At 30.2% G+C, this 56,358-nt stretch carries 66 protein-coding genes (2 of these 66 running past the window's edge); 32 read left to right on the top strand and 34 right to left on the bottom strand.

All coding sequences use genetic code 11. The features are described 5' to 3' along the window. Together LOS86_RS09185 and LOS86_RS09180 are read left to right on the top strand one after the other, a co-directional pair. A protein-coding gene (locus LOS86_RS09185; protein WP_231841810.1) for a sensor histidine kinase crosses the window boundary here: on the top strand, positions 1-167 show its end. Its footprint begins 1,417 nt before the window's first position; the window shows 167 of its 1,584 coding nt (coding positions 1,418-1,584); its start codon lies off the left edge, out of view; its stop codon occupies positions 165-167. Between the two features lie 18 nt (positions 168-185). Further along, entirely contained in the window at positions 186-884 is a 699-nt protein-coding gene (locus tag LOS86_RS09180; RefSeq protein WP_231841809.1) for a response regulator transcription factor, read from the top strand. Between the two features lie 28 nt (positions 885-912). Here LOS86_RS09180 and LOS86_RS09175 read toward each other — a convergent pair whose 3' ends face one another. The 10 genes from LOS86_RS09175 to LOS86_RS09130 form a co-directional block, all read right to left on the bottom strand. Further along, positions 913-1,638 carry an acyl-[acyl-carrier-protein] thioesterase gene (locus LOS86_RS09175; protein WP_231841808.1) on the bottom strand — a complete coding sequence of 242 codons (726 nt, stop codon included), beginning with the start codon at positions 1,636-1,638 and terminating at the stop codon, positions 913-915. A gap of 56 nt (positions 1,639-1,694) precedes the next feature. Continuing rightward, positions 1,695-2,621 carry a tRNA (adenosine(37)-N6)-dimethylallyltransferase MiaA gene (miaA, locus tag LOS86_RS09170; protein ID WP_231841807.1) on the bottom strand — a complete coding sequence of 309 codons (927 nt, stop codon included), beginning with the start codon at positions 2,619-2,621 and terminating at the stop codon, positions 1,695-1,697. Further along, a complete protein-coding gene (locus LOS86_RS09165) occupies positions 2,621-3,982 on the bottom strand; it encodes an exonuclease domain-containing protein (RefSeq protein ID WP_231841806.1) in 1,362 nt (453 codons plus the stop codon). Before LOS86_RS09165 ends, miaA begins: the two co-directional genes overlap by 1 nt. Before the next feature lie 57 nt (positions 3,983-4,039). Further along, positions 4,040-4,735: a YggS family pyridoxal phosphate-dependent enzyme gene (locus LOS86_RS09160; RefSeq protein ID WP_231841805.1), complete on the bottom strand. Its 696-nt coding sequence runs from the start codon at positions 4,733-4,735 to the stop codon at positions 4,040-4,042. Further along, the gene (locus LOS86_RS09155) at positions 4,735-5,196 is read right to left on the bottom strand and encodes a hypothetical protein (protein ID WP_231841804.1); all 462 of its coding nucleotides are present in this window, start codon (positions 5,194-5,196) and stop codon (positions 4,735-4,737) included. The genes LOS86_RS09160 and LOS86_RS09155 overlap by 1 nt, the downstream gene beginning before the upstream one ends. A 77-nt stretch (positions 5,197-5,273) precedes the next feature. Continuing rightward, complete coding sequence (locus LOS86_RS09150; protein ID WP_231841803.1) at positions 5,274-6,521, bottom strand: DUF1015 domain-containing protein; 1,248 nt, start codon at positions 6,519-6,521, stop codon at positions 5,274-5,276. Positions 6,522-6,585: 64 nt separating this feature from the next. Beyond that, positions 6,586-7,476: a 3-hydroxyacyl-CoA dehydrogenase family protein gene (locus LOS86_RS09145; RefSeq protein ID WP_231841802.1), complete on the bottom strand. Its 891-nt coding sequence runs from the start codon at positions 7,474-7,476 to the stop codon at positions 6,586-6,588. Continuing rightward, on the bottom strand, positions 7,473-7,871 hold the full coding sequence (locus LOS86_RS09140) for a hypothetical protein (RefSeq protein ID WP_231841801.1): 399 nt from the start codon (positions 7,869-7,871) through the stop codon (positions 7,473-7,475). The genes LOS86_RS09145 and LOS86_RS09140 overlap by 4 nt, the downstream gene beginning before the upstream one ends. Further along, on the bottom strand, positions 7,864-8,868 hold the full coding sequence (locus LOS86_RS09135; RefSeq protein ID WP_231841800.1) for a PDDEXK nuclease domain-containing protein: 1,005 nt from the start codon (positions 8,866-8,868) through the stop codon (positions 7,864-7,866). Before LOS86_RS09135 ends, LOS86_RS09140 begins: the two co-directional genes overlap by 8 nt. Before the next feature lie 359 nt (positions 8,869-9,227). Next, positions 9,228-10,193 carry a Gfo/Idh/MocA family protein gene (locus LOS86_RS09130; RefSeq protein ID WP_231841799.1) on the bottom strand — a complete coding sequence of 322 codons (966 nt, stop codon included), beginning with the start codon at positions 10,191-10,193 and terminating at the stop codon, positions 9,228-9,230. Positions 10,194-10,336: 143 nt separating this feature from the next. Between LOS86_RS09130 and LOS86_RS09125 the strand changes: the two genes are divergently transcribed. Then, positions 10,337-10,978 carry a protein-L-isoaspartate(D-aspartate) O-methyltransferase gene (locus LOS86_RS09125; RefSeq protein ID WP_231841798.1) on the top strand — a complete coding sequence of 214 codons (642 nt, stop codon included), beginning with the start codon at positions 10,337-10,339 and terminating at the stop codon, positions 10,976-10,978. Here the strand turns inward: LOS86_RS09125 and LOS86_RS09120 are convergent, their stop codons facing one another. Both LOS86_RS09120 and smpB read right to left on the bottom strand, forming a co-directional pair. Further along, positions 10,979-11,341, bottom strand: coding sequence for a helix-turn-helix domain-containing protein (locus tag LOS86_RS09120; protein WP_231841797.1), 363 nt, complete (start codon positions 11,339-11,341; stop codon positions 10,979-10,981). Between the two features lie 10 nt (positions 11,342-11,351). Further along, positions 11,352-11,804 carry an SsrA-binding protein SmpB gene (gene smpB, locus LOS86_RS09115; protein WP_231841796.1) on the bottom strand — a complete coding sequence of 151 codons (453 nt, stop codon included), beginning with the start codon at positions 11,802-11,804 and terminating at the stop codon, positions 11,352-11,354. Positions 11,805-11,945: 141 nt separating this feature from the next. On the opposite strand from smpB, the gene LOS86_RS09110 reads away from it, so the two are divergent. The 3 genes from LOS86_RS09110 (at position 11,946) to LOS86_RS09100 (ending at position 13,431) form a co-directional block, all read left to right on the top strand. Then, a complete protein-coding gene (locus tag LOS86_RS09110) occupies positions 11,946-12,608 on the top strand; it encodes an OmpW/AlkL family protein (protein WP_231841795.1) in 663 nt (220 codons plus the stop codon). Between the two features lie 153 nt (positions 12,609-12,761). Continuing rightward, positions 12,762-13,043 (top strand): hypothetical protein, encoded by a 282-nt coding sequence (locus tag LOS86_RS09105; RefSeq protein ID WP_231841794.1) that lies wholly within the window; start codon positions 12,762-12,764, stop codon positions 13,041-13,043. Positions 13,044-13,053: 10 nt separating this feature from the next. Then, the gene (locus tag LOS86_RS09100; RefSeq protein WP_231841793.1) at positions 13,054-13,431 is read left to right on the top strand and encodes a hypothetical protein; all 378 of its coding nucleotides are present in this window, start codon (positions 13,054-13,056) and stop codon (positions 13,429-13,431) included. Here LOS86_RS09100 and LOS86_RS09095 read toward each other — a convergent pair. From LOS86_RS09095 to LOS86_RS09075, 5 genes are all read right to left on the bottom strand, one after another. Next, positions 13,428-13,568 (bottom strand): SsrA-binding protein, encoded by a 141-nt coding sequence (locus LOS86_RS09095; RefSeq protein WP_231841792.1) that lies wholly within the window; start codon positions 13,566-13,568, stop codon positions 13,428-13,430. The genes LOS86_RS09100 and LOS86_RS09095 overlap by 4 nt on opposite strands. 73 nt (positions 13,569-13,641) lie before the next feature. Further along, positions 13,642-15,750 carry a M56 family metallopeptidase gene (locus LOS86_RS09090; protein ID WP_231841791.1) on the bottom strand — a complete coding sequence of 703 codons (2,109 nt, stop codon included), beginning with the start codon at positions 15,748-15,750 and terminating at the stop codon, positions 13,642-13,644. Between the two features lies 1 nt (position 15,751). Continuing rightward, entirely contained in the window at positions 15,752-16,111 is a 360-nt protein-coding gene (locus LOS86_RS09085; RefSeq protein ID WP_231841790.1) for a BlaI/MecI/CopY family transcriptional regulator, read from the bottom strand. A 61-nt stretch (positions 16,112-16,172) separates the two neighbouring features. Next, positions 16,173-16,511, bottom strand: a complete 339-nt coding sequence (locus LOS86_RS09080) for a hypothetical protein (protein ID WP_231841789.1) — start codon at positions 16,509-16,511, stop codon at positions 16,173-16,175. A 42-nt stretch (positions 16,512-16,553) separates the two neighbouring features. Next, positions 16,554-17,774: an MDR family MFS transporter gene (locus LOS86_RS09075; RefSeq protein WP_231841788.1), complete on the bottom strand. Its 1,221-nt coding sequence runs from the start codon at positions 17,772-17,774 to the stop codon at positions 16,554-16,556. An 84-nt stretch (positions 17,775-17,858) separates the two neighbouring features. Here LOS86_RS09075 and LOS86_RS09070 point away from each other — a divergent pair, with 84 nt between their 5' ends. From LOS86_RS09070 to LOS86_RS09060, 3 genes are read left to right on the top strand one after another with little or no spacing between them, the layout of a single operon-like run. Beyond that, the gene (locus LOS86_RS09070) at positions 17,859-18,449 is read left to right on the top strand and encodes a DUF1684 domain-containing protein (protein WP_231841787.1); all 591 of its coding nucleotides are present in this window, start codon (positions 17,859-17,861) and stop codon (positions 18,447-18,449) included. Continuing rightward, positions 18,442-19,098 (top strand): TatD family hydrolase, encoded by a 657-nt coding sequence (locus tag LOS86_RS09065; RefSeq protein WP_231841786.1) that lies wholly within the window; start codon positions 18,442-18,444, stop codon positions 19,096-19,098. The genes LOS86_RS09070 and LOS86_RS09065 overlap by 8 nt, the downstream gene beginning before the upstream one ends. A gap of 24 nt (positions 19,099-19,122) precedes the next feature. Then, positions 19,123-19,845 (top strand): tRNA threonylcarbamoyladenosine dehydratase, encoded by a 723-nt coding sequence (locus LOS86_RS09060; protein ID WP_231841785.1) that lies wholly within the window; start codon positions 19,123-19,125, stop codon positions 19,843-19,845. Positions 19,846-19,873: 28 nt separating this feature from the next. Here the strand turns inward: LOS86_RS09060 and LOS86_RS09055 are convergent, their stop codons facing one another. Further along, positions 19,874-20,905, bottom strand: coding sequence for a GyrI-like domain-containing protein (locus tag LOS86_RS09055; protein WP_231841784.1), 1,032 nt, complete (start codon positions 20,903-20,905; stop codon positions 19,874-19,876). A 299-nt stretch (positions 20,906-21,204) separates the two neighbouring features. On the opposite strand from LOS86_RS09055, the gene LOS86_RS09045 reads away from it, so the two are divergent. Next, a complete protein-coding gene (locus LOS86_RS09045; RefSeq protein ID WP_231841782.1) occupies positions 21,205-21,588 on the top strand; it encodes a pyrophosphohydrolase domain-containing protein in 384 nt (127 codons plus the stop codon). 65 nt (positions 21,589-21,653) lie between these two features. Here LOS86_RS09045 and LOS86_RS09040 read toward each other — a convergent pair whose 3' ends face one another. Beyond that, positions 21,654-22,721, bottom strand: coding sequence for a branched-chain amino acid aminotransferase (locus LOS86_RS09040; protein WP_231841781.1), 1,068 nt, complete (start codon positions 22,719-22,721; stop codon positions 21,654-21,656). Between the two features lie 240 nt (positions 22,722-22,961). On the opposite strand from LOS86_RS09040, the gene LOS86_RS09035 reads away from it, so the two are divergent. The 4 genes from LOS86_RS09035 to LOS86_RS09020 all read left to right on the top strand — a co-directional run bounded on the left by LOS86_RS09035 (position 22,962) and on the right by LOS86_RS09020 (position 24,980). Continuing rightward, positions 22,962-23,453, top strand: coding sequence for a DUF4920 domain-containing protein (locus LOS86_RS09035; RefSeq protein WP_231841780.1), 492 nt, complete (start codon positions 22,962-22,964; stop codon positions 23,451-23,453). Beyond that, positions 23,453-23,911 (top strand): hypothetical protein, encoded by a 459-nt coding sequence (locus LOS86_RS09030; RefSeq protein WP_231841779.1) that lies wholly within the window; start codon positions 23,453-23,455, stop codon positions 23,909-23,911. The genes LOS86_RS09035 and LOS86_RS09030 overlap by 1 nt, the downstream gene beginning before the upstream one ends. Positions 23,912-23,982: 71 nt before the next feature. Next, positions 23,983-24,648, top strand: coding sequence for a tRNA (5-methylaminomethyl-2-thiouridine)(34)-methyltransferase MnmC2 (mnmC2, locus tag LOS86_RS09025; RefSeq protein ID WP_231841778.1), 666 nt, complete (start codon positions 23,983-23,985; stop codon positions 24,646-24,648). 134 nt (positions 24,649-24,782) lie between these two features. Next, entirely contained in the window at positions 24,783-24,980 is a 198-nt protein-coding gene (locus LOS86_RS09020; RefSeq protein WP_231841777.1) for a hypothetical protein, read from the top strand. A 21-nt stretch (positions 24,981-25,001) separates the two neighbouring features. Here the strand turns inward: LOS86_RS09020 and LOS86_RS09015 are convergent, their stop codons facing one another. Next, complete coding sequence (locus tag LOS86_RS09015) at positions 25,002-25,940, bottom strand: LysR substrate-binding domain-containing protein (RefSeq protein ID WP_231841776.1); 939 nt, start codon at positions 25,938-25,940, stop codon at positions 25,002-25,004. 99 nt (positions 25,941-26,039) lie between these two features. Here LOS86_RS09015 and LOS86_RS09010 point away from each other — a divergent pair, with 99 nt between their 5' ends. The 4 genes from LOS86_RS09010 to can all read left to right on the top strand — a co-directional run bounded on the left by LOS86_RS09010 (position 26,040) and on the right by can (position 29,193). Continuing rightward, a complete protein-coding gene (locus tag LOS86_RS09010; protein ID WP_231841775.1) occupies positions 26,040-26,519 on the top strand; it encodes a Dps family protein in 480 nt (159 codons plus the stop codon). Between the two features lie 85 nt (positions 26,520-26,604). Then, on the top strand, positions 26,605-26,895 hold the full coding sequence (locus LOS86_RS09005; RefSeq protein ID WP_231841774.1) for a hypothetical protein: 291 nt from the start codon (positions 26,605-26,607) through the stop codon (positions 26,893-26,895). 58 nt (positions 26,896-26,953) lie between these two features. Then, the gene (locus LOS86_RS09000) at positions 26,954-28,546 is read left to right on the top strand and encodes a SulP family inorganic anion transporter (RefSeq protein WP_231841773.1); all 1,593 of its coding nucleotides are present in this window, start codon (positions 26,954-26,956) and stop codon (positions 28,544-28,546) included. 11 nt (positions 28,547-28,557) lie between these two features. Next, positions 28,558-29,193, top strand: coding sequence for a carbonate dehydratase (gene can, locus LOS86_RS08995; RefSeq protein WP_231841772.1), 636 nt, complete (start codon positions 28,558-28,560; stop codon positions 29,191-29,193). Between the two features lies 1 nt (position 29,194). On the opposite strand, the gene LOS86_RS08990 is transcribed toward can, so the two are convergent. Genes LOS86_RS08990 through LOS86_RS08975 form a run of 4 tightly spaced genes read right to left on the bottom strand, consistent with a single transcriptional unit; the run spans position 29,195 to position 32,806 of the window. Continuing rightward, positions 29,195-29,767, bottom strand: a complete 573-nt coding sequence (locus LOS86_RS08990; protein ID WP_231841771.1) for a pentapeptide repeat-containing protein — start codon at positions 29,765-29,767, stop codon at positions 29,195-29,197. Between the two features lie 12 nt (positions 29,768-29,779). Further along, positions 29,780-30,538, bottom strand: a complete 759-nt coding sequence (locus LOS86_RS08985; RefSeq protein ID WP_231841770.1) for a TIGR02757 family protein — start codon at positions 30,536-30,538, stop codon at positions 29,780-29,782. Next, entirely contained in the window at positions 30,531-32,144 is a 1,614-nt protein-coding gene (locus LOS86_RS08980) for an LIC_10190 family membrane protein (protein ID WP_231841769.1), read from the bottom strand. Before LOS86_RS08980 ends, LOS86_RS08985 begins: the two co-directional genes overlap by 8 nt. Then, the gene (locus LOS86_RS08975; protein WP_231841768.1) at positions 32,144-32,806 is read right to left on the bottom strand and encodes an ABC transporter ATP-binding protein; all 663 of its coding nucleotides are present in this window, start codon (positions 32,804-32,806) and stop codon (positions 32,144-32,146) included. The genes LOS86_RS08980 and LOS86_RS08975 overlap by 1 nt, the downstream gene beginning before the upstream one ends. Positions 32,807-32,958: 152 nt before the next feature. Here LOS86_RS08975 and msrA point away from each other — a divergent pair, with 152 nt between their 5' ends. Genes msrA through LOS86_RS08960 form a run of 3 tightly spaced genes read left to right on the top strand, consistent with a single transcriptional unit; the run spans position 32,959 to position 34,653 of the window. Next, on the top strand, positions 32,959-33,612 hold the full coding sequence (gene msrA / locus LOS86_RS08970) for a peptide-methionine (S)-S-oxide reductase MsrA (RefSeq protein ID WP_374107570.1): 654 nt from the start codon (positions 32,959-32,961) through the stop codon (positions 33,610-33,612). Positions 33,613-33,627: 15 nt separating this feature from the next. Continuing rightward, on the top strand, positions 33,628-34,296 hold the full coding sequence (gene folE / locus LOS86_RS08965; RefSeq protein ID WP_231841767.1) for a GTP cyclohydrolase I FolE: 669 nt from the start codon (positions 33,628-33,630) through the stop codon (positions 34,294-34,296). A 51-nt stretch (positions 34,297-34,347) separates the two neighbouring features. Next, entirely contained in the window at positions 34,348-34,653 is a 306-nt protein-coding gene (locus tag LOS86_RS08960; RefSeq protein WP_231841766.1) for a hypothetical protein, read from the top strand. 46 nt (positions 34,654-34,699) lie between these two features. Here the strand turns inward: LOS86_RS08960 and LOS86_RS08955 are convergent, their stop codons facing one another. From LOS86_RS08955 to LOS86_RS08940, 4 genes are all read right to left on the bottom strand, one after another. Continuing rightward, entirely contained in the window at positions 34,700-35,536 is an 837-nt protein-coding gene (locus LOS86_RS08955; protein WP_231841765.1) for a GIN domain-containing protein, read from the bottom strand. A 284-nt stretch (positions 35,537-35,820) separates the two neighbouring features. Next, positions 35,821-36,546, bottom strand: coding sequence for a head GIN domain-containing protein (locus tag LOS86_RS08950; RefSeq protein WP_231841764.1), 726 nt, complete (start codon positions 36,544-36,546; stop codon positions 35,821-35,823). Positions 36,547-36,559: 13 nt separating this feature from the next. Continuing rightward, complete coding sequence (locus tag LOS86_RS08945) at positions 36,560-38,344, bottom strand: PspC domain-containing protein (protein WP_231841763.1); 1,785 nt, start codon at positions 38,342-38,344, stop codon at positions 36,560-36,562. A gap of 5 nt (positions 38,345-38,349) precedes the next feature. Next, positions 38,350-38,679 carry a PadR family transcriptional regulator gene (locus LOS86_RS08940; protein ID WP_231841762.1) on the bottom strand — a complete coding sequence of 110 codons (330 nt, stop codon included), beginning with the start codon at positions 38,677-38,679 and terminating at the stop codon, positions 38,350-38,352. 232 nt (positions 38,680-38,911) lie between these two features. On the opposite strand from LOS86_RS08940, the gene LOS86_RS08935 reads away from it, so the two are divergent. The 9 genes from LOS86_RS08935 to LOS86_RS08895 all read left to right on the top strand — a co-directional run bounded on the left by LOS86_RS08935 (position 38,912) and on the right by LOS86_RS08895 (position 47,034). After that, positions 38,912-39,367 (top strand): DUF4442 domain-containing protein, encoded by a 456-nt coding sequence (locus LOS86_RS08935; protein ID WP_231841761.1) that lies wholly within the window; start codon positions 38,912-38,914, stop codon positions 39,365-39,367. A gap of 226 nt (positions 39,368-39,593) precedes the next feature. Continuing rightward, a complete protein-coding gene (locus tag LOS86_RS08930; RefSeq protein ID WP_231841760.1) occupies positions 39,594-40,517 on the top strand; it encodes a TIGR01777 family oxidoreductase in 924 nt (307 codons plus the stop codon). 169 nt (positions 40,518-40,686) lie between these two features. Then, a complete protein-coding gene (locus LOS86_RS08925; RefSeq protein WP_374107586.1) occupies positions 40,687-41,196 on the top strand; it encodes a nucleotide exchange factor GrpE in 510 nt (169 codons plus the stop codon). Between the two features lie 51 nt (positions 41,197-41,247). Continuing rightward, a complete protein-coding gene (dnaJ, locus tag LOS86_RS08920) occupies positions 41,248-42,375 on the top strand; it encodes a molecular chaperone DnaJ (protein ID WP_231841758.1) in 1,128 nt (375 codons plus the stop codon). Between the two features lie 163 nt (positions 42,376-42,538). Then, on the top strand, positions 42,539-43,459 hold the full coding sequence (locus tag LOS86_RS08915; protein ID WP_231841757.1) for an ABC transporter ATP-binding protein: 921 nt from the start codon (positions 42,539-42,541) through the stop codon (positions 43,457-43,459). A 2-nt stretch (positions 43,460-43,461) separates the two neighbouring features. Beyond that, on the top strand, positions 43,462-44,760 hold the full coding sequence (locus LOS86_RS08910; protein ID WP_231841756.1) for an ABC transporter permease: 1,299 nt from the start codon (positions 43,462-43,464) through the stop codon (positions 44,758-44,760). Positions 44,761-44,773: 13 nt separating this feature from the next. Further along, complete coding sequence (locus LOS86_RS08905; RefSeq protein ID WP_231841755.1) at positions 44,774-45,169, top strand: hypothetical protein; 396 nt, start codon at positions 44,774-44,776, stop codon at positions 45,167-45,169. A gap of 9 nt (positions 45,170-45,178) precedes the next feature. Then, positions 45,179-46,342 (top strand): sigma-54-dependent transcriptional regulator, encoded by a 1,164-nt coding sequence (locus LOS86_RS08900; protein WP_231841754.1) that lies wholly within the window; start codon positions 45,179-45,181, stop codon positions 46,340-46,342. Between the two features lie 77 nt (positions 46,343-46,419). Then, complete coding sequence (locus tag LOS86_RS08895; RefSeq protein ID WP_231841753.1) at positions 46,420-47,034, top strand: DEAD/DEAH box helicase; 615 nt, start codon at positions 46,420-46,422, stop codon at positions 47,032-47,034. A gap of 36 nt (positions 47,035-47,070) precedes the next feature. Here LOS86_RS08895 and LOS86_RS08890 read toward each other — a convergent pair whose 3' ends face one another. Then, a complete protein-coding gene (locus LOS86_RS08890) occupies positions 47,071-49,185 on the bottom strand; it encodes a M3 family metallopeptidase (protein WP_231841752.1) in 2,115 nt (704 codons plus the stop codon). 113 nt (positions 49,186-49,298) lie between these two features. Then, entirely contained in the window at positions 49,299-50,708 is a 1,410-nt protein-coding gene (locus LOS86_RS08885) for a T9SS type A sorting domain-containing protein (RefSeq protein ID WP_231841751.1), read from the bottom strand. A 158-nt stretch (positions 50,709-50,866) separates the two neighbouring features. Here LOS86_RS08885 and LOS86_RS08880 point away from each other — a divergent pair, with 158 nt between their 5' ends. Then, positions 50,867-52,501: an ABC-F family ATP-binding cassette domain-containing protein gene (locus tag LOS86_RS08880; protein ID WP_231841750.1), complete on the top strand. Its 1,635-nt coding sequence runs from the start codon at positions 50,867-50,869 to the stop codon at positions 52,499-52,501. A gap of 135 nt (positions 52,502-52,636) precedes the next feature. On the opposite strand, the gene LOS86_RS08875 is transcribed toward LOS86_RS08880, so the two are convergent. The 4 genes from LOS86_RS08875 to LOS86_RS08860 form a co-directional block, all read right to left on the bottom strand. Further along, on the bottom strand, positions 52,637-52,951 hold the full coding sequence (locus LOS86_RS08875) for a hypothetical protein (protein ID WP_231841749.1): 315 nt from the start codon (positions 52,949-52,951) through the stop codon (positions 52,637-52,639). A gap of 73 nt (positions 52,952-53,024) precedes the next feature. Then, on the bottom strand, positions 53,025-53,918 hold the full coding sequence (locus LOS86_RS08870; protein WP_231841748.1) for a hypothetical protein: 894 nt from the start codon (positions 53,916-53,918) through the stop codon (positions 53,025-53,027). Between the two features lie 2 nt (positions 53,919-53,920). Next, a complete protein-coding gene (locus LOS86_RS08865; protein WP_231841747.1) occupies positions 53,921-54,454 on the bottom strand; it encodes an RNA polymerase sigma factor in 534 nt (177 codons plus the stop codon). 164 nt (positions 54,455-54,618) lie between these two features. Beyond that, entirely contained in the window at positions 54,619-55,440 is an 822-nt protein-coding gene (locus tag LOS86_RS08860) for a DUF6929 family protein (RefSeq protein ID WP_231841746.1), read from the bottom strand. 65 nt (positions 55,441-55,505) lie between these two features. Here LOS86_RS08860 and LOS86_RS08855 point away from each other — a divergent pair, with 65 nt between their 5' ends. Further along, positions 55,506-56,358, top strand: partial view of a PPK2 family polyphosphate kinase gene (locus LOS86_RS08855; protein WP_231841745.1) — the 5' portion only. It continues 29 nt past the right edge of the window; the window shows 853 of its 882 coding nt (coding positions 1-853); the start codon lies at positions 55,506-55,508; the stop codon falls past the right edge of the window.

Below are 56,358 nucleotides of genomic sequence, written 5' to 3'. Positions count from 1 at the left end.
AAAAATTCTACCGCGAACATACGGGAGATTTACATAATGTAAAAGGTCATGGGCTTGGTTTAGCCTATGTAAAACAAATTGTTGAAGACCACAATGGTCAAATATTTGTAGAGAGTGAAAAAGGTAAGGGAAGTACCTTTATAATAAAAATGCCATTAATAAATTAAAATATATAGAACATTATCATGGAAGCAAAAAAAATATTATTAGTTGAAGACGATCCAAACTTTGGTGCGGTTTTGAAAGATTATTTAATGATAAATGATTTTGAGGTTACCTTGGCTAAAAACGGAATGGAAGGTTTTGAAAAATTCAAAAAAGACACCTATGATTTGTGTATTTTAGATGTTATGATGCCTTACAAAGATGGTTATACTTTAGCTAGAGAAATTCGTGAGAAAAACCAAGAAGTGCCAATTATCTTTTTAACAGCTAAAACGTTGAAAGAAGACGTTTTAAAAGGATATAAAGTTGGTGCTGATGATTATTTGAATAAACCATTTGATTCAGAAGTGCTTTTAATGAAAATCAAAGCAATTATTCAAAGAAAAGCGTCTGAAGTAAAACCAGATACAACTAAGTTTGAGTTTGAAATAGGTAAATTCCACTTGAATTCAAAATTACGTTTCTTAACATATCCAGGTCAAGAACCAATTAAATTATCTCCAAAAGAGTGTGAACTTTTAAAAATGTTAGCACTTCACGAAAATGATTTAATGCCAAGAGAATTGGCTTTAACTAAAATTTGGAGAGATGATAACTACTTCACATCAAGAAGTATGGACGTTTATATCGCTAAATTGAGAAAATTCTTAAAACAAGACGAAAATGTTGAAATCTTAAACATTCACGGTGAAGGTTTTAGATTAGTCATCAAGAAATAATTTCAAGTCCTGAGAAATCAGGACTTTTTTATTCAATAATTTCTAATGCATAACAAACTTTTTCGTCTTTGGTAATGATGTATGTATTTTCGTTTTTAGAAATTATTGCTTCATCATTCCAGTTCAATTCTTTTAAGAAATTCATCTCAAAGCCTTTTATGTTTTGTTTCAAGATAAATTTTCTATCCATAGTATTTAAGCACCATTCTAAGTATTTCACGTTATTAGCATGATTTACGATATCTAAATCAGATAGTTGTACTTTATAATCTAATATTTTTTCGAATGCAACATCCAAATTAATACGCTGCACCGATTTTTCAGTTGCACTATGTTCTGGATATTTGATAAAATGTTCGTGAGGTAAAGCTAAATTTTCAGGTCTTCTAATTTGTGTATTTAAAACGGCCCAATACGTTTCACAACCCGCTAATTTCTCATCACCGCGATACAATTCCAAACAACGAGTCGAACGTGAATTTTCTAATGATTTTATCCACGTTTTTACGGTAACTTTCTCCTTCCATTTGGGTAAACTGATAATTTCCAAACGCATTTTACTCATTACCCAAGCTTGATGATGTTCTTGCATATCACTAAAACTGATTCCACCTAAATCGGCATGAATTCCCGCTGTAATTTGAAAAATATTACATAACTCAGTATATTTCAATAAACCATTTGGATAACATTGCAAAAAGTTGATTTCGTATTCTTGTTCTAAAATAGAAGTAAAATTGGAAGATATGGGCATAAAAAAATTATAAATTATGAATTATGAATTATGAATTATGAATTATGAATTATGAATTATGAATTATGAATCATTGATTTTATAGAACTGATAATCTCTTTTCTATCTGTCAAATAATCAAACCAACTCACATTTTCTGTTCGTTTAAACCAAGTGATTTGGCGTTTTGCAAAACGTCTCGTGTTCATCTTGATTTGTTCGATGGCAAACTCTAAAGTTATTTTTCTATCAAAATAATCGAATAATTCTCTGTAACCAACGGTTTGTAATGCATTCAAATGTTTGTTTGGATACAAAGATTCTGCTTCAGCTAAAAGTCCTTCATTTAGCATAATATCCACGCGTTGGTTGATTCTATCATACATGATTTCTCGGTCGGCTTCTAAACCAATGATAATAGGAGTGAAGTTTCTTTTGTTTTTTCGTTTTCCAATAAAACTCGAATACGGTTTTCCAGTTCCCAAGCAAACTTCTACAAAACGTTTCATACGTTGCGGATTTTGTAAGGTTTGTGGATTATCAGTTTCTAACTTTTGGTAATATTCCGAATCTAATTTTTGGAGTTGCTCTTGTAAAAAGTTGATACCTAATGCATCATATTTAGTATTAATTTCATTTCGAACCGAATCATCAATATCTGGAAAATCATCAAATCCTTTTAAAACCGCATCTACATATAATCCCGAACCACCTACCATAATTTGAATGTTATTTTTCTGAAATAATTCATCCAATTTCGATAAAGCTTCTTGTTCAAAATCGCCTACCGAATAACTTTCAAAAATCGATTTATTTTGAATAAAATGATGGGTTGCAGCTGCTAATTCTTCATCACTCGGAACAGCGGTGCCAATTTTCATTTCTTTAAAAAACTGACGACTATCGCATGATATAATTTCGCAACCAAAATGTTGTGCTAAAGTAATGCTCAAAGCCGTTTTTCCAATGGCTGTTGGTCCTATAATGGTAATAAGATAGTTCATTAAAAACGAATTATTTTATACACTTTATTTTTTCTAATATAAGATTGAATAATCGTTTTTGTATCGCGATTGTGTTGCATTGGAATGATGATGTTTTTCAAAATTTCAATGTTATTCACTTGATAATTCAAATCGTAAAAGCAGTAGCCTTTATATATACCATTTTCAATTAATACAGCAGTTCTTTCATCATACGTTCTACCGCGATCAAGAATTACCATATTGTTGTTTTCAAACGAGTTCTCTTCAATGAATTCCAAAACTCTTTCGTTGTAACTTTCAGGGTTTTCTTCACCCAAACAAGCTCCATTACATTCTTTTATTTTGTATTGAAAACATCCGTTTTGAGTATCATACAAACCATTGATTTTCTGACACAAATTGTATTTTTCTGTTATCTTGAACAATGCATTTTTGCCTTCCTGAAGCGAAGTAAACGAAGTGATTTCTTTCTTTCGACCATCTGCTTTTTCAACGGTTAATGAAATGTAACCTTGTTCGTTTGTGTGTTGGTAAAGCGCGTATTGAAAAATACTTTTGCGTTGAGCTCTGTTGTAAATTGGTTTATTGATTTTAATTTCTTCGCTTTCCTTTAAAAGTGCTATTAATTCGCTTCCCGTTTCTTCAAAAGTCACGGCAAAAACATCACGTTGGATTTTTTTACTTTTACTCGAAGTTCCTGTGAAATGTTGGTTGACACGTTTTTTGATGTTTTTGCTTTTCCCGATGTAAATCAAATCGCCTTTTTCATTGTGAATGTAGTAAATACCTGTTTTTGAAGGTAAATTCTCCACAATATCTAACAATTTCGGAGACATTCCCGATTTAATTTCGGTTTTGATAAAGCTTTTTACGATTTCTTTCTCGATGTCTTTTACCAACAACATTTTGAATAATTTCACAGTAGCCAAAGCATCACCACTAGCACGATGTCTGTCTGCCATAGGAATTCCTAATGAACGCACCAGCTTACCCAAACTATACGATTCTTGACCCGGAATTAACTTTTTTGCTAATTCTACCGTACATAGCGTTTGTTTTTTGAAATCAAAACCTAAACGTCTAAATTCGGTTTTTAAAATTCGATAATCGAATGAAGCATTGTGAGCCACAATTACACATCCTTCAGTGATTTCGATAATTCTTTTTGCCACTTCATAGAATTTGGGAGCACTTCTAAGCATAGCATTATTAATCCCAGTTAACTTCACAACGAAAGGTTGGATTGGTTTTTCGGGATTTACAAGGCTAATGAATTGGTCCACAACCTCATGACCATCAAATTTATAAATGGCGATTTCGGTTATACCTTCTTCATTGTATTGTCCTCCAGTGGTTTCTATGTCGATTATTGCGTACAAAATAGTTTACAGTGTTCAGTCTCGGTTTTCAGTTAATTGGCACATTGACAAATTGCCTTATTGATAATTTCTCGTTCCAAAGATACTACTTCCAATTCGAACCATCGTACTTCCGCATGAAATTGCGAGTTGATAATCGCCCGACATTCCCATGGATAATATTTTTATATCAATGTTTTCTGGAGAGACGCGATTAATCGCGTCTGTACAAGAGGTAATAGTATCAAAAATCGTTTTTAGATGTTTGAATTCTTTTTCAATTTGGTTTTGGTTTTCTGTGAAGGTTGCCATTCCCATTAAGCCAACGATTCGGATATTTTTATAGTTTTCTTTGTCATTATGGACATGTTCCAGAATCTCGTTTAATTCTTGTTCGTCTAACCCAAATTTACTTTCTTCTTCCGCAATAAAAACTTGTAACAAACAATCAATTACACGATTATTTTTTGCTGCTTGTTTGTTGATTTCTTGCAATAATTTTAAACTATCCACACCATGAATTAAGCTTACAAAAGGTGCAATAAGTTTAACTTTCCTAGATTGCAAATGCCCAATAAAATGCCATTGTATATCATTTGGCATTTGTTCCTGTTTTTCAACTAATTCTTGAACATAATTTTCTCCAAAAATACGTTGGCCAGCATCATACGCTTCCATTAAATCCGATATAGGTTTGGTTTTTGAAACTGCTACCAAAGTAACGTGAGCTGGAAGTTGGGATTTTATGTTATTGAGGTTTTTTGAGATTGACATTATTCTGGCTTATTGTTAATGAAATCAAAAATTATTTTATTCAATTTTATTCTTAAATTAATTAAAAAAGGATTTTTTATTTCTTTGAAAGAAGTTATTTCAAATTTATTTAATTCTGCTTTAAAAATTTCTTTTGAATTATCCTTACTATTTATTTTTTCAATATTTATTTTGATATAAATTGGACTATCGTTAAAATAATAAAATTCATAAAAATGTAAAAATTCAAATTCTTTATCTTTTGTAGTTTCATTATAATAAGAATAGATCAAGTTATCTTCAAATTCATAACTTGTAGTTCCAAATACACCAATATTTTTCTTTTTCTTTTTAATAATTCCACTTGATTCTATTTTTGGTCTAATTGTTTTAACAATACTATCGATTTGAGAGATAGTTAATTTTTTCTCTTGCGAAAAACAAAAGTTAACAAACAATAAAAAGAATATTATTTTTTTCATTTTAATGTGATTTCTCCTTTGTCGAAATGACAAAATTGAGTCTTTTTTCTTTTTTCTTGCTTCTTTTCTCTAAAAAATTACAACTCATACACCACCAAACCACTTCTAAACTTCGGTTCGATATACGTTGATTTAGGAGGCATGATTAAGTTGTTATCAGCTAATGCTTTTATTTCATTGATGTCAGAAGGGTAGAGCATGAAACCTAATTCAAATTCGCCTTCGTCAATTAAATCTTTTATTACAGAAATAGATAATTTACCAGGAATATAATCAATGCGTTCGTCGTTTCTTAAATCTTCGATTCCTAATAATGGGAAAAGTACTTTGTCGTATAAAATTTGGGCGTCTAAATTGTCTAAAATAGATTCTCCTAATCTCGACTCCGCTCGATTTGGCAATTCTGTGTTTTGATGTTTATAGAACAAAGCGTAAAAACTGCCATCTAAGTACATTCCAAATTCAAACTTATTTTGGGGTTTCCAAATTTCTTGATTTTTGGCGACAATTACGAAATGTTCTGATAATTTTTTAATAAAAGTATCTTTCGATAGTCCATTCAAATCGCGTATCAATCGGTTGAATTCGTAGATTTTTACGTTGCTTTCGGCAATTAAGAAACTCATGAAATAATTCAGGTTTTCGTTTCCTAGATGCTTGTCTTGTTCGTATAACAATTCCGCAGAAGCCGAACGATGATGTCCATCGGCAATATATAAATTAGGAATATTTTCAAAATGCTCTTGTAACCAATCCACTTCGCTTTGGGTGTCGATTTTCCAAAGTGTGTGTTTTTCTTTGTTGGTAGTGGAATATTCATAAACAGGTTTGCTCTGTTTTCGTAACGCAATAAACGTATTGATTTCCACGCTATCGGGATACGTAATCAAAACAGGTTCCGTATTGAAATTGGTTTGATGCAAGTAATCTTTGAACAATTCCACCCGGTATTGCAACGTATCTTCGTGTTTTTTGATTACATTATTTTGATAATCTTTCACTGAAGTCCCAGCAATAATTCCAGTAAAAGTTTGTCCTTTTGATTGGATTTCATACAGATAAAAAACAGGATGTTCTTCTTCAATTAGAATTTGTTCTTGTTTAAAATCTTGATATTTATTGGCAACGGCTTTAAAACGCTTTTCTAATGACACTTTTTGCGCATTGGCATAAGCAGGATGAATCACATGTAAAAACGAATACGGATTAAAATCCAACCAAGCGGCAAGCTCAGCCGAACTATAATCATCATAGGTTCTACACGTTACCAAAGCCACTTTGTCTGGCGCTGGACGTACTGCTTTGAAAGGTTTTATTTTGGCCATTTTGTTTAGTTTACAGTCTCAGTCGCTGTATTCAGATTTGACTGCGACTGAAAACTGTGACTGATTACTTTAAGAATTGTTTCGAAACTTTCTCTGCTTTTTTGCTTTCAGAGTAATCGTAGAAACCTTCTCCCGATTTAACTCCTAATTTTCCAGCCATAACCATATTTACTAATAACGGACATGGAGCATATTTTGGATTTTTGAATCCGTCGTACATAACGTTTAAGATGGATAAACAAACATCTAATCCGATGAAGTCAGCTAATTGTAATGGTCCCATTGGGTGTGCCATTCCTAATTTCATAACCGTATCGATTTCGTAAACACCACCAACGCCGTTGTATAACGTTTCGATAGCTTCGTTAATCATTGGCATTAAAATTCGGTTAGCAACGAAACCTGGATAATCGTTAACTTCTGTTGGTGTTTTTCCTAATTTCACAGATAAATCCATGATGATTTTAGTCACTTCATCCGAAGTATTGTAACCACGGATAATTTCTACTAATTTCATAATTGGAACCGGATTCATAAAGTGCATTCCGATTACACGTTCTGGATGCACTACGTTAGCAGCAATTTGAGTAATAGAAATCGAAGAAGTATTAGTAGCTAAAATTACATTATGATCACAAACTTCGCTTAATTGTTTGAAGATATTGAATTTCAATTGTACGTTTTCTGTAGCAGCTTCCACTACTAAATCACATCCTACTACACCGTCTTTAACGTCAGTATATGTTATGATATTTCCGATTGTTTTGTGTTTGTTTTCTTCAGTGATAGTTCCTTTTGCTACCATTCTATCCAGGTTAGCGGCTATAGTTGCCATTCCTTTTTCTAATGATTTTTCTGAAATATCGATTAATTTTACGGTGAATCCGCTTTGCGCGAAAGTATGAGCAATTCCGTTACCCATTGTTCCTGCTCCGATTACTGCGATTGTGTTCATTTTGTTGTTTTAATTTTTGAATAGGTTAAGTATATTATTGTTAAAAGTATAAGGATTGTATGAATGAATTTTTCTTCAATATAGGAAAAATATCCCATAAAGAAAAGGCCTATGTAAGCAATTAAATTTATAATTTTTGATAAAAATGCTAAACTATTTTTGATTGAATTAGGCAAATTATAGTTTACAATTTCAATCACGTATTTTATTATTCCAAGAATTAAAAATAATATTGAAATCGAAAAAACTAAATTGAAAAAAGGAACAACATTGTTATTTGTATCATCATTATGTTCATGGAATAGATATATAACAAAATAAACTAGAACTATTAAAAAGAGTAATGGTTTTAGTTTTTTTTCAATGAGTGTTGTAATGAATTCTTTTCTAGTCATTTTTATTTAAAATTTCTATTTCTTTTCTAATTTCATCCAATAATTGTTTTTCGGTTGGTAAAATTAATTCATATTGACTTGCTAAAATAGTAGCGTTGTTTTCTGGTAATGAAAATTTTACCACAGCATTATTTTTGTCTGCACATAAAAGGATACCAATTGTAGGTTTTTCGTGTTCTAGTTTTTCAATTCTGTCAAAATAATTTACATACATCTGAAGTTGCCCCAAATCTTCGTGAGTTAATTTGTGTGTTTTAATTTCAAAAATCACAAAGGCTTGTAAAATTCTATTATAAAAAACCAAATCTACAAAAAAGTCATCACCATCTAAATGAATTCGTTTTTGTCTTGCTACAAAAGAAAATCCGTTTCCAAGCTCTAATAGAAAATCTTGTAAATTTGTAATGATGGCTTGTTCTAAATCTTTTTCGTAATAAGCGCTTTCTCTTTTTAAACCGAGAAATTCTAAAACCATTGGGTCTTTTATAATTTCACTAGGATGAGATGGAATAACTTCATTTCTTGCAACAGCTAAAACGCTTTCTTTATCATTGCTTAATAATAATCGTTCAAAAAGTTGACTGTTAATTTGTCGTTCCATTTGACGAACCGACCAATTATTTTTTACAGTTTCGGCAATGTAGTATTCTCTTTTATCTCTATTATCAATACTTAAAAGTAATTTGTAATGCGACCAACTCAATTGCGTCCGCAGTGTGGACGCAATTGGGAATGTTCTATAAAATTGTCTGTATCTTTCCAATTGTCTAACAGAAAACCCGCTTCCATATTCAGGTTGGAGTTGTTTGGATAAGTATTTTATTAAATAATTTCCGTAATCAGCTCTGTTTTTTCCTTGCTGTTCTTCGTTAAAAATACGCTCGCCAATATGCCAATACATTAAAGTTCGTTGATTGTCAACAGAACGAATTGCACCTTCTTTTGCTTTCGCAATTAAAGATTTAATTTCAAGTATTAGATTTTGAGATAAAATCATTTTATAATAATAGATTTTATTTTGTTAAAGATATATTTTCTGAAATTTATAAATATTATAAGCACTAAAATAAGAGATGTTAAATACACATTTGACTTTATATTTAGGAATAAAATCACAAAGATTGTTGGAATATAACTTATATTAGATATGAATTTTAAAATTTCTGATTTAATATTAAATAAAGAGGCAAATAGAGTAATAAAAAATAAATGTAGTGTAGATAGTAAAACACATCCAATAATATCTTTATCTATAATCAAGTAATACACTAATAAGATTGAGCAATAAAGTATTACAGATATAATTATTTGGTATTTTATGTTATTATTTACTTTTTGCATTTATAAAAATATAAATTATCTTTTCATACACTCAATAATCTGATACGCCACTCTTAAAGCTTCGGTACCATCTTCTAAAGTTACAATTGGAGTGGTATTGTTGTTGATGGCATCAGCGAAAGTTTCTAATTCATCTAAAATGGCGTTGTTAGCTTCAACACCAGGATTATCAAAATAGATTTGTTTTTTTACACCTTCTGCATTTTGTAATATCATGTCGAAATCACCTGGAACTTCAGGTGCGTCTTTCATACGAACCACTTCGCACACTTTATCCAAATAATCTACTGAAATGTAAGCGTCTTTTTGGAAGAAACGCGATTTTCTCATATTCTTCATCGAAATTCGGCTTGAAGTAATGTTGGCTACACAACCATTTTCGAATTCGATACGTGCATTTGTAATATCTGGTGAATCTGAAATTACGGCAACACTACTAGCGTTAATTGATTTTACTTTCGATTTTACTACGCTCAAAATCGCATCAATATCGTGAATCATCAAATCCAAAACTACAGGAACATCCGTACCACGAGGATTGAATTCCGCCAAACGATGCGTTTCAATAAACATCGGATTATTGATTTTATCTTTCACAGCAGTAAACGCAGGATTGAATCTTTCCACATGCCCTACTTGACCTTTTACATTGTGTTTTTTGGCTAGAGCGATGATTTCTTCAGCTTCTTCAACCGTATTTGAAATAGGTTTTTCGATGAAAATGTGCTTTCCAGCTTCGATAACTTGTTTTGCACATTCAAAATGTTGCATCGTTGGTGTTACTATATCAACAACATCAACAGCAGCGATTAAGTCGGCAATAGAATCGAATTTTTTATAACCAAATTCAGCGGCTACTTTATTGGCGTTTTCTTCAAAAGCGTCGTAAAAGCCAACTAATTCATATTTTTCAGATTGATTTAATAATCGTAAATGTATTTTTCCAAGGTGACCAGCACCTAAAACTCCCACTTTTAACATAAAAAATTAATTTTATCAAAAGTACGATTTTAGTTGAAAGTGCAAAAGATTAAATTCTGAAACTTCGGAAAAAAGTTAGTTTATTTTCTGATTTGTTTTTTGAGATTTTAAAGCTATTTTTACCCAAACAAAATCATCCCAAATTGAAAGATACGAATAAACATCAAGGACTTAGAAATCAGTTGGTAAAGCAATTGGAAGAAAAAGGAATTACCGATAAAAACGTGTTAGCGGCTATTAGAAAAATTCCACGTCATTTGTTTTTGGATTCGAGTTTTGAAGATTTTGCTTACCAAGATAAAGCGTTTCCTATAGAAGCAGGTCAAACTATTTCCCAACCGTATACTGTAGCGTTTCAATCTCAGTTATTGGAGGTGGAAAAAGATCACAAAATACTAGAAATTGGAACCGGAAGTGGTTATCAAACTGCTGTTTTGTGTATGATGGGAGCCAAAGTATATTCGGTAGAAAGACAAAATAAATTATTTAAAATTACTTCTAATTTATTACCAAAGTTGAATATTCGACCAAAGTATTTATCGTTTGGAGATGGTTACAAAGGGTTACCTGATTATGCACCTTTCGACGGAATTATTGTAACTGCTGGAGCTCCATTTATTCCACAACCTTTGATGGCACAATTAAAAATAGGAGGAAGGTTAGTAATTCCCGTAGGCGAAAAAGAGCAAATTATGACGTTGTTGATTCGTAAAAACGAAACGCAATTTGAGAAACACGAATTTGGTGATTTTAGATTTGTTCCCCTTTTAGAAAATAAAAACTAATTAGCGAAGATTCGTTAATTTTTGTTTTAAAATTTCCAATTCGTCTAAGATGGAAGTGATTTCTTTTTCTTTAGATGAATTACCAACTTCAATGCCTTTTTCTTGCAGAATTTCCGTAATAGCTTGAATAGCAAATGGATTTAAATCGAAATTATGGTCTAATTTTACTTTGTACCAAGCCACCAATAAAGGCTTCAAATCGATTTCTAAAATTTGGGCTAGTGTTTGAATTTGTTTTTTAGTAGGAATACGAAATCCGTTTTCAAATTTACTTATTAAAGCTTGATCGGTTTTTGATAGTTCGGCTAACTTTCGGGTTGAAAGACCTTTTTCAATACGGGCTTGTTTCAAAATTTCTTTCATCACAGAACAATTAGTAACTTTTCTTAATTCGATCTAAATCGCGTTTGGTATCTTGTTCTTTTAAAGATTCGCGTTTGTCGTAGTTTTTCTTACCTCTACATAAAGCAATATCTAATTTAGCCAATCCTTTTTCATTGGTAAACAATCTAAGAGGAATAATCGTTAAACCTTTATTATCAGAATCTTTATTTAGTTTTTTTAATTCGCGTTTGTTTAATAGCAATTTACGCTCACTTTTAGCTTTGTGATTGTAGTGTGTACCGTATAAATATTCTTCAATGTGCGAATTGATTAAAAACAATTCTCCTTCGCTAAATTCACAAAAACTTTCAGCAATAGAAGCTTTTCCGAGACGAATTGACTTGATTTCGGTTCCGGTTAAAACGATTCCAGCTGTGTATTTGTCTAAAATTTCGTAATCGAATTTAGCTCTTTTATTAAGTATGTTGACGGTTTTTTGCATAAGGACCACAAATGTAAATTAAAATTATAGGATTTTAAAATGATAATTAGAGTTTAATACTTTTTAATCTATGATTTATATCAGTTTTTATGTTTTTGCATCCCAATATCTTTGAGTCATAATTTTTTTAAACTTAACAAAATGAGAAAAATAGTTTTTGCTTTAATGGCAATGTCTTTAATGACGGTAAATTTTGTAAACGCACAAGATAATGAAGAAAAAACAACTGAATTTAAAAAATGGCAAGTACGTTTAAGAGCCTTAGGAGTTGCTCCAGATGAAAGTGCAACAATTGGAATTATTGGCGGAGATGTTGCAATTTCAAATACGATAGTTCCAGAATTGGATTTTACTTACTTTTTTACTGAAAATTTTGCTGCAGAATTGATTCTAGGAACCACAAAACATGATGTTCAAGCTATTAATACAGCTGCAGGCGATGTAAATTTAGGAAGTGTTTGGTTATTACCTCCAACATTAACAGCTCAGTATCATTTTTATACATCTGAAAACAAAGTTTTTAAACCATATATTGGAGCAGGTGTTAATTATACATTGTTTTATAATGTAAAATCAGGTGATGTTGCCGATGTAAAATATGACAATGCATTAGGTTATGCAGCTCAGTTAGGTTTTGATTTAATGGTTGATGATACCTTTTTTATCAATTTAGATGTTAAACGTTTATTTTTAAGCACTGATGTTACTGTTGATGCTTCTAATTTAGCTCCAGGATTAAGTATTCCTGCAGAAGTTGATATCAATCCTTGGTTAATAGGAGTTGGTGTAGGAATGAAGTTCTAAACAAACACTTATCAAAATAGAAAAGAGACTACTTCGTGTAGTCTCTTTTTTTTTGAATTCGACTAAAATTTATTTTAGAAATTAAATTGAAAAATTAATTTTTTATATTGTTTTTTTTATAATTTTATGAATCTAACCAAATCAATAAAACGTATGAGCACAACATTTGAATTAATAGATAAAGAATCTATTGCGTCTTTAAATTTTCCAAAAACTGAAGTATTAGAAGATAAAGAAGAAATTGCTTCTCGCAAAACCAATTTAGAACGAGCACTTTCTTTAGGTAATTTAGAACACGTTAAAATTAAAATTTATTTTGAAGACGATTCTTCAAAGAAAATGGTAGAAACTACGATTTGGGGCGTTACTGATAATCGTGTTATTTTAAAACAAGGAGTTGTAATCCCAGTAAATAGAATTCATAAACTTGTTTAATTTAATGAATATGAAAAATTTTATTTTAGTAGGATTATTGTTTTTATTTTCAATAAGCATTTCAGCGCAAGAAACTAAAGTTATTAAAGACGGTAAGAAAGTTACTAAAGAACAGGTTGAAAAAAATAAGAAAGAATATCAGAAAAAAATAAAAGCAGCAAAAAAGAAAGCCTCTGCAAATAAAAATAAACCTAACAAGAAAGAAAAAAATACTAAATCAAATTCCGAAGAACAAGAAAATTTAAAAGAAACAGCGGCATCAAAAGCAGCTGAAAAAAAAGTAAAAGATAAAGTAACGGGAAAATACAAAGGGAAAAAAGTATATACTGGACCAAAAGGTGGAAAGTATTACATCAATAAAAACGGTAATAAAACCTATATTGATTAATCCAAAGCTTTTACTGTTACCCAATATCGATAAGCAATTATAGCTTTTTGCCATTTTTTTGCTTTGATAGGATCTAGTCCACGTTTTGTAAAACTGGGTAATACTAATTTATTTAACTTGGCTAATAGTTTAAACATGGTTTTAAATTTTGGCAAATATAGGAAATTAAAAATCCCGATTTTGAATCATTTTCAAAATCGGGATTTTTGGTTATTTGGTTTCTATGATTATTTTTTTGATTATTTTCTTTTCTTTTGGAGATGATTCCTCCTCAATTATTTTGATATCTTTTATTTTTTGAAGTTCGTAGTTTTTGAAGAAATCAATGTTGTCTTCAAGAATTTTACCTTGAAATTCTAATTTTAATTGATTCAAATATTGTGTAGGGTAACCAGGGAATTTAATTTTATCACCATCAAAAATTACAACAACATCACCGTTTTTAATTTCTATTGTTTTAGGTTTTGGTTTACTTGTTTTAAATTCAAATGTTTTTAAGTCAGAGCTGTTTTTTTTGTAATCATTTGATTCAATTATAATAACACCGTTTTTTGCCTTTTCACCATATAATTTAATCAAATCATCGTTTGGACTTTTAGTAACTATTTTTTCTATATTTTTTGGGTCTATATTATTTAATTCTGAGTACTTAAATTCAATTCCATTATAAATAATCAATGTTTTTGATATATCTACTTTTGGATTATTGGTATCTTCAATCAACTTTTCTGTACTTGGATTACCTACTTGATAACTAATACCCCAGCTCGAATTTGTACTTTCATTTCTAATATCACCATTAGAATCAAAGGTTTTACTTACTTGTTTTATTTTAAGTGTTTTTTTTGTAGTTAATTCATAATATACTTCATCTTCCATTTTGTCGATTTTGTATTTGGATTTTAATTCTTTATCATCCAGTTCTTTCAAATTATCTAATTCTTCGTCTAATGGAATCTTAATTTTTTCGTTTTCCGATTGTAGTTTACCATTCACAATCATTTTTACTTTTTTTCCGTTTTTAACCATATTATCAACGGTCCAAAAGTTTTTGTCATTTGATTCTTGTGCTTTTCCAACAATTGCAATTTCTTCTGTATCAGCTTCAGTGAATTCGTAAGTTGGAGTTTCACTTAGTTTTTTAAATCCAAAATAATCTTCATTATCTCTATTGCTACTTTTATAAAGTTCAATAGTTTCGATTGGAATAGTTCGATCGATTTTATATTCTTTAATCTCTCCAGATTTGGTCTTAAAAACTATTTTAATAGCAGTTAAAGCGTCATTTTTATCTCTTTTTAAGTTTGAAATTTTCAAAGTTAAATCTGAATCCGAAAATATTTTTTCAATCTGTTTTAAATTTTCGTTGCTCATTTTTGGAGTAATGATTACCGATACTTTTTCTTCACTTTTTGTTATTTCATTGGTGACAACTTCCTTCACTTGCGCTACGGTTTCAATTTGAAACATAAAAAAGAAACCTGTTAATAGAGGAAGAATTGTAGCATACTTCCAAGCATTTCTTTTGTGGGATTGATTTGTGTGTAACATAACGATTCGTTTTTTGATTAATGATTGATAAAATTGATTAGTAATACTTAAGTTGTGTTGATGAGTCACAACTTTTAATAAGGTTTTTTGATATTCGTATTTGTTTTCTATTTGTTGAAAAGTAGCATTATCAGCAATGAATTCTAGATTTTGCAACATCGCTTTTCGGTACAACCATACAATTGGATTTACCCAAAATAATGCACAAAATAGTTTTCCAAGTAATACATCTACAGAATGTTTTTGTTTTACATGAATGCTTTCATGTGTTAGTATATGTTGGATTTCAATTTCAGAAAATAGAGATGGATTAATAACAACATAATTAAAAAAAGAAAACGGATTTTCTGTGGTATTAGAATAGATGAGAGTATATTCGGATTCCTTTTTTTTGTTATGTTTTCTAATTCTATTAAAAAAAGAAACCAATTCAAAAGTTATTCTCATTACTAGTAAGATGGAAATTACTATATAAGTTGTAGTGGCAACAAGTGACCAATCTATTAAATTTTCTTGAATAGGAGTTGCATCAGAAGTTGTAATTATTGGAGTTATTTCTTCAAAAGATTCTTGAATTGGAATCGGGTCAACCCAAATCGTTTTGGTAAACGTAATCAAAGGTAGAACTAATGATAATATCATACCAATAATCATATACCAACGATTAGAAACAAAAAAGGTTTCTTTGCGAAGGAATACAACGTACATCAAATAAAATAAAATGATGAGTCCGTTTGCTTTTAAGAAATAAATCAGCAGATTTTCCATACTATTTCTTTTTTTCGATTAAAGCTAAAATTTCACGAAGTTCGTCTGCCGATATCTTTTCTTCTTCAGCAAAAAAGGAAACTAAATTTTTGTACGAACTGTTGAAATAGTTATCAATAGCGGTATTCATGAAGGCTTTACGATACTCTTCTAATTTAACAATAGGGAAGTACTGATGTGTTTTTCCGTAAGCATTATAGCCTACATATCCTTTTTCTTCAAGATTTCTAACAATAGTTGAAAGCGTATTGTAGTGAGGTTTATCTTCTTTTATTTCTTCCATGATATCTTTTACAAAAGCTTTTTTAAGCTTCCATAAAATATGCATGATTTCTTCTTCTTTGTTGGTGAGTTTTTGCATGACTTATCGTTTGATAGATCAAAGTTAAACTATTTTTTTAGTTATACAACTATTTTTTTAGTTATTTAACTAAATTTTTAGTTTTTATAACTTTTATTCTTCTAACCATGCTATTTACAGACGATAAAACGATGATGTTCTTTATTGTTTTCTCGTCAATATTTTTGAAGAAATTGTAATTGTCTTTTACTATTTCATCTTCAAATTCAATTACAACATTAATTAAAGGAGAAGTTGCATAATGAGGAACTTTAATATCTTTATTTGTTATGATATAACCATTTCTGTTTTTAAGAGTTAAGAGAATAGTTTCATTTCCATCAGAAAGTGTTCTAATTTCTTTTTCTTGGCTAAAACTAAAAATAGAAAAAAGTAGCAGTAAAAAAATGTGATTTTTCATAATGATGTATTAAAACATAAATATAGTAATTTATTTAAAGTTTTATTTTACGGATTCTTTTTTAACCAATTTGCTGGTCCAAACAAATAGTAATACACCAATAACACCTAGTGTTCCCATAAAAAACCAATTGGTTTGATAACTAAACAAGTCAATTATTTCCATTCCCGTTTTAGCACTTAAAATATGAGCTAAACTATAACTCATAGTAAAAATTGCCATATAACGACCTTCATGACCTTTTGGAGCGCGGCTCATGGCAAAGGAATTGGAAAAAGGGAAGGCAAACATTTCGGCAAACGTCATGAAAATCATCATAATAATAAGAATCCCAGACCAATTATTGATTAAGAGCAAGTAAATACTTATAGCCATTGCCATACATCCATAAGTAATGACTTTAAGTTTATTTATCTTATGTTTTTCAATGTAGTTTACAATAGGCATTTCTAAAAAGAAGACCAAAACACCATTGAGTGTTAAGAGTAATCCCGTTTGAAATTCGCTTAAATTAAACTGTTCTTTATGGTATAATGGGATTGTTGTAAATAATTGGAAGAATAAAATTCCTGTTATTAAAGTTCCAGTTAGGAATATCCAAAAAGGGGTATCTTTAAAAACAGAATGTGTTAAAACTTCACCAGGATGTTCTTTATCAGTATATTTTGATTTCTTTTTCTCTTTAACTAAAATCCAAAATATTGAAATCGCTAATATACATGTGGCACCATCTACCCAAAACAAGCCTTTGTAACCCACGCTCATAATTAATAATCCACCAAGTGCTGGTCCGGCAGCAAATCCTAAATTAATGGCTAATCGTACTAAAGTTAAAGCTCGGGTTCTATTTTCGGGTTTTGCATAAGCACCAAGCGATACAAACATTGCAGGTCTGAACATATCGGCTATTATCATTATGAAAAACATTGCGATAAGTAAACCTTGAAAACTAGTAATAAATTGTAATCCAAAGAAAGCAATTCCGCTAGTTAACAAACTAAAAATCATGATTTTGTAAAATCCAATTTTATCTGAGAGCTTACCACCTAACCAAGAACCTAAAATTGAACCACAACCAAAGCTTACCATAATCCAACCTACTTGGCTGTAAGAAAAATGTAAATCTTCTTTCAAATATTTTGATAAAAATGGAAGCACCATTGTGCCTGCACGATTTATGAAAGTGATGAAGGTAAGAATCCAAATTTCACGAGAAAATCCTCTAAAATTATCGATATATTTATGAAAAGCGCGTTGTAACATAATAATTTTTCTGAAACAAAATTACAAAAGCTTTCAGCAAAATAATGTTATAGAAATTATATATTTTTGTAAAAAATGAATTTAATGAAAAAAATACTAGTTTTCCTTTTTTGTTCGGCTGTTGTCTTTGCTCAAAAAGACATAACTGCTTCACAAGAATTTCAATCCAAATTAAACAAGAGTTTTTCAGATTCCTTAAAAAGCCCCTTAACTAAAGACGATTTAAAAGAATTTAAAGGTTTAGATTTTTTTCCAATAAGCGAAAAATTTATTGTTGAAGCGCTATTTATTAGAACCAAAAATGAAAAGGCTTTTGCAATGAAAACGACAACTTCCCGAACTCCTTTGTACGTTAAATATGGAGAACTTCATTTTAAAATTGATGAAAAAGAGTTTAAATTAAACGTCTATCAGAATATCGATTTATCAAAGAAGCCGGGATATTCTGATTATTTTTTTTTGCCTTTTTCTGATTTAACTTGTGGTAAAGAAAGTTACATTGGTGGTCGATATGTAGATATGAGAATGCAAAAAGGTAAAACTTGGATAATAGATTTTAATAAGGCTTATAATCCTTATTGTGCTTATAATTATAAATATTCATGCCCAATTGTTCCTTTAGAGAATGATTTGGATATCGAAATTTTAGCTGGTGTAAAAAAGTTCCATGACTAAGTATATTAATTTACATACACATAAATTTTCAAACCTCGCTGATGTTATTGAGGTTGTAAATCAATATCCATGGGAATTTGATACAACCATTCCTAATTATTCTATTGGAATTCATCCGTGGTATATCGATGAAAATCGATTGGAATTTGATTTGGAAATAATCCAGCAAAAACTGCAATTAAACGAATGTTTAGCGCTTGGCGAATGTGGTTTAGATAAACGTATAGAAATTCCGTTAGAAGTTCAAATTTCGGTTTTTAAACAGCAATTGGAAATTGTAAAGCAAACGAATAAACCTATCGTTTTGCATTGTGTGGCGGCATATGATGAAGTGATTGCCATCAAGAAAGAAATGAAAATTGAGAACCCAATGATTATTCATGGTTTTTCAAAAAACGAACAAGTAGCTCAGTCTTTATTAAAAAATGGATTTTACTTATCATTTGGAAAATACTTACTACGTAATAAAGATTTAGAAAAAGTATTTACCTTTGCACCCGAAAATCAAATTTTACTAGAAACCGATACAATTGAAGAATCCATTTATCAAGTGTATGAAAAAGCAGCTTTGATTAAAGGAGTTTCGATAGAGGACATGAAAGCGATTGTTTTTAGTAATTTTTCAAAGATTTTCAGCCTAAAACAATAAACTAAAAACAATAATCATTTTACAATGGCAAAGTGGAAAGAAAGAGCGGTATTATTATTTAAAGAAGATGGAATTCAAAAATTAGAAAATGCTAATGTACTAGTTGTTGGATTAGGTGGAGTAGGGAGTTTTGCTGCCGAGTTTTTAGCGCGTGCTGGAGTAGGAAATATGACAATTGTTGATGGTGATGTTGTTGATATTACCAATATCAATCGCCAATTACCAGCATTACATAGTACTGTTGGTGAACCAAAAGTAAAGATTGTTGGAGATCGCTTAATGGATATTAATCCAGATTTGAAATTAACACGTATTGAAGAATTTTTATCGCCAGAAAGAGCTTTTGAATTGGTTACACCAGAATTTGATTATGTTTTGGATTGTATCGACAGCTTAACACCAAAAATCAATTTGATTGTAGCTTGTAAACGCAAAAAAGTGAAAGTAATTAGTAACATGGGAGCAGGTGGTAAGTTTGAAGCCGAAAAAGTCCGTGTAAAAGATATTAGTAAAACCGATTATTGTCCGTTAGCGAAACAAGTAAGAAAGCGATTAAAATTAGAGGGAATATCAAGCGGCGTTAAAGTAGTTTATTCCTATGAAAGACCGGATTATGATAGCGTAAAAATGACCGACGGTTCTAACTTTAAAAAGTCGTTTTATGGTACAAATAGCTGGATGCCGGCTTTATTTGGTTTACATGCTGCCGAAACAGTTGTAAAGCATTTAATAGGAAAGAATAAATAAATGAAAACCCGATGAAAATCGGGTTTTATTATTCTGATTGTTTTGTTGGTGTATTAGTATCTGTTGGGTTTTCCGTTCCTTCAGTTGTAGTTTCAGTTTTAGGTTTTGGAATATATACTTTTTTCTTAACAGGAACGTATAATTCGGTTACCCATTTAGAAGGTTTGCGTTCTTTTGGTAAACTTACTTTATAAATTTCTATAAACTTCCCATTGTAAGTATCTTCTACAAAACCTTTTTTTCTAGCATAAGCTCTAGCTTTATTCCATGCATTTTTTCTATGCGAATAGTCACCAGTTAATGTGGCTTTTATTGCTAAAAATTCTTCAAAATGACCACCTGAAATTTCACTTCCAGGAGTTGTAAGAATTTCTTCTTCTACAGGAACACACATAGCAAATATTATATTGCTATTGTTTGATTTAATATTGTCATAAGTGATGAAAGGTAAACCTAGAATTTCAATATTATTTTTTTCAACAAATGACATCATGTTTTGTAACATCGATTTGGATACTTTTTGAAATTCAGCTGGGCTACAAGTATCAATTTGCTGAATATAGTTGGTCATATGTTTAGTAACCACTCCATTTAATTTTACATCAAATGTTTTTAATTCTTTTACTAAATACGTATTGATGTTATCTAGGCTTTCTTCTAATTTATCTCCAATTACATTATCAACTCCACCTTGCAAAACGCTTAATAATTTTAAATTAAAATCTAAATTACCTTTCATTTCCCAAGTAACAAGAACTCCTTTTTTTGTTTTTTGAAAACGCATTAAGGATTCATTCTTGTTTTCTGAAATCGTAATGTATTGAACCAAACTATCATTTGGTATATTTTTAATTGTATTAATTGTAGCTTCATTTGATGTCCATGCCAACCAATCTTGATTAGATGAAGAATCAGAAACAAATGAAAAAACAACCTCTTTTGAAATACTAATTTCTTTTTTTCTTAAAATTTTATAATCGCCTTTTTGGGTAGCAACGAATACAACAAAAGCAACGCTTAAAAGCAGTAATAGAAGTAGTATGTATTTTAATATTCTCATTGAATGGCATTGCTTTTTTTCAAATGTAAGATAATTAATCTTTCATTAAGAATTTTATCAAAAATAGAAAACCTATAAATATTAGAAAAAATAAAAAAATCCAATATGTCCCTTTATAAAAAGGTTTTAATGCTTTTAAGTCTTTTCGATATACTATAATCATAGTGATTACAAATGCAATAACAAAGAAAATAGCAAAATAGATTTGGCCTGTTGAAAACATATTGAAAATTTTCACAAAAGTAATAATTAAATACTATATAAAATTTCTAAATTTCGTGAAATTTTTAAGGATAATTATGCAAAAACAATTAAAAGCAGTACAAATATTTCATGAAACCTATGGTTTAGGTGTGAGTCAAGAAATGAAAGCCGATTTAGGTACATTAAAAAACGAACTTCGTTTTAATTTAATGAAAGAAGAAAATGAAGAGTATTTAGAAGCCGTTCAAAATAATGATATTGTTGAAGTAGCAGATGCTTTAGGGGATATGTTATATATTTTATGTGGTACAATATTAGAACACGGTCTACAACATAAAATTGAAGAAGTTTTTGATGAAATTCAACGTTCTAATATGAGTAAATTAGGTGAAGATGGAAAGCCAATTTACCGTGAAGATGGTAAAGTTATGAAAGGTCCTAATTACTTTAAACCCAATTTTGAAGAAATATTAAAATAGTCACAGTTTCCAATCACAGTTATCAGTGATTTATTTTTTCTGATAACTGTGACTGCTACTGCTTACTAAATTTTAACTGTCCACCCAAAGGTATCTTCAGCTAATTTATATTGAATATTAGTTAATTTTTCTTTGATTTCAAGTGCCATTGAATTTTCTAATTTAGGCAATTCATAATAGTGATCTTGGAATGAGAAACCAACAATAGGATTAATAACGGCTGCTGTTCCTGCTCCAAAAATTTCTTTTAAAGTTCCATTTTTAGCAGCGACAACAATTTCTTCAACTAAAACTGGACGAACTTCAACATTGATATTTTCTCTTTTTGCTAATTCAATAACACTTTTACGAGTTACACCATCTAAGATTCTTTCACTTGTAGGTGCAGTAAACAAGGTATCATTAATTCTAAAGAAAACGTTCATTGTACCCGCTTCTTCTAATTTGGTATGAGTAGCATCATCTGTCCAAATGATTTGTTGGAACCCTTGTTCGTTAGCTAATTTTGTTGGGTAAAACTGAGCTGAGTAATTTCCTGCAGCTTTCGCAGCCCCAATTCCTCCATTAGCAGCTCTACTGTAATGTTCGGCAATAATTACTTTAACTTCTCCTGAATAATATGAACGAGCAGGAGATAAAATAATCATAAAACGATACTCTTGTGATGGTGCCGCAATTACACCGTGACCAGTAGCAATCATAAACGGACGGATATATAGTGTGTTTCCTTTTCCTTTTCTAACCCATTCTTTTTCTATTTCTAATAATCGATGCAAACCACCTAAGAAAATATCTTCAGGAACTTCTGGCATTGCCATGCGGATTGCACTTTTGTTAAAACGGTGAAAGTTTTCATCAGGTCTAAATAACCAAACATCATCTTGCTGGTCTTTATATGCTTTCATTCCTTCAAAAATAGCTTGACCATAATGAAAAACTTTAGCTGAAGGATCTATTGTAAAAGGCGCATAAGGTTCTATAACAGGTTTTTGCCATGCTCCATTAACATAATCACAAACTAACATGTGGTCTGTAAATACATTACCAAAAGTTAAGTTTTCAAAATCTACTTCATTGATTTTAGAGTTAGGAGCCGAAATAATCTCAATTTCGTTTAAAGTTTTTAATTCCATTTAGGTTAAACTGTTATAAATTAATTTTATATAATCAACAAAAAAAATGTTGATTTTTGCGATTTGGTTGCAAATTTAATAAAAAAATCAAGTTTTGTTTTTACTTATTATTATTAATTATCAACAATAACATTTCTACTTTTTTTAATAAATAAGAGAATTTGCATCCAATCCAACTTTATTTGTTGGCCGAAAATAGAAAAAAAATCGTTATTTTTGTTGAAATTATTCACAAATAAAATGAAAAGAATTATTACACTTTCACTATTAACATTATCAATAGTTAGTTGTGAGCAGAAAAAAGAGGCACAGCCAGAAGTTGCAAAAGTAGATTATGCCGTTTTTGGTGATTCAATTTCTTCAGATGGTGCATTAACAAGTGCTGAAATGATGGAAAAATTCAAATCTTTAAAAGAAGGAGATACATTAGAAGTAAAATTTAAATCTGATATTAATGAAGTTTGTCAAAAGAAAGGATGTTGGATGACTTTAGATTTAGCTGATGATAAAGAAGCTTTTGTTAAGTTTAAAGATTATGGTTTCTTTGTTCCTAAGAATGCTCAAGAAAAAGAAGTTATTGTAAATGGGAAAGCATTTGTAAGTATTGAAAGTGTTGACGTTTTAAAGCATTACGCAAAAGATGCTGGGAAATCGCAAGCTGCAATTGATAGTATTGTAGAGCCAAAAGTTACGTATTCGTTCATGGCTGATGGTGTTTTAATTGCTAAATAATGAAACAAGTATTTTTATTATTATCTCTAGTTTTTTTGTTAATTTCTTGTGATAAGAAAGTGGATGAAAAAACAGCTGATAAAGAAGCCTGTGAAACCGATTCTAAAGCTAATAAAGACGGATTTGAAATGTACGAAATGTCTGAAATGGCGGCTTTGATGGAGCAAATGTATGTTGATAACCAACGTTTAAAAGAGCGCATCATAAAAGGAGATACGATTGGAAAATTTCCACAGCATTTTATTCGAATTCACAAAGCTGTTATGACCGATGAAACAGATAAAGATGCTTTTTTTGAAGAACAAGCGGCAAAATTTATCAAAGCTCAGGAGTTGATTTATGAAGATCCTAAGAATGCCAAAGAACACTTTAATAACGGAATTGATGCTTGTATTCAATGCCATGAAGTAAAATGTGGCGGACCAATACCGAAAATTAAGAAGTTGTATATTGAGTAAAAGAACTCATTAAATAAAAAAGGTTTAAGAGCTAGATTTCGAATTCTTAAACCTTTTCTTTTTGAATTTTTATGAAAAGAGAAATCATTATTACAAACGACGGTTCCACTACTATACATATCCCAGATTGGAATGAGAACTATCATTCTACTCATGGAGCTATTCAGGAAGCCAAACATGTTTTTATAAAAAATGGTTTGGATTTGTTTCACAATCAAAATTCGATTTCCATTTTAGAAATTGGTTTTGGAACAGGATTGAATGCATTTATTACTTTTTTAGAAACACTTAATAAAGAAGAAGTAAATTATGTTGGTGTGGAAGCATATCCAGTTGCTTTTGATGAAGTAAAACAAATGAATTATGTTACCGAATTACAAGCTAATCAATATCAAGAGATTTTCGATAAAATGCATACTTGCGATTGGGAAAGTAAACAAATCATTGCTGAAAATTTTCTTCTTACCAAGCGAAAACAATTTTTTCAAGATATTGAAGACAAGTCAAAATATAATTTAATTTATTTTGATGCTTTTGGATTTCCATTGCAACCCGAATTATGGAGTGAAACCATTTTTAAGAAAATGTATGACGCACTTTTGCCGAACGGTGTTTTAGTTACTTATGCATGCCGATCCGTTATTAAAAACGCAATGCTAAGTGTTGGATTTTCAATAGAAAAACTACCTGGAGCTCCAGGAAAACGTGAAATGTTAAGAGCTACAAAAAATGTATGATTTTTATTGTAAATTAATAATTTAATAAAAATTTAGCATTTTTTTTATGAACTAAATCGTTTTCGTAATGTTTTTTTGTTTATCTTTACATTAAGTTCTTATCCCAAAGTCTAACCTATTATTTATTAGAAACTATGCCTAGACCTATGTTTTCTTATACCAAATCAATTTTGGAAAGAGTAAGCTTTGATTCTAAATTATTTTGTAAAGAATTAGAAAAAGCAGTAAGAATTTTACTTCCTTACGAAATAGAGCAACTAAGAGATTGGCTTTTACAATTTACTCAAGAAAAGCCTGAATTACGTCAATGTTTAATTTATATAAATAAATAAAAGTCCTTTTTAGGACTTTTTTTATTTTAATTTCGGACTAATAATTTCAACATTATTAAAAGCTATAGCACCTCTTACAACGCCTGAGATAACTTCTCTTAGAGCATTGATAATATGAATTTTTAATTCGTTTTTAGGATAAATCAAACTAACTTCTCTTGCAGGTTTTGGATCTTTGAAAGCTTTTAATTTTTTTGCATTCTTATCGTTTAAATCTAAAGTATGCAAATAAGGTAATAAAGTAGTTCCTAAGCCTTCATCGGCTAATTTGATAAGAGTTTCAAAACTACCGCTTTCTAATTGAAAATGATTGTCTGAAATATATTTATTGTTTTTGCACAAATTTAAAATTCCATTTCTAAAGCAATGACCATCTTGTAATAATAATATTTTATCTAAGTCCAAGTCCGAAACTTCAATTTCTTTTTTATCTATAGACAAATGATGGTCAGGCACATAGGCTACAAAAGGTTCGTAATACAAAACAATTTCTTTTAAACTTTCTTCTTCTAAAGGAGTTGCTGCAATTGCACAATCTAAATGCCCGTTTTTTAACTTTTTGATGATTTCTTCAGTAGTTTGTTCTTCAATTATTAAATTAACTTTTGGATATTTCTTAATAAAATTATTTAAAAACATAGGAAGTAACGTTGGCATTACAGTAGGAATAATTCCAACTTTAAACTCGCCTCCAATATATCCTTTTTGTTGATCAACGATGTCTTTAATTCTACCGGCTTCATTTACAATGTTTTTAGCCTGATTTACAATTTTTTCACCTATTTCTGTTAGTAAAATTGGTTTTTTACTTCTATCAAAAATTAAAATATCCAATTCATCTTCTAATTTTTGTATTTGCATGCTCAAAGTAGGTTGTGTAACAAAACATTTTTCTGCAGCTAAAGTGAAGTTTTTATATTCGGCAACAGCCAAAACATAATATAATTGTGTAATAGTCATTTTTATTGATAAATTTTATACAAATATAAAAACTATAAATTATAGTTATATGTTCTTAAGGTTAAATTTTGTAAATTTGATTATATAAAAATAAAAATTATGAGCGTAAATAGTCTAGGATTACCCATCAAAGAATCAACGGAAATTGTGAATCATTTAAATGTTTTATTGTCTAATTTCCAAATATATTATCAAAATTTGAGAGGTTTACATTGGAATATTCGTGGTAAACGCTTTTTTGATTTGCATCTTAAGTTTGAAGAACTTTACAATGACAGTCAACTTAAAATAGATTTGATTGCTGAACGAGTTTTAACATTAGGAGGCACACCCTTACATACCTTTTCGGATTATATTTCAAACAGTAAGTTAAAAGTTGGAAAAGATATTTCTAAAGACACGGAAGCAATTCAGTTAATTTTAGAGTCATTATCCATTTTGTTACAAATAGAAAGAATCATTTTAGAGAAATCGGGTGAAATTAATGATGAAGGAACCAATTCCATGATGAGTGATTTTATTTCAGAACAAGAAAAGACCAACTGGATGTTAAGGGCATGGTTAGAAGAAGAAATTTAAATGAATTTTAAAAGGCTGTAAATTATTACAGCTTTTTTTAATGGGTAAGAATAGTAATACTATAAAATATTTTTATATTTGTTATATGAAATTTTTATCTGTTGTTTTTACTTTTCTATTTGTAGCATTTTTAGCTACTCCTACTATTGTGGGTATGATTGACAATCAGGTAGATACTTCTTATTTCTACAGTATGAGTGAGGAAGAAGAGCACGAAACTTCGTTTGGTTCTATCGAATCTATTCAGACTTCTACAATTTCAATATTCAATTTACTAACAGAGGGCGTTTCAAAACAAAATGTATTAATTAAAGTAAATACAAGTTTTGATAATTTGGCGCATCAAATATTTTCACCTCCACCAAATCATATTTAATACATTTTGAGTATAAAGACTTTATGAAGTCTGTTTTAATGGTATTAAATATTTTTTTATGAGTAATCACTCTTTATTTTCCAATGTTAGAGGAGATCTAGCATCTGGTTTAGTAGTTTTTTTAGTTGCATTGCCTTTATGTTTAGGTATTGCTTTGGCTTCTGGCGTTCCATTATTTTCTGGGATTGTTTCAGGAGTAATAGGTGGAATAGTAGTAGGTTTTTTGAGTAATTCTGCATTAAGTGTTTCTGGTCCTGCTGCGGGTTTAACTGCAATTGTATATGCCGCGATTTCTGTTTTAGGAAGTTTTGAAATTTTTTTAGCAGCTGTTGTAGTAGCTGGAGGAATTCAAATACTTTTAGGATATTTAAAAGCAGGAAGTTTTTCGAATTATTTCCCAACAAGTGTAATTGAAGGGATGTTAGCTGCTATTGGTATCATCATCATTTTAAAGCAAATTCCTCATGCTTTTGGTCATGATATCGATAATGAAGGAGATTTCTTTTTCATTGAAAAATCAGGGCATACTACTTTTGATACCTTATTTGAATCTATTAATTATATTCATCCAGGAGCTTTAATAGTTTCTATATTGTCCTTAATTATATTGATTTTATGGGAAAAATTACCTCAATTAAAGAAGTTTAAAATTATTCCCGGAGCATTAGTGGTTGTAATTTTAAGTGTTATATTAAATGAGTTTTTCATACAATCGGGATCAAATTATGCGATAGTAACTAAAAATCATTTGGTAAATTTACCTACAATCGATGAAATTAGTTCGAGTTTTGTATTACCTAATTTTTCAAAATTTTTTAGTTCTGATTTCATATTAATCTCTTTTACAATTGCGATAGTTGCTTCTATAGAAACTTTGTTGTGTATTGAAGCTACTGACAAATTAGATCCATACAAAAGATTTACAGATACCAATAGAGAGTTAAAAGCTCAAGGTATTGGTAATATTATTAGTGGATTTTTAGGTGGTTTACCTATGACTTCAGTTGTTGTTCGATCTTCTGCCAATATAAATTCAGGTGGAAAAACGAAGTTAGCAACCATTTTTCATGGACTATTATTATTTGTATTTGCTTTTTCAATTCCGTTTATATTAAACAAGATTCCTTTGGCTACTTTGGCTGCCGTATTAATTATGGTAGGGTACAAATTAGCTAAACCTAGTGTTTTTGTTCATCTTTGGAAAAGCGGATATTCTCAGTTTGTACCCTTTTTAGTTACCGTAATTGCTGTAGTTGGTATCGATTTATTAAAAGGGGTTGGTATAGGTTTGTTTGTAAGCGTATTGTTTATTTTATATCAAAATTTAAAAATTGCGTATTCTTTTAAAAAAGAATCATTTCATGATGGTGATTTAATGACCATTCAATTAGCCCAAGAAGTTTCTTTTCTTAACAAAGCGGCTATTAAAAACACATTGCGATATATTCCTGAAAATTCTAAACTTGTCATAGATGCTTCTAATACCAATTATATCGATTTTGATGTGGTTGAATTAATAAAAGATTTTATACATGTTCAATCAAAAGATAAAAATATCCAATTAACATTGAAAGGTTTTAAAGAACACTATAATTTGGATACTATAGCGTTTAAGCATGTAATAATTGAAAAAAATAGTAGTGATAATTAAATAAAAAAAATATGAGTGATTTTTATAAAAAAATATTAGAAAACAATAAAAAATGGGTTGAAAACAAGTTGGCTTTAAATCCAGAATATTTTAACAATTTAGCTGAAGGTCAACGTCCACCATTATTATGGATAGGTTGTTCAGACAGTAGAGTACCAGCAAATGAAATAATTGGTGCAGAACCTGGTGAGGTATTTGTTCATCGAAATATTGCAAATATGGTAGTGCATTCAGATATGAATATGCTAAGCGTACTAGATTATGCTGTAAATGCGTTAAAAGTTAAACATGTTATTGTTTGCGGACATTATGGTTGTGGTGGAATTAAAGCCGCTATGGAGAATAATTCGATTGGAATTATTGATAACTGGATTCGTCATATTAAAGATGTATATCGTTTTCACCAACATGAATTAAATTCAATACAAGATGAAAACGAGCGATTTAATAAATTTGTTGAAGTAAATGTTAAAGAACAAGTATTGGATTTAGCCAAAACATCTATTGTTCAAAATGCATGGAACAACGGCCAAGAATTATCGATTCATGGTTGGGTTTACGGATTAAATTCAGGTTATGTAACCGATTTAGGTTTGAACTTTAGTTGTGACAAAGATTTAGATCAAGTTTATCAATTAAAATTTTAATTTATTTGATTACCAAATCATATTTATTCAGCAATCCCGCAATATTATCTTTGGAAAATATAGCACGTTTTAATTTGTTTTTTTCGGGATCAATTATAAAATCATAGCTTGTTGCAAAATCAGTTTTATTAGCTGTTGTACCAATAAAAACGGCATGTCTTAAATTGCAGTTGTCAAATAAAGCTTCGGTTAAGTCGCTTTCCATAAAGTCAACTGCAATCATGCTACAATTTATAAATTGCATTTTTTTGAGTTTTAATCTATAAAATTGAGCATAATCCAGTAAGGTGTCTTTAAAATGAAACTCATATAAAATTTGATCTGTCATTGCAAAATTAACGGAAGTAAAATCACATTTGGTAAACCAAACACCGCGCAAAGAAACATGATTGATTTTTGTGCCTTTAAAATTGCAATTAATAAAGTTACAATCGATAAATGCCACCGCTACAAAGAAACATGTGGTAAAATCACAATTAGTAAAAGTACAATTTTCATATTCTTTGTATTTGATATCATTTTCTAAAAAAGTGATGTCAGTAAAGTTTTGATCAATAATAAAATCGGAATGCATAATAGTGTTTTTTTAAAATCCTTCAAAAACGCCTAATCCAAATAAGGCAAAATCATATTTAACGGGATCATTTGGGTCTAATTCTCTTAAAGTTTTATCTAGTTCTGCTAACGCTTTAGCATCATTTTGATTACGTGTTAATAGTCCTAATTTTCGTGCCACATTACCAGAATGCACATCTAACGGACAAGAAAGTGCTGCCGGAGTAATTGAATTCCATATTCCAAAATCTACTCCTTTATTATCATTACGGACCATCCATCTTAAATACATGTTGATACGTTTTGCTGCCGAACCATTTAATGGGTCTGAAATGTGCTTTTCTGTTCGTATTTCGTGTGGGATTTCAAAAAATAAAGATTTGAATTCCGATATAGATTGTTGCAAATTAGGATTTTCTTTCGAAAATACCGCTTCTAAGCCGTTATGAGATTGATAAATGTGTTGTAAACTTCTAATGAAACTTATAAAATCAGTTCCATTAAAAGTCCGATGTACAAATTTTTCAAGTGGTTTTAAATCGGATTCAGAATGATGAATAACAAAATCATAAGGCGAATTCCCCATTAATTCCACCATCTTTTTTGCATTATTTATGATCATTTTGCGATTTCCCCATGCAATAGTGGCCGTTAAAAATCCAGCAATTTCTATATCTTCTTTTAATGAATACAAATGCGGAATTTGAATAGGATCACTTTCAATAAAGGTCTTATTATTATACAATTCTACCTTTTCGTCAAGAAATTCTTTTAATTCAATTTTATTCATCTTTTATTTTTTTACTGTAAAAACCATCTTCCATTGAGGAAGTTCTGAGTTGCGGATAAAAAGAATAAAAATCTAATAATTTTTGATTTACACATGGCAAATTACCATTTGCAGTTTCGTATAAATTCGGTAAAAACGGACTATTTATTTTAAGGTTTCCTATCTCAATTTCTTGAAAATTCACGGTGTTATATTTCGAATTGGATTCGGGTTGAACAATTTGGCTATAATTAAATAAAGTGCTTTTTGATGGTTCTTTTATATCCATGAATAAAGAAAAAATTAATAATATTCCGGAAAAAACTAATAGAAAATTAGCTATTTGATTTGAAAAAATACGATGTATTTCATAAATGAGAACGCTGCCTAATAGGATAAAAGTTGGTAAGAAAAATCGATATTGTGGAGAATTTAAAAGTAAAAAAGTAAAATGAATTACTAGTATAATATATAAGGTTTTAAAGTTTGAAGTAGTCTTGTAAAATTTTGTAAATGGAGTTAGCAGTAATAGAAAAATGATACCTAAGTTAAATATCCTATTGATACCTTTTAGTTGAAACCAATAATTTAATTTTTCAAAAATACTGTAATCTTTACCTAGTGTTGCTTGATCTGCATAACCTAAATTGATGATGTTTTTATACATGTAATCCATGCTTTCTACAGGTAATTTCCAATCTAAATTCCAATCAAAAATGGATAATGGAAATAGGGGATAACCTGTGATAATACTATTTTTAAGTATCCAAAGGATTCCAAATCCTAAACAAATTAGAAAAAAAAATGAAATTGTTTTTTTATCTTTTATAACTAAATAAATGGCAAGTAATAGGAACGGAAGAGTGGTTAATTTTATGAATAGGAGGTACACAATAAATAAAAGCAAGGTTTTGATTTTTGCATTATTTAATTTCTCAAATGTAAATTCATAAAAAAGGATACTCAAGAAAACTAAAATCGGTAAATCTGGTGAAGGTGCATCAATAAATTGAAAGTAAATTATTAGAAATAAACTGTTTATGCTGATAAACAGATTTGAATTTTGATTGCTTTTTTCAACAAAGTAATAAATCCCTATTAAAAGTAGTAAACCATTTATATCATTTAAAGCAGATGTTATGAATGAAAAATTACAGCCACTTTGTAATACATGCCAAAAAGAACATTGTGCAAGAAAAGGATGTATATTTGAAAGTCCTTTTACAAAGCCAAATTCATTTAACCATTTAATAGTTTGAATATAATATGTTTCGTTGTCAAAAATACTAGGAGATTGAGCCGATTTTAGTGCAATAATAATGACATAGAATAAAAATAAAAATTTAGTTTTATTACTAAATTCTTTAAAAAATGAAATAAAAAAATCTTTTATTCTGTTTCTATAGAAATAACTTAAAATCAAAATTAGAAAACTATTAACAATGAAATAGATTTCATTAATAGCATGAAAAAAGGCAAAAACTCCAGTAAATACTGTTTGAAAAATAATTCCGTAGAATAGGATAAAAGCTTTGTTATTAGATAGTTTGAATTGCTCTTTAATTACGATTCCTGGAATGGAAAACATAAGTATTAATAGGAGCCAACTAACTAATATTGTTATCATTATTCAATTATTAATCCATCTTTCATTACTAATTTTCTATCTGCCATATTCGCTAGTTCTTCATTATGAGTTACAATAACAAAAGTTTGATTAAATTCTTCTCGAAGCTTAAAAAACAATTCGTGTAACATTTTAGCCGATTGTGTGTCTAAATTCCCAGAAGGTTCATCAGCAAAAATAACAGCTGGATTATTAATTAATGCCCTAGCAACCGCTACACGTTGTTGTTCGCCACCCGAGAGTTCGCTTGGTTTATGATGTGTTCTTTCTGATAAACCTAAGTAGGATAGGAGTTTTTTTGCTTCCGTTTCTACTTCTTTTTTATCTCTATTGGCAATAAATCCGGGGATACAAACATTTTCTAAAGCTGTAAATTCAGGCAGTAATTGATGAAATTGAAAAATAAAGCCCAAATTTAAATTTCTAAATTTTGATAGTTCCTTGTCTTTTAAATTTAAAATGGAAGTTTCATTAATTTCTAACGAAGTATCATTTTGTTTTGTGGGAACATCCAAAGTACCTAAAATTTGAAGCAACGTTGTTTTTCCTGCACCAGATGCTCCTACAATTGAAACAATTTCGCCCTTTTTTATGTTTAAATCGACGCCTTTTAAAACATGAAGCGTATCGTAATATTTATGAAGATTTTTAGCCGTTATCATTTTGGAACATTTTTACAAATTAACAAAGATTTTTACCGATTTAAAAAACTATTGTAACCCAATTATTAGTTTAAAATAATAAAGTTACGTTAAAAAGTGTTTTATGTTTAATTTTTTTATAAATTTGTTAAACAAAATAACCAATTTCATTTATGAGAAATACAATTAAAGGAATATCATTGGTTTTAAGTTTCATATTTAGTTCGTGTACGGCTAAAGAAAAACCTATTGTTAAAGAAGAAATAAAGGAACCTGTAAAAATTAAAGTAAAAGAAGGTATGGAAGTTGCAACATTTGCTGGAGGCTGTTTTTGGTGTACCGAAGCAATATTTTTAGAAATAAAAGGTGTTAAAAGTGTAGTTTCAGGATATATAGGTGGAAGAACAATTAATCCTACCTACAAAGAAATTTGTACAGGAGAAACTGGTCATGCAGAAGCAATTCAAATCACTTTTAATCCTAACGAAGTAGCGTATGAAGATTTGTTAGAAGTTTTCTTTGGAACTCATGATCCTACAACTTTAAACCGTCAAGGTGCTGATGTGGGAACTCAATATAGAAGTGAAGTTTTTTATCATTCAGAAGATCAAAAATTAAAAGCAGAAAATTATATACAATTGTTAGATAAAGAGAAATTGTATGACAAAAAAATTGTGACAAAAGTTTCTGCTGCTACAAAATTTTATCCTGCAGAGGAGTATCATCAAAATTATTACAATCAAAATTCAAGTCAAGGTTATTGCCAAATGGTGATAGCACCAAAATTAGAGAAACTAAGAAAGTATTATAAATCGAAATTAAAATAGAAGGGAAAAATTGCTATGAACACTACTATTGAAAAAGAGATATTCGACATAATTGGTGATAATCATCAAATGACATCGGTTGAAACACCGTTGCGTCCTGATGCTTTTGATAAATCTGATGCTGAAAAAATGGAAGTTATTGAGCATCATTTTGAAATCATTATGAAAGAATTAGGATTAGATTTAACTGACGACAGTTTGCAAGGAACACCACATCGCGTGGCAAAAATGTTTGTTCAAGAGATTTTTTCTGGATTAAATCCAGCAAATAAACCTAAGATTTCAGTATTTGATAATTCTTATCAATATGATAAAATGTTGGTAGAAGCAAATATCAGCTTTAATTCCACTTGCGAGCATCATTTTTTGCCAATTGTTGGGAAAGCGCATATTGGTTATGTTTCTTCAGGAAAAGTTATTGGATTGTCTAAACTCAATCGAATAGTTGATTATTATGCAAAGCGACCACAAGTACAAGAACGCATGATAATGCAAATCTTTAACGAGTTAAAATCGGTTTTAGAAACAGATAATGTTATTGTGGTGATGGAAGCAACACATTTATGTGTATCGAGTAGGGGAATTAAAGACGAATCTAGTTATACTTCAACTCTTCAGTATGGAGGTGTTTTTAATCAAAAAGAGTTTCGTGACGATTTCTACAAGATGATTCACAAAGAATAATAAAGAATGGCATTAGTTTTGTGTGATGATTAATAAATTAAATCATACAAAATGAAACAAGAGCAATCTTTTTCAAGTTCAATTTCTGAAAAAAATAAATTCAAAATGTTAGGATTGAGTTTATTATTTGATGCTATTGGAATGCTATCTTATCTTTTACCTGTTTTTGCAGAAGTTTCCGATGTGATTTGGGCACCCATTTCAGCAATTCTTTTACTAATTATGTATAAAGGAAACGTGGGTAAATTAGCTGCATTTTTTGGATTTATAGAAGAATTATTGCCTTTTGTTGATGTTATTCCAACTTTCACAATTACTTGGTTTTATACTTATGTCATAAAAAAGGAACACCCATAAAAAAAGCTCGATATTTATCGAGCTTTTTATTTTTTATAGAATACTATTATTTTTCTTTTTTATACAAAGTTGCATTATTGGTAAACTTACTAATTTGAATTTTGGAATCTCCTAATAATTCGATTTCTGTTTTGCCAGAAGCCATTAATAAAAGGCTATCCGAAACATTAATAAAGCATTTAGCATAGTTTTCAATTATTAGTTCTAAATCTGAAATAACTAATTTTTTTGCTGTAAGTAAAGAATTATTGTCTAATCTCATTTTAGCATCTTTGGTATTCCCTTCAATTTCTGCTTTACTTTTCTGATACATATCTAATTTTAAATCCTTCGAATTAATTAATGCTCTTAATTCGGCATTTTTACTTAGTTCTAAAGAAGTATTATCTGATTTTACATTAATTTCAGCTTCTGATTTATCATTTAAGATTAAGGCAAAATAATCAGATTTTACATTAAGAAACGACTTTGAACTATCATAATTTTTAACCGTAATATTTTCCAATTCTAAATCGGCTAATGCATGAATAGTACTTTCGTTTTTGGCAGTAATCAAATTTAGTTCACTTGTATAATTTATTCGAATGGCAAATTTTTTAGCACCCGAAACGTCTCTTAATGAAGTAACTCTTAATGTTCCGCCTGCAACTTCGTAATTAATAATTTCGTGAAGATTGTCATCTGCTTCAATTTCTATTGAAGGTTTTTCAGATTTCACTAAGAAAACTTCAAAATTGTCGTTAATTTCTACACTTTCAAAAGAAGGGATTTCTTTTACGGAAACCGTTACAATTTTAGAGCCTTTTATTTTTTCTTTTTTCTGAGCAACAGAAAAAGTCGTAAGCATTACAAATGCAATTAGGAAAGAAATTTTTTTTGTCATTTTTGTAGATTTGATTTCACAAACATACACAAAATTTATTCCAAAAAATAAAAATTAAATACTAGAATTTTTGATTTTAGAAATAATAGTAAACAAAAAAGCATCAGCTTTTACTGATGCTTGCATACTATATTAAGGAATCTATAAAATTTATTATCATGGTAAAAACAAATTCTACGACTTGAATTATTAGCTTAATCATGAGAGTTGAATTTAAGTTTAATATTGTAAAATTATAAAATGCTTAAAATAAAGCTGTTAATTAAATACTAATTATTTGTTAATTAGTTAAAGCTCACACTTCCTCCTGAAGATTCTTCTTTAATTACTTGTTTAGGTTCTTTTACATAATTGATAGCACTTCCGCTAGATGCTTTGGCGTTTAATACTACAATTGGCTGAACAGTTGTATGACTTCCGCTACTAGATTGCGATGTAATTTCATTAGCGGCAAGTTCTTTAGCATTAAGATCGCTTCCACTTGAAGATTTTGTTTCTAATGTTAATGCTTTACCACTTACTTTAATTTCGCTACCGCTTGAAGATTCACAATTTACATTTTCATATTCCACATCTGCTTTAATAGTACTTCCACTGCTTGATTTGATGGATAAATTTGTTCCAGTAATTCTATTAATTGTTTTGATACTTGCGCCACTAGATGATTCTAAACCTTCAATCGTATTGTGTTTAATGCGTACAATAGCACTTTCCATCATGTTAATAGTACCCTCAATCTTTACAATTAAAGTTCCGTTTTCTACTTTGGTCACAATATATTGCATTAAATTATCATCAACTTCAACTTCAACATTTGTGTTTGAACCTTGTTCTAAAATCACTTCAATTCCAGTGCTTACAGCAATTTTTGTAAAAGGTGATGTAATCTCTCTTTTTTCAGTAATTACATTTCCACTGCCTTCTATTCCGTTAATTAAATTTAAATTGCCATTACAAGATGTAAATGTTATAGTAAGTAATAACGCAATTATTCTTAATGAATGTTTCATGATATCAATTTAATTAATTATTATTTTTTTTTCTGTCTTTTATCTCTTTATAGACTTTTTTGTCTGTTTCGTCTGCTTTAATAACGTATTCTTCTTTTTTTGAAATAATACCATTTCCTTCTTTATTTACCACTTTTTTTACAAGTACACCATTTTCATCATAGTAAATAGATGCAGAAGTATCTCCAGCTTCTACTTTTATACTTAAACTATCATCAATATCTTCATTCAAACAATTCAAGCATTTAATTTTATCAGAATCTACTCTGTAAATTGGATTTTTTGTATCGTATTCGTTTTCGTCAAAAAAGTCATAATCACTTCTGTCATAATTGCTATAACTTTCATCGGTTGTAAAAAGAGTTCCTTTTGGTAAGTACAAGTAAAGCTCAACTTCTTGACCTCTGAATTTATTTTCTACAGCAGTTAATAAATAATTATCTAAAACGATAGTGTTACCGTTAATAGTATAATTGTATTTAATTTTTTCAGCTCTTTTTTTAGCTTGTGAAGTTGATTTTCCGTGTGCTAATTTTTCAATAAGTAGATACGGATTAACTTCGTCTGTGTACTTGATTTCTATTGAAACATTATTGGAATAAATGATTTCATTATCACCTTCATCTTGTGTTATTTTAAAATCATGATTTCTGTATTTGCTTTTCGAATAAAAATCATTGTTTTTAAATTTGATTTTTAAAGTATCTGTAGGCGCTACAGTAATCATTTCTTTTTGAACCGATTTTCCTTCAAAAGCTAATTGAGAAGCTTCATTAATAGCAAGTGAAATAATAATTCCAACAGTAATAATCCATACAGCTAATAAACTATACTTCACATAATTTCCGATAGATCTTAAGTTGTTCACCATTAATTTTAATCCTAAAATCAATAAGAAAAATAACGGAATTCCAAAACCTAATAGAAATAACAATCCTTGAGCCCACAATGGGGTTTCTAAACCAATAGGTGTTTCAATATTGTTTAAAATATAGTTTTCAGGCATTGTTGATGAAAATATCAAGATGATACTTGTAATAATTATAGCAATTAGTGCTATACCTGAGAAAAATATAATAAATGAACCAATTAATTTAGCAAATACTTTAAAAATGGTTGTAATTACATCTTCAATAGTTGAACCAATTCTAGTTGCTCCATTTTTTGCTGTATTGGCAATCTTTTCATGATCCAAATTGTTAATTTTCGATGTTATATCGTCAAAACCTTCCTTTACTTTTTTTTCGATATTAGAAATAGTAATAGGTTCACCTTTCATTTCTAGTTTCTGAGTAGTAGTGATTGCTTCTGGGACTAAAATCCATAATACAATGTAAACAAACAATCCTGTTCCAAAACCAAAGAATAATATTACCATGATGATTCGTAACCATAAGGCATCAATTCCTAAGTAATGTCCTAATCCTGCCATTACACCACCTAACATTCCGTTATCTTTATCACGATATAATCTTTTTGAAGGATAATAGAAATTTGTTGAAGACGATGAGCTTGATTGATAAGATGTTTTCTCATCATCAATTTTATAGTCTTCTGGCTGTCCCATAATTGAAATTATTTCTTCAATCTCAGATAAACCTATAACTTGTTTTTCATTTTTTATACGCTCTTGAAAAAGTTCGGCAATGCGACTTTCAATATCTTTCATTATTTCGTCTCTTCCATCAGGCGAAAGTGAACGTTTCACCGCATCAAAATAACGCGATAATTTTTGATAGGCATCTTCGTCGATGTGAAAGAAAAAACCTCCTAAATTTATACTTATTGTTTTGTTCATGACCTTTAGTTTTGACTTGTTATTATGTTTACAGCATCTGATAATTCTTTCCAGGTACCATTTAATTCTTGTAAAAATTCTTTGCCTTCATCGGTTAATCCGTAATATTTTCTTGGTGGTCCCGATGTTGATTCTTCCCAACGATAATTTAATAATCCATCGTTTTTTAGCCTTGTTAGTAGTGGGTAAACTGTGCCTTCCACAACTAGTAATTTAGCATTCTTTAGCGAATCCAATATTTCAGAAGTATATGCATCTTTTTCTTTTAAAACGGATAAGATACAGAATTCTAAAACACCTTTACGCATTTGTGCTTTAGTGTTTTCAATGTTCATAATTCCACTTGTTTTTTTTAATTAGACTGTTCATTTTTTGATTCTTTTTGCTTGCGCATTGATTGATTTGATGATTGAAAATTAGATTACCTATTATTTTCTTATACAAAGATAAGTCTAAAAGCAGGTATTATGTTACGCATAGTACTAATATTTAACAAAAATTTAACAAATAAAAAAATAGTAGGAATGCATAGTATTTTTTGTATTTTTACAACAAAATCAATAGAATATGCAGTTTACACCATCAAAATTGAATGCTTTTATGTTTTTAAAATTACCTTCTGCTTTTTGGAGTGGGGTAAGAGTAAAATCAATTTCACCCGAAGTTTGCGAGGTTACCGTTAAACATCGTTGGTTTAACCAAAACCCATTTAACTCAATGTATTTTGCAGTGCAAGCCATGGCAGCGGAGTTTACAACAGGAGCTTTAGTAATGTTTCAAATCAAACAAAGTGGAAAAAATATTTCAATGTTGGTAGCACAAAATAAAAGCGTATTTACAAAAAAGGCAACTGGAAGAATTACGTTTACTTGTAATCAAGGTAGCTTAATAAAAGAAACGATTCAAAAAGCAGTCGATACTAATGAAGGGCAAACTATTTGGTTGACTTCAATAGGAAAAAACGAAAAAGGTGAACAAGTTTCCGAAATGCAATTTGAATGGACGATTAAAGTTAGGGGTTAGAGTAGTGAGTTTGGAGTAATTAGTTTTGAGTAATTGATTTAAATTACAAGTTTCAAATTTACTTCTCCCAACTCCCATCTCCCAACTCCCAACTCCCAACTCCCAACTCCCAACTTCCATCTCCCAACTTCCATCTCCCAACTCCCATCTCCCAACTCCCATCTTAAAACTATTCCTAAACATAAGTTAATATGCTTTTATTCTTGTTTTTTTGATTGTAAATTTGATGAAAAAGGATAAGATGATGACGGTTTTAATTACAGGGGCTACAGGATTAGTTGGACAAGAATTGGTGAATTTATTACTTCAAAACGGGTATACTGTTCATTATTTGTCCACTTCTAAATCTAAATTGGTTTCACAAAACAACTACAAAGGTTTTTATTGGAATCCAAAAACAGCAGAAATTGATTTAAATGCTTTAACAAATGTTGAGGTTATTATTCATTTAGCTGGTGCTTCTGTTGCTAAAAAATGGACAGCAGCTTATAAAGAAGAAATTATAGAAAGCAGAGTACTTTCAACTAGATTGCTTTATCAAACGCTTCAAAAAAATACGCATCAAGTAAAACAAATTGTATCAGCTTCCGCAATAGGAATTTATCCAGATGATTTAAATTATATTTATCATGAGATTGATTTTCAGGTAGATGAATCTTTTTTAGGAAATGTAGTGCAACAATGGGAAGATGAGGTTAACCAATTTGAAAAACTACACATTAAAGTAGCTAAAATCAGAATTGGAATTGTTTTAGCCAAAAATGGTGGTGCACTTCAAGAAATGGCAAAACCAATTAAAATGGGAGTTGGTGCTGCTTTTGGATCAGGTTTCCAATATCAATCGTGGATTCATATTCAAGATTTAGCTGCAATTTTTCAATTTATAATTCACAATCAACTTGAAGGGATTTATAATGGTGTAGCCCCTTATCCAGTTACAAACTTAGAACTAACAAAAGCAATTGCAAAAACTTTGGGCAAACCATTATTTCTTCCCAATATCCCAAAATTCGTAATGAAAATAATGTTGGGAGAAATGCATCAAATCTTATTTTCAAGTCAGCATGTAAGTTGTAGAAAACTCCTTGAATTGAAATTTCAATTCAAATTTGCATCGCTCGATAAAGCTTTACACGATTTACTAAAATAAATTCAAATTTTTAAAAAGTAGCAATTGCTACTTTTTTTATCGAATAAATTTGCTGACAATTTGACATTTTTCAACTTTTGGCAATACATTTGCAATCACATTTACTAAAGTAAAAATGTTTAAAAAAATATTCAAAAATATGAGTCAAGAAAGTACTGAAAACATCGAAATGGAAAACAATAACACTGAGAATGTTTCGGAAAATCAAGGGATTAATGCTCCAGAACAAACAATTGAAGAGCAATTACAAGAGGAATTAGCGAAAGAAAAAGATAAATTTTTACGACTTTTTGCTGAATTTGAAAATTATAAAAAACGCACAACTAAAGAGCGTATCGATTTGTTTAAAACAGCAAATCAAGAAGTTTTACAAGCCATGTTACCTGTTTTAGATGATTTTGATAGAGCATGGGCTCAAATTTCTAAATCGCAAGAAGAAGCTTTAGTTACGGGAGTTCAATTGATTCATGACAAATTAAAATCAACTCTAGTTGCTAAAGGGTTAGAAGAAGTTGAAGTAAAAACAGGTGATGCTTTTGATGCTGATTTTGCAGAAGCAATTACTCAAATTCCTGCTCCTTCAGATGATTTAAAAGGTAAAATTGTTGATGTAATTGAAAAAGGATATAAATTAGGTGACAAAATCATCCGTTTCCCAAAAGTTGTTATCGGACAATAATTTTTACTGTACTGATGCGATGTATCGCATCTAATTTTAATCAAGATTATAATGAAAAAAGATTTTTACGAAATATTAGGCATCACTAAAAGTGCTACTCCTGAGGAAATTAAGAAAGCCTATCGCAAGAAAGCAATTGAATTTCACCCTGATAAAAATCCAGGTAATAAAGAAGCAGAAGAAAATTTCAAATTGGCAGCGGAAGCTTATGAAGTTTTAAGTGATCCTGACAAAAAGGCTCGCTACGATCAATACGGTCACCAAGCATTTGAAAATGGTGGTTTTGGTGGCGGTCATCATATGAATATGGATGATATTTTCAGTCAGTTTGGTGATATTTTCGGCGGTGCTTTTGGAGGTGGAGGTTTCTCTGGCTTTGGAGGAGGCTTTGGAGGTGGAGGCCAACGCAGAGTGAAAGGAAGTAATCTTCGCATTAAAGTGAAATTATCGCTAGAGGAGATTGCAAATGGTGTTGAAAAGAAAGTAAAAGTAAAACGTAAAGTTCAAGCTAAAGGCGTTACTTACAGAACTTGTCCAACTTGTAATGGTTCGGGACAAATTATGAAAGTAGCCAATACGATTTTAGGTAGAATGCAAACCGCAACAACCTGTCATGTTTGTAGTGGTTCTGGTCAAATTTTAGATCAAAAACCTGCTGGTGCTGATGCACAAGGAATGTTGTTAGAAGACGATACGGTTTCAATCAAAATTCCAGCTGGAGTTGTTGATGGAATGCAATTAAAAGTGGCAGGAAAAGGTAACGAAGCGCCAGGAACAAATAGTATTCCTGGAGATTTAATTGTAGCAATCGAAGAAATTGAACACGAATTTTTAAAGCGTGAAGGTGAAAACTTACATTTCGATTTATATATTAGTTTTGCCGAAGCCGCTTTAGGGGTTTCTAAAGAAATTGATACTGTTTCGGGTAAAGTTCGTATAAAATTAGAAGAAGGAATTCAATCTGGAAAAATTCTACGTTTAAAAGGAAAAGGAATTCCGAGTTTGAATTCTTATGGTAATGGGGATTTACTAGTTCATGTAAATGTTTGGACACCTAAAACCCTAAATAAAGAACAAAAGCAGTTTTTTGAGAAAATGCTTACAGATGAAAACTTTATTCCAAAGCCTGAAAAGACAGACAAATCTTTTTTTGAAAAAGTTAAAGATATGTTTTCATAATTAAATAAATATTAATACATTTGAAACTCACTTTCTTAGGAGAGTGAGTTTTTCTTTTTCATAGCAATTTTTCCCATCCTTTAGCAATAAAGGGTGGGTTTTTTTTGTAACAAAATCAGTATATTTACTACTAATAGACAACACAAAATCTTACTTTTTATTTATGAGCAATATTCTCGAAGTACAAAATGTGGTGAAACAATATGGCGATTATACCGCTTTAAATAATGTTTCACTTCAAGTTCCAAAAGGTAGTATTTACGGACTTCTAGGTCCTAATGGTGCTGGAAAAACATCATTAATTCGTATTATCAACCAAATTACAATGCCCGATAATGGTAATGTGATTTTAGATGGTGAAAAGTTACATCCAGATCATGTAAAACATATTGGTTACATGCCCGAAGAACGTGGTTTGTACAAAACTATGAAAGTCGGAGAACAATGTTTGTATTTGGCACAATTAAAAGGAATGCCAGAAGCTGAAGCGAAAAAACAATTAAAATATTGGTTTGAAAAGTTCGAAATTCAAGGTTGGTGGGATAAGAAAATTCAAGAACTTTCTAAAGGTATGGCGCAAAAAATTCAGTTTATAGTAACGGTTTTGCACCAACCTAAATTATTGATTTTAGATGAACCATTCTCTGGTTTTGACCCAGTTAATGCCAATTTAATCAAAGACGAAATCATCGAATTAAATAAAAAAGGAACTTCTGTAATTTTTTCTACGCACCGAATGGAATCAGTAGAAGAAATGTGCGATTACATTGCACTGATTCATAAATCTAATAAACTTATCGAAGGAAAATTAGACGATGTGAAACGTCAGCATCGAACTAATATTTATCAAGTGGGTATTATAACTAATAATATAGAAGGATTAATGGTAAGTTTAACTCAGAAATTTACCATTGGTCAAACCAACTTCAAATCGTTAAATGATGATTTAAAATTGGAAGTACATTTAGAAAATCATTCTTCTAATGAATTGATTTCTATTCTAACACAATTTGGTCAAGTGACGCATTTTATGGAAAAAATCCCAACTGTTAACGATATATTTATTCAAACCGTAAGTCAATAATCATGAGTGTATTATCATTAATTATAAAAAGAGAATTTATTGCTAAAGTGCGCAATAAATCATTTATCGTAATGACTTTTTTAGGTCCGTTATTGATTGTAGGAATGACATTTTTAATTGCTTATTTATCTAGTGTTAATAAAGGTGATGTTAAAAAAATTGGTGTACACGATAGAGCCAATGTGTTTGTAAATGATTTTAAAAATTCAGAGGATTTAATATATATTAATATTTCAAATTTGTCATTTGATAAGGCAAAAGATTCAGCTAGTTCAGCGTTTGAAGGATTAATTTATGTACCAGAAGTTCAAAATATTGACGAATTGGCCACAAAAACCACATACATTTCAGATGAAAGTCCGAAAATGGATTTCCTTATGAATTTACAAAAAGTCATTGACTCAAAATTAAATAAAGAGAATTTAAAGAAGTTAGGTTTTGATGCCGAAAAAATTGAACAAGCCAAAATTAAATCGGAAGTACAATTTGCAAAGTTTTCAGGTGAAGATGGTTTGAAATTCTTGAATGAAATAAAAATCGGAATTGGTTTTGCTTTCGGATATTTAATCATGATGTTTATCATTATTTACGGTAATATGGTAATGCGAAGTGTTATCGAAGAAAAAACAAATCGTATTATCGAAATCATCATTTCTTCGGTAAAACCATTCCAATTGATGATGGGAAAAATTATTGGAACTTCATTAGCAGGAATTTTACAATTTTTAATATGGATTGTATTAGGACTTGTTCTAATGTTTTCGTTGTCAGCAGTTTTAGGTGGTCAACAAGAAACCGTTGCAGCTGCTCAAGTTACTGCTGAACAGACAGAAGTTGCTATGAGTTTTGTAGATAAATTGCAACTGTATATTGCTGAAATCCCTGTAGCATCTATATTAATTGGGTTTGTAATTTTCTTTATTGGAGGTTACTTTTTGTATAGTTCGTTCTACGCTGCCATTGGAGCTGCTGTAGATTCAGAAACAGATTCGCAACAGTTTTTAATGCCCATAATTATGCCTTTAATGTTAGGAGTTTATGTTGGGTTTTTAACCGTAATGAATGATCCTCACGGAACAGTAGCAGTAGTATTCTCTTTAATTCCTCTAACTTCACCCATTGTAATGCTAATGCGAATTCCATTTGGAGTTCCTATGTGGCAATTAGCACTATCAGTAGTTTTATTGTATGGAACGTTTATCTTTGTAGTCTGGTTTGCTGCAAAAATCTACCGAGTAGGTATTTTAATGTACGGTAAAAAACCAAGTTGGAAAGAATTGTTTAAATGGTTGAAGTATTAATTGATTTAAGTAAATGGAATTATATTTTGTAGGTTTATTATTGATGTTGTTAAGTTTTTGGTATTCAAAAACAATAATACAAAAAGCTCTTTCATTATTAGATGATGAAAAAAAAGTGCTTTTAATGAATGTTTTTCAAAACGAAAACAAATATAAAAGTTTGTTTATCATACTTATTCTAGCGATTTACTTTGTGGCAATTAGATATACAACAATATCTTATAAAATTCTTTTAGGAGTTTTATTTTCGTTTTTGATTTCTGTTATTATTTACAACTTCATAACAAGAGTAAACAAACTTAAACAAAATGAATTTCCACATGAGTATATAAAGCAATTTAAACGTGCAGCTTTAATTCAAATTGCAGGAATTTTGTTTTTATTGGCTACATCATTAATCATTTTTTAAAATTTATAAATGCCTAAAATATTAGTTATAGAAGACGAAGCAGCAATTCGAAGAGTATTAGTAAAAATACTTTCCGAAGAAAATGATTCGTATAAAGTTGAAGAAGCTGAAGATGGTTTACAAGGAGTAGAAAAAGTTAAAAATGAAGATTATGACTTGATTCTTTGTGATATCAAAATGCCAAAAATGGATGGTGTTGAAGTATTAGAAGCTGTTAAAAAAATAAAACCCGAAATTCCTATGGTGATGATTTCTGGTCATGGTGATTTGGAGACAGCTATTAACACAATGCGTTTAGGAGCTTTTGATTACATTTCAAAACCACCCGATTTGAACCGTTTGTTAAATACGGTTCGAAATGCATTAGATAAAAAACAATTAGTAGTAGAGAACAAAATCTTGAAAAAGAAAGTTTCTAAAAACTACGAAATGATAGGGAATAGTGAAGCTATAAATCATATTAAAACCATGATAGATAAAGTAGCTCCAACAGATGCCCGAGTTTTAATCACTGGTCCAAACGGAACCGGAAAAGAATTAGTTGCACATCAATTACATGAAAAAAGTGAACGCTCCGCTGCTCCCATTATCGAAGTGAATTGTGCGGCAATTCCATCGGAATTAATTGAAAGTGAGTTGTTTGGTCATGTAAAAGGTGCATTTACTTCTGCTGTAAAAGATAGAGCTGGAAAATTTGAAGCTGCCGATGGCGGAACGATTTTCTTAGATGAAATTGGAGATATGAGTTTACCAGCTCAAGCCAAAGTTTTACGTGCTTTACAGGAGAATTTAATTCAAAGAGTAGGAGCAGACAAAGATATAAAAGTCAATGTTCGTGTTGTGGCGGCTACGAATAAAGATTTGAAAAAAGAAATCGAAGAAGGAAGATTTAGAGAAGATTTGTATCACAGATTAGCAGTAATTTTAATTAAAGTTCCTGCTTTGAATGATAGAAGAGAAGATATTCCAGAATTGATTGAGCATTTTGCTGCAAAGATCGCTTCGGAACAGGGGACTTCACCAAAATCGTTCTCAAAATCAGCTATCAAATTGTTACAAGAATACGACTGGACAGGAAACATCCGTGAGCTTCGAAATGTAGTAGAACGCTTGATTATTTTAGGCGGAAACGAAATTTCAGAACAAGATGTAAAACTGTTTGCAAGTAAATAAATTTGGTAAAAGGTGAAAGGTGATGGGTAAAAGGTACCTATTTCCATTTACCATTTACCCCATTACCATTAAAAACAATGCAATTAAAAAAAATAAATCCCAGCCTTCAGAAAGCACTTATAGAAAACGATTTTATCGAAGCTAATGAGTTGCAACAAGAGACTTTTTCAACTATCAAAAGTGGAGTAGATGCAGTAATTCAGGCGCCTAATGGTTCTGGAAAAACCACTACTATTTTAATGAATGTAATTCAGAAAATGGATAAGCCGGTTGGAGAAAGTACTCGTGCCTTAATTTTAGTTCAAGATAAGGAAAAAGTACTCGAAGCTGTTGAAATGTTTAAGAGGTTGAATCATTATAATCGTTTGAGAGTTATAGGAGTTCATGAAAAAGGCGATATCGATTATGATAAAAATCAAATTTCTGTTGGGATGGATGTGTTGATTGGAACGCCTATTCGAATCAACGAAATGTTTTCATCGGCAGGATTTAATATGACGACTATTAAAATGTTTGTGGTTGACGATGTAGATGAAATGTTACGTAAACGAGAAGATGCTATTATTTTGCGACTTTCAATGAGTGCAGAAAAAACACAACGACTGTTTTTCTGTTCACAAATTACTGAGCGTGTAGAAATTTTAGCCGACAAAATTATGATTGAACCCCTTTTCTTTGAAATGGAAGAATAAAAAAAACGCCTGAATAACTTCAGGCGTTTTTTGTAATTATTTTACTTGATCTAAACCTCTTTTTCGTAATAAAGGTTTTACGCTTGGAGCATCACCTCTGAAGTTTTTGTAAAGCACCATAGGCTCTTCTGTTCCTCCTTTTTCTAAAATATTGGTTCGGAATGATTTAGCATAATCTTGATTGAATAATCCATTCAATTTAAATACTTCAAAAGCATCAGTATCTAAAACTCCTGACCATATATAACTGTAATAGCCAGCAGAATATCCACCTGCAAAAATATGATTGAAATACGTACTTCTATATCTTGGAATGATTTCATTGGTTAATCCAATTTTTTTCATGGATTCGTTTTCAAAAGTTTCAGAATCAACTTTAATCATTATTTTTTGAGTGTGATAATCCATATCTAATAATGCAGCAGCTAAATATTCTGTAGTTGCAAATCCTTGATCAAAAGTTCCTGCTTTTTGCATTTTTTCAATCATTGCATCCGGGATTACTTCACCTGTTTTATAGTGTTTTGCATACATTTTTAAAACTTCAGGTTCAGCTGCCCAGTTTTCCATAATTTGCGACGGTAATTCTACAAAATCTCTTGGAACATTTGTTCCAGCTAAACTTTCATAAGTCACATTTGATAATAATCCATGTAAAGCGTGTCCAAATTCATGAAAAAAGGTACTTACTTCATCAAAAGTTAGTAAAGCAGGAGCATTTTCAGTAGGTTTAGTAAAATTACAAACAATAGAAACAATTGGAACAACACGTTTTCCATTTTCCATTTTTTGAGTTCGGTAAGAAGTCATCCAAGCACCACCTCGTTTAGAAGCTCTTGGGTGAAAATCCATATATAAAATTCCAATAAGATTTTCGAAAGTATCCTTTACTTCCCACACCGTTACATCTTCATGATAGGTGGGTACTTCTTTTAAAGGATTAAATTGTAAACCATATAAATTTTTACAAACGGTAAAAATACCTTCTCTAGTTCTATCTAAACTAAAGTAAGGTTTCATTTCTTGTTCGTTTAAATCAAATCGTTCTTTGCGAATTTTCTCAGCATAATATCTCCAATCATAAGGTTCAACATTACCTTTTATGCCGTCTTTTACCATCATTTTTTTAATATCATCAGCTTCTTGTTTTGCCATATTTAAAGCAGGTGTCCATAAATCCATTAACAATTTAGTTGCCGTTTCTGGATTTTTAGCCATTGATTTTTCTAAAACATAATCAGCATGTGTATTATATCCTAACAAACGAGCTCTTTCACCTCTTAAATTTGCAATTGTAATTGCCAATTCTTTATTGTCTTTGTCGTTATTCTGATTTGCACGCATTTGATAGGCATTCCAAATTTCCTTACGCAACTTTCTGTTTGAACTGTACTGAAGAAATGGCATCACGCTAGAATTTGATAATGTAAAAACCCATTTACCTTCTTTACCTCTTGATTTTGCTTCAGATGATGCTGCTTCAATAAGCTCATTTGGTAATCCTTCTAAATCTTTTTTATCTGAAATAACCAATTCATATGCATTCGTTTCGGCTAATATATTTTGGCCATATTTAAGAGTAGCTACCGCCATTTCAGCGTTAATTTCTCTTAGTCTTTTTTTGTTTTCTTCTGATAAATTTGCACCACTTCGAACAAAGTTTTTATATAAGTTTTCTAATATTTTGCTTTGCTCTTTGTTCAAATTTAGGTTGGCCTGATTGTCCCAAACCGTTTTTACTCGTTGGAATAATTCAGGATTTAAATTGATATTATCATTATGAGCCGATAATCTTGGTGCCAATTCTTTAGCAATAGCTTGAATTTCTTCGTTGGTATTAGCGCTATTAAGATTATAAAAAACAGTGGATACTTTAGATAAAAGTTTACCTGAGTTTTCCATAGCTAAAATCGTGTTTTCAAACGTAGGTTTTTCTTTGTTAGAAACGATTGCTTTGATTTCTGCTTCTTGTTTTTTTATTCCTTCTAAAATTGCGGGTTTAAAATGTTCATTTTTTATCAAATGAAAAGGCGGAACTTGATAAGGTGTTGTGTACGTTTCAAAAAACGGATTCATATTGGTTTTGTCTTGTGCGTTAATTGTTATAGCAGAAGTAATTGCTGAAAATAATAGTATGGTTTTGATTTTCATTATTGTGAAATTTAAAACGTAAAAATAATTTATTTTACTGCTAACACCAAAACTTAACTATATTTTGTGAATTTGACATAAAAAAACTCCTAGAGATTCAGGAGTTTTATGTTTTATTGTTTTATAATCTTTTTATTTAAAGTTCGCGCGTTCGTTTCAATAAAAATAGTGTAAATACCCGAACTTAGATTCGATAAATCTAGAGTTCTTTTATTGTTATTTATTTCGTTTGAAAATATTATTTGTCCTAATTGATTGTAAATTCTGATATTTCTAATTTGATTATCACTTTCAATATTTAAATTATCTATAACAGGATTTGGAATTAATTTAAAATTATCAATTATAAAAGTTTCAGAATTTAGAGTAGATTGGACATTTACCCTAGCACTAAAAGTATTCCCAATAGCAGTATTGTTTATAGGTGTAATTGTATAATCTACATAACCATTTGCGTTAACATCTATTAAAGAAAGTTGTTGTGCAATAGTAGTTCCTGATCCATTTGAAGCTCCGCTAATATTGTTTGCTGTAAATGTCCAAGTAAAATTTGAATTTGATACATTACTACTTGATAATACAATATTAGAAAAATCATTATTATTAATAGTTTGATTAGTTGTATTTGCAATTCCAATAGGAACTATGTCAATATTTACTGTAGCTGTAGAAAAGCTATAGCAGCCTGTATTGTCATCTATTAATTCATATTTAAATGAACTATTTGAGGCTCCGGCTTCAGGAGTAAATGTTCCTCCTATAGCATCAAAAGTTCCTCCGGTTCCAACTGTTCTTGTCCATGTTCCTCCAGCTTCTTCTCCTGAAATTATTGAAAATAGATCAATGGGTGTAGTTGAAGTTTCACTTGCCGAAATATCACCATCTAGTCCTGTATTGGGCGAAGGATTTACATATACAGTTAAAGTAATTGGGCTTCCTTGACAAACACCTCTAACAGGGGTTACATAATATATAGCAGTACCAATCATTGTGTTGTCAATTACTGCTAAAAAGTCATTAATCGACAATCCTGTCCCAGATGAAGCACCAGTTAAATTAGTAGAAGTTGAAGTCCAAGTGAAATAAGTTCCAGATAATGTTGAAGCAAGATAAAGATCTGCGAATTCATTACTACAAATAGATAGATTTGGAGATGGTATTGCTACAGGTATAGGATTTACTGTAATCATAATATTTATTGGATTTCCATCTTCTCCATTTGCTCTCGGTGTTATTGATAATATTATATTACCATTCAATTGTGAGTTTGCTAGATTTACTGTTTGATTGATATTTGTTTCATTTCCAAAAGGTAAAAAGGAATTACTTATATTATTGGTGGTGGCAGCCCATGTATAAGTAGTGTTAGGCGTATCACTATTTAGGACAATATCAGTTACTGACCCATCACAAATTGATGATGTAAAAGTTGCTGTTACTGTTGGTGGAACTAATGAATTACTTTTTGAAAAAATAAAATTGCTTAATAAAATTAAAGAAAGTAGAATGTAGCTTTTTTTCATTTGTTTGTTTTTTGTTTATCAAAAATATATAAAATATTTCATTAACAAATTAGTTCTAAAGTTTTAATTTAAAATGATTCAATTAAATTATCTTTGCACCTTCAAAAATTTCAGTAAATGCCTTTTAGCTTTTTACTTATAACTTTTTACTTAAAAAAATGATTACAGTTAACGACATTGCCGTAGAATTTGGTGGAACAACCCTATTTAGTGATATTACTTTTGCTATTAATGAAAATGATAAAATTGCCCTAATGGGTAAAAATGGTGCTGGAAAATCAACCTTACTAAAGATTGTAGCTGGAGCTAATAAACCTACACGAGGTGGAATTTCGGCACCTAGTGATGCTGTAATTGCTTATTTACCTCAGCATTTACTTACTTCAGATAATTGTACGGTTATGGAAGAAACTTCAAAAGCTTTTTCTGAAGTTTTAAATATGAAAAAAGAAATTGATGATATCAATGAGCAATTAACCGTTCGTACTGATTATGAAAGTGATGACTACATGAAGTTAATCGAACGCGTTTCGGAATTATCTGAAAAATTTTATTCGATTGAAGAAGTAAATTATGAAGCAGAGGTTGAAAAAGTATTAAAAGGTTTGGGTTTTGAAAGAGAAGATTTCACTCGATTAACATCTGAGTTTTCTGGAGGTTGGAGAATGCGTATTGAGTTAGCCAAAATCCTATTGAAAAAACCTGATTTGATTCTTTTAGATGAGCCAACGAATCACTTAGATATGGAGAGTATTCAATGGTTAGAAGAATTCTTAATGAATCAGGCTAAAGCGGTTATGGTTATTTCGCACGATAGAGCGTTTGTAGATAATATTACCAATCGTACCATTGAAGTTACAATGGGAAGAATTTACGATTACAAAGCGAAATATTCAGATTATTTGGTTTTACGTCAAGATAGAAGAATTCACCAACAAAAAGCGTACGATGAGCAACAGAAATTTATTGCGGAAAATCAAGCTTTTATTGAACGATTCAAAGGAACGTATTCTAAGACTGAGCAAGTGCAATCGCGTGTTAGAATGTTAGAAAAATTAGTTCTAGTTGAAGTAGATGAAGTAGATACTTCGGCATTAAAATTGAAATTTCCACCTTCACCACGTTCAGGACAATATCCTGTTGTTGTATCAGAGTTAACCAAAAAATATGGTGATCATGTAGTGTTTAATAATGCTAATTTGGTTATTGAAAGAGGACAAAAAGTGGCTTTTGTAGGAAAAAATGGAGAAGGGAAATCAACTATGATTAAGGCCATTATGGGCGAAATTGAATACGAAGGAGGAAAAGTTGAAATTGGTCACAATGCTCAAATTGGGTATTTTGCTCAAAATCAAGCCGCTCTATTAGATGGAGAATTAACCGTTTTTGATACAATTGATCGAATTGCGGTTGGCGATATTCGTACGAAAATTAAAGATATGTTGGGCGCTTTCATGTTTAAAGGCGACGATATTCAAAAGAAAGTAAAAGTGCTTTCTGGGGGAGAAAAAACACGTTTAGCGATGATTAAATTGTTGTTAGAACCGGTAAACGTTTTAATTCTGGATGAGCCAACAAATCACTTAGATATGAAAACAAAAGACATCATCAAAGATGCATTACGTGATTTTGACGGAACATTAATTTTAGTTTCACACGACCGTGATTTCCTTGATGGTTTGGCCGAAAAAGTATTTGAATTCGGACACAAACGCGTTAAAGAACATTTTGAAGATATCAAAGGTTTCTTAGCACACAAGAAAATGGAATCGTTGAAAGAGATTGAGAAATAGTGTTGCGTTTTCAGTCTCAGTCTCAGTTTTCAACTTTAGTTTGAAAATATCTTAATATTTAAAATCCTGCAATATAGACTTAAAATATTGCAGGATTTTTTATCTAAGTTTCATTTAGAGCATTTATCCAAATGTTTAAAATTCATCTTTAAATTCTTTAAAAATTTTTCTAAGTTTTCTTTTAGAAATGTTTTTAGTGGTTATTGCAATTACACCAAATTTTCCTTTGTCACCATACAATTCAATCGCTTTTTCATCTTTCCAAACCATTACTGATGCTATATCATTAGGATTTAAATATGCCATAACTTCATATTTTAAGATGGAATCGTTTACAACAATTAATGGATCGTTTTTTTTGGAAACAATTTTTACATTCTTATCTTGACTAAAAGTGATATTTACTAAAAATAGTATAACAATTGTTAGTGTGAATTTTAATTTTTTCATTTTTATGTTTTGATTTTTGAATTTGATATTGAACTTGTTCTTGAATTTGCTCTTGACTTTGAATTTAACTATGTTATTTCTTAATCAAAATAATAACCACTCCTTTTTCACCTTTTTTACCATATATTTTTACAGCATCTACAGGTTGAATGACTTCAATTTTTTCAATTTTTTGTTTAGATAATGGCGCATACGGACTCGTTGGATTTTCTCCAAATAATGATGCTTCCGAATATTCAACACCATTAATAAAATAAATTGGTTCCTTTAGTTCAACAATAGACTCTATTTCATCTGGATTGAGGTTGGAAAGCGATTTTTTACTCAATTCAACATTAATAAGTAGTAAATCATCATTTGCTGCTTTTTTATCTTTATCCTGAGTTGTATCTGCCAAATTCATTTTAAAATCGTATTGTTTTCCTTTTGCTAAATACCCCATATTGTTTATCGAAGCCGAATTCGAAATATTATTCTGATACGAAGGAACCAAACTCGTTTTTGCCATTTCTTGTACTTCTTCCACGGCAATTGGTGAACCAACTACAACTTCTTTTTTTGATTTGTAATTTATGGTGTCGTTAATTACAATGTTGTTTTGGATCACGATTTGTTGTTGTAAAATTTGTTCAGCGTCTTTTTTAATTTCGGGGTTTGTTATTACATAACTACTAGTGGATTCTGGTGTTGGAATATTGTTTTTTGATGAATCTATTGTAGTGATCGTGTTTTCAGGAATTATAACATTTTCTCTTTCTTGTAGTAAGAAAAAAGTTAAGGTTCCTACCAATACAATTGAAGCTGCAACCGCTATTTTTTTCCACAAATGTTTCTCTTTTTTTAAGGTTTGTGTTTCTAGCTTGTCTTCTACACGTGCCCAAATCTTCTCCATACCTGGAAAGTCTTTTTGCTCTGCGTTTTCTGCAGCCTTTTGCATTTTTTTATATAATTTTTCTTCTGTTCCCATGACTATTTTGCTTTTTGATAATAGAAAGTTCTTACCAATTCCTTTAATTTACTTTTCGCCGCATTTAATTGCGATTTCGATGTTCCTTCACTTATTCCCAATTGTTCGGCAATTTCTTTGTGCGAATAACCTTCAATCACAAACAAATTAAAAATCGTTTGGCAGCCATCGGGTATGTATTGAAGTAAATTGAGTAAATCTTCTTCTTCTAAATCGGTGACTTCATCAGCTAAGGGTTGCGAATTGTAACTCACGTCTTCTAAATACAAATTAAAGTTGATGTTCTTTTTTATTTGTAACAGACAGTTGTTCACCGTTATTTTTCGTGCCCAAGCTTCAAATGCCAAATCCTCTTTCAGCTGTTCAATTTTTGTGAATATGGTAAAAAAAGCATCGGCCAATACTTCTTCTATTTCTTCCTCCTTTTTTAAATACCGTTTGCACAAACGATAGAGTTTTGGTGCCATAATTTCATACACCATGCGTTGCGCTTCGCGGTGTTGTTTTCGGCAGCCTTGTATGTGTTTTACATCCATAAAAATGTTTTTATTTTCAAAAATCAAGTTCAATTTCAACTTCAATGTTCAATTTTTTTTGCTTTTGAAATTGAACTTGTTCTTGATTTTGACCTTGCTCTTGACTTCGCTTTTTTATATAGAGCAGAAAAGTTGGTAAAAGGTTGGGAAGGAAGTGAAAAAAATTATTTCTTCAACGTTAACTTATAAATTTCAGCTTCTAAACTTTCTGTATCATTGTCTTCACACAATAAAAACTCAATTTCAATTTCTGATTCCTTGTAAAATGTAATGCCTTCAAATTTCTGATGTTCCGATAACAATTTCACATCAATAATTTCAAAAGTTGGTGCATGCATAATACCTAGAATGGTTCCTAAAACTTCGCCATCTTCATAAGTAGATTCCGTGTTTTCGGCGCAAGCCAAGAAATAAATTTTATCATTAACTAAAACAGCATCGGTAAAAGTGGTTTCAATATCATCTAACGTTGGAAGCGAAATCGGTACAAATTTTATACCATCTTCTTGGTTATTTGGTATGATAAAAATGCCATTTCTACTGTTTTTTGAATTGCCTCTTTGGAACAACAACATAGTTTGATGCGCATAAATAGCGCCTTCAATGTTTAGTTGGTCATCAGTAAACGAACCAATATCTTTTAATTTTTGATATAGATTCGATAAATCTTGCGATTGTAAAGCATCCGAACCCAAATCTAAAGCGTACATAGTGTTTCGTTTTGCAGTAGAACCAGAGCCCAACATAATGAGTTGATTTCCATATTGCGTAATACTTTCTAAATCAGGTTTGTTTTCTTTTTCAATTTGCTCTTTTGCTTCTTTTACTAATGGAAATTTTAATAAAAGTTTTCTATTCATATCAAATTGATATAAATATTGACTTGAATCTGAAATTAAAAATAGCACATCTTGCGAATACACCAATCCAGATGCTGAAGAAATGCCTTGTATGGTTGCGAAAGTAGTAAGTTTAAAATTTTCCATATTTTTACAAATGCGATTTTTTAAGATTTAAAAATACTAACTTTACCACATTATTACCTATTAAAATGAAAAATATCGAAATTGATCACCTAAAAGTTTCTTCAAATATTAAATTGAGTTCAATTCCAACTCATATAGATGTTGAAGCTTCGGAAAAGAAAAAGGAAAAAGAACTCGATAAAATCAGAATTAAATTAAGTAAATTACAAGATAAACTTTATGCGCACAATAAATATGGTGTGCTTATTTGTTTACAAGGTATGGATACTGCTGGAAAAGATAGTCTTGTTCGTGAAGTATTTAAAGAATTTAATGCACGTGGAGTAGTGGTACATAGTTTTAAAACACCAAACGCAAACGAATTAGAGCATGATTTTCTATGGCGTCATTACATAGCTTTACCAGAAAAAGGCAAATTTTCTGTTTTTAACAGAACTCATTATGAAAATGTTTTGGTAACCAGAGTGCATCCTAATTATATTTTAAATGAGAATATTCCAGGTATTACAACTGTAGAAAACATTACAACTGAATTTTGGGAAAATCGTTTTGAAAGTATTAATAATTTTGAAAAACATATTTCTCAAAATGGCATTATCATATTGAAGTTTTTCTTGCATTTAAGCAAAGAAGAACAAAGACACCGCTTGATTAGAAGATTAGAAACTGAAAAACATAATTGGAAATTTTCTCCAAGTGATTTAAACGAAAGGGAATTGTGGGATGAATATCAAAGATGTTATGAAGAAGCAATCAATAAAACATCTAAAGCATATGCTCCTTGGTATATAATTCCAGCAGATAATAAAGAAACAGCTCGATATTTAGTAGCAAAATCAATCTTAAAAGAACTAGAAAAATATACGGATATAAAAGAGCCAGAGCTTGAACAAGAAATAAAAGATAACATTAAAATGT

It is taken from the genome of Flavobacterium cyclinae (assembly GCF_021172145.1).
Classification (GTDB): Bacteria; Bacteroidota; Bacteroidia; order Flavobacteriales; family Flavobacteriaceae; genus Flavobacterium; species Flavobacterium cyclinae.
Note: the sequence above shows the minus strand (reverse complement) of the source record. Positions and strands in the feature narration are given on the sequence as shown.

Excerpts from the sequence above, each read along its gene's own strand:
- folE (WP_231841767.1), top strand. The coding sequence starts at position 33,628 with ATGAACACTACTATTGAAAAAGAGATATTCGACATAATTGGTGATAAT.
- LOS86_RS08860 (WP_231841746.1), bottom strand. The coding sequence starts at position 55,440 with ATGGAAAATTTTAAACTTACTACTTTCGCAACCATACAAGGCATTTCT.
- LOS86_RS08990 (WP_231841771.1), bottom strand. The coding sequence starts at position 29,767 with ATGCATTCCGATTTTATTATTGATCAAAACTTTACTGACATCACTTTT.
- LOS86_RS08905 (WP_231841755.1), top strand. The coding sequence starts at position 44,774 with ATGGAATTATATTTTGTAGGTTTATTATTGATGTTGTTAAGTTTTTGG.
- LOS86_RS09150 (WP_231841803.1), bottom strand. The coding sequence starts at position 6,521 with ATGGCCAAAATAAAACCTTTCAAAGCAGTACGTCCAGCGCCAGACAAA.
- LOS86_RS08940 (WP_231841762.1), bottom strand. The coding sequence starts at position 38,679 with ATGAACATTGAAAACACTAAAGCACAAATGCGTAAAGGTGTTTTAGAA.
- LOS86_RS09140 (WP_231841801.1), bottom strand. The coding sequence starts at position 7,871 with ATGACTAGAAAAGAATTCATTACAACACTCATTGAAAAAAAACTAAAA.
- LOS86_RS09015 (WP_231841776.1), bottom strand. The coding sequence starts at position 25,940 with ATGACTATTACACAATTATATTATGTTTTGGCTGTTGCCGAATATAAA.
- LOS86_RS08890 (WP_231841752.1), bottom strand. The coding sequence starts at position 49,185 with ATGAAAATCAAAACCATACTATTATTTTCAGCAATTACTTCTGCTATA.
- dnaJ (WP_231841758.1), top strand. The coding sequence starts at position 41,248 with ATGAAAAAAGATTTTTACGAAATATTAGGCATCACTAAAAGTGCTACT.
- LOS86_RS09160 (WP_231841805.1), bottom strand. The coding sequence starts at position 4,735 with ATGTCAATCTCAAAAAACCTCAATAACATAAAATCCCAACTTCCAGCT.
- LOS86_RS09085 (WP_231841790.1), bottom strand. The coding sequence starts at position 16,111 with ATGCAAAAACTCACCAACAAAGAAGAAGAAATCATGCATATTTTATGG.
- LOS86_RS09070 (WP_231841787.1), top strand. The coding sequence starts at position 17,859 with ATGAAAAAAATACTAGTTTTCCTTTTTTGTTCGGCTGTTGTCTTTGCT.
- LOS86_RS08910 (WP_231841756.1), top strand. The coding sequence starts at position 43,462 with ATGAGTGTATTATCATTAATTATAAAAAGAGAATTTATTGCTAAAGTG.
- LOS86_RS08960 (WP_231841766.1), top strand. The coding sequence starts at position 34,348 with ATGAAACAAGAGCAATCTTTTTCAAGTTCAATTTCTGAAAAAAATAAA.
- LOS86_RS08865 (WP_231841747.1), bottom strand. The coding sequence starts at position 54,454 with ATGGATGTAAAACACATACAAGGCTGCCGAAAACAACACCGCGAAGCG.
- smpB (WP_231841796.1), bottom strand. The coding sequence starts at position 11,804 with ATGCAAAAAACCGTCAACATACTTAATAAAAGAGCTAAATTCGATTAC.
- mnmC2 (WP_231841778.1), top strand. The coding sequence starts at position 23,983 with ATGAAAAGAGAAATCATTATTACAAACGACGGTTCCACTACTATACAT.
- LOS86_RS08975 (WP_231841768.1), bottom strand. The coding sequence starts at position 32,806 with ATGATAACGGCTAAAAATCTTCATAAATATTACGATACGCTTCATGTT.
- LOS86_RS09020 (WP_231841777.1), top strand. The coding sequence starts at position 24,783 with ATGCCTAGACCTATGTTTTCTTATACCAAATCAATTTTGGAAAGAGTA.
- LOS86_RS09060 (WP_231841785.1), top strand. The coding sequence starts at position 19,123 with ATGGCAAAGTGGAAAGAAAGAGCGGTATTATTATTTAAAGAAGATGGA.
- LOS86_RS09090 (WP_231841791.1), bottom strand. The coding sequence starts at position 15,750 with ATGGAAAATCTGCTGATTTATTTCTTAAAAGCAAACGGACTCATCATT.
- LOS86_RS09065 (WP_231841786.1), top strand. The coding sequence starts at position 18,442 with ATGACTAAGTATATTAATTTACATACACATAAATTTTCAAACCTCGCT.
- LOS86_RS08955 (WP_231841765.1), bottom strand. The coding sequence starts at position 35,536 with ATGACAAAAAAAATTTCTTTCCTAATTGCATTTGTAATGCTTACGACT.
- msrA (WP_374107570.1), top strand. The coding sequence starts at position 32,959 with ATGAGAAATACAATTAAAGGAATATCATTGGTTTTAAGTTTCATATTT.
- LOS86_RS08985 (WP_231841770.1), bottom strand. The coding sequence starts at position 30,538 with ATGAATAAAATTGAATTAAAAGAATTTCTTGACGAAAAGGTAGAATTG.
- LOS86_RS09000 (WP_231841773.1), top strand. The coding sequence starts at position 26,954 with ATGAGTAATCACTCTTTATTTTCCAATGTTAGAGGAGATCTAGCATCT.
- LOS86_RS09130 (WP_231841799.1), bottom strand. The coding sequence starts at position 10,193 with ATGTTAAAAGTGGGAGTTTTAGGTGCTGGTCACCTTGGAAAAATACAT.
- LOS86_RS08945 (WP_231841763.1), bottom strand. The coding sequence starts at position 38,344 with ATGAACAAAACAATAAGTATAAATTTAGGAGGTTTTTTCTTTCACATC.
- LOS86_RS09045 (WP_231841782.1), top strand. The coding sequence starts at position 21,205 with ATGCAAAAACAATTAAAAGCAGTACAAATATTTCATGAAACCTATGGT.
- LOS86_RS09100 (WP_231841793.1), top strand. The coding sequence starts at position 13,054 with ATGAAAAATTTTATTTTAGTAGGATTATTGTTTTTATTTTCAATAAGC.
- LOS86_RS08935 (WP_231841761.1), top strand. The coding sequence starts at position 38,912 with ATGCAGTTTACACCATCAAAATTGAATGCTTTTATGTTTTTAAAATTA.
- LOS86_RS09155 (WP_231841804.1), bottom strand. The coding sequence starts at position 5,196 with ATGAAAAAAATAATATTCTTTTTATTGTTTGTTAACTTTTGTTTTTCG.
- LOS86_RS09095 (WP_231841792.1), bottom strand. The coding sequence starts at position 13,568 with ATGTTTAAACTATTAGCCAAGTTAAATAAATTAGTATTACCCAGTTTT.
- LOS86_RS09135 (WP_231841800.1), bottom strand. The coding sequence starts at position 8,868 with ATGATTTTATCTCAAAATCTAATACTTGAAATTAAATCTTTAATTGCG.
- LOS86_RS08930 (WP_231841760.1), top strand. The coding sequence starts at position 39,594 with ATGAAAAAGGATAAGATGATGACGGTTTTAATTACAGGGGCTACAGGA.
- LOS86_RS09035 (WP_231841780.1), top strand. The coding sequence starts at position 22,962 with ATGAAAAGAATTATTACACTTTCACTATTAACATTATCAATAGTTAGT.
- LOS86_RS08915 (WP_231841757.1), top strand. The coding sequence starts at position 42,539 with ATGAGCAATATTCTCGAAGTACAAAATGTGGTGAAACAATATGGCGAT.
- LOS86_RS09120 (WP_231841797.1), bottom strand. The coding sequence starts at position 11,341 with ATGAAAGAAATTTTGAAACAAGCCCGTATTGAAAAAGGTCTTTCAACC.
- miaA (WP_231841807.1), bottom strand. The coding sequence starts at position 2,621 with ATGAACTATCTTATTACCATTATAGGACCAACAGCCATTGGAAAAACG.
- LOS86_RS08875 (WP_231841749.1), bottom strand. The coding sequence starts at position 52,951 with ATGAAAAAATTAAAATTCACACTAACAATTGTTATACTATTTTTAGTA.
- LOS86_RS09105 (WP_231841794.1), top strand. The coding sequence starts at position 12,762 with ATGAGCACAACATTTGAATTAATAGATAAAGAATCTATTGCGTCTTTA.
- LOS86_RS08900 (WP_231841754.1), top strand. The coding sequence starts at position 45,179 with ATGCCTAAAATATTAGTTATAGAAGACGAAGCAGCAATTCGAAGAGTA.
- LOS86_RS09010 (WP_231841775.1), top strand. The coding sequence starts at position 26,040 with ATGAGCGTAAATAGTCTAGGATTACCCATCAAAGAATCAACGGAAATT.
- LOS86_RS09175 (WP_231841808.1), bottom strand. The coding sequence starts at position 1,638 with ATGCCCATATCTTCCAATTTTACTTCTATTTTAGAACAAGAATACGAA.
- LOS86_RS08880 (WP_231841750.1), top strand. The coding sequence starts at position 50,867 with ATGATTACAGTTAACGACATTGCCGTAGAATTTGGTGGAACAACCCTA.
- LOS86_RS09145 (WP_231841802.1), bottom strand. The coding sequence starts at position 7,476 with ATGAACACAATCGCAGTAATCGGAGCAGGAACAATGGGTAACGGAATT.
- LOS86_RS09080 (WP_231841789.1), bottom strand. The coding sequence starts at position 16,511 with ATGAAAAATCACATTTTTTTACTGCTACTTTTTTCTATTTTTAGTTTT.
- LOS86_RS09075 (WP_231841788.1), bottom strand. The coding sequence starts at position 17,774 with ATGTTACAACGCGCTTTTCATAAATATATCGATAATTTTAGAGGATTT.
- LOS86_RS09180 (WP_231841809.1), top strand. The coding sequence starts at position 186 with ATGGAAGCAAAAAAAATATTATTAGTTGAAGACGATCCAAACTTTGGT.
- LOS86_RS09005 (WP_231841774.1), top strand. The coding sequence starts at position 26,605 with ATGAAATTTTTATCTGTTGTTTTTACTTTTCTATTTGTAGCATTTTTA.
- LOS86_RS09030 (WP_231841779.1), top strand. The coding sequence starts at position 23,453 with ATGAAACAAGTATTTTTATTATTATCTCTAGTTTTTTTGTTAATTTCT.
- can (WP_231841772.1), top strand. The coding sequence starts at position 28,558 with ATGAGTGATTTTTATAAAAAAATATTAGAAAACAATAAAAAATGGGTT.
- LOS86_RS08895 (WP_231841753.1), top strand. The coding sequence starts at position 46,420 with ATGCAATTAAAAAAAATAAATCCCAGCCTTCAGAAAGCACTTATAGAA.
- LOS86_RS08980 (WP_231841769.1), bottom strand. The coding sequence starts at position 32,144 with ATGATAACAATATTAGTTAGTTGGCTCCTATTAATACTTATGTTTTCC.
- LOS86_RS09055 (WP_231841784.1), bottom strand. The coding sequence starts at position 20,905 with ATGAGAATATTAAAATACATACTACTTCTATTACTGCTTTTAAGCGTT.
- LOS86_RS08950 (WP_231841764.1), bottom strand. The coding sequence starts at position 36,546 with ATGAAACATTCATTAAGAATAATTGCGTTATTACTTACTATAACATTT.
- LOS86_RS08925 (WP_374107586.1), top strand. The coding sequence starts at position 40,687 with ATGGAAAACAATAACACTGAGAATGTTTCGGAAAATCAAGGGATTAAT.
- LOS86_RS09110 (WP_231841795.1), top strand. The coding sequence starts at position 11,946 with ATGAGAAAAATAGTTTTTGCTTTAATGGCAATGTCTTTAATGACGGTA.
- LOS86_RS08885 (WP_231841751.1), bottom strand. The coding sequence starts at position 50,708 with ATGAAAAAAAGCTACATTCTACTTTCTTTAATTTTATTAAGCAATTTT.
- LOS86_RS09040 (WP_231841781.1), bottom strand. The coding sequence starts at position 22,721 with ATGGAATTAAAAACTTTAAACGAAATTGAGATTATTTCGGCTCCTAAC.
- LOS86_RS08870 (WP_231841748.1), bottom strand. The coding sequence starts at position 53,918 with ATGGGAACAGAAGAAAAATTATATAAAAAAATGCAAAAGGCTGCAGAA.